Annotated in this window: 55 protein-coding genes and 3 tRNA genes (1 of these 58 cut by a window edge); 37 read left to right on the forward strand and 21 right to left on the reverse strand. The window is 70.2% G+C overall.

The features are described from left to right. From dnaA to I8920_RS00050, 10 genes are all read left to right on the forward strand, one after another. Positions 1–1,455 carry a chromosomal replication initiator protein DnaA gene (dnaA, locus tag I8920_RS00005; RefSeq protein ID WP_198657181.1) on the forward strand — a complete coding sequence of 485 codons (1,455 nt, stop codon included), beginning with the start codon at positions 1–3 and terminating at the stop codon, positions 1,453–1,455. A 407-nt stretch (positions 1,456–1,862) separates the two neighbouring features. Beyond that, positions 1,863–3,008: a DNA polymerase III subunit beta gene (dnaN, locus tag I8920_RS00010; RefSeq protein ID WP_198657182.1), complete on the forward strand. Its 1,146-nt coding sequence runs from the start codon at positions 1,863–1,865 to the stop codon at positions 3,006–3,008. A gap of 71 nt (positions 3,009–3,079) precedes the next feature. Then, the gene (gnd, locus tag I8920_RS00015) at positions 3,080–3,967 is read left to right on the forward strand and encodes a phosphogluconate dehydrogenase (NAD(+)-dependent, decarboxylating) (RefSeq protein WP_198657183.1); all 888 of its coding nucleotides are present in this window, start codon (positions 3,080–3,082) and stop codon (positions 3,965–3,967) included. Between the two features lie 31 nt (positions 3,968–3,998). Continuing rightward, the gene (gene recF / locus I8920_RS00020) at positions 3,999–5,216 is read left to right on the forward strand and encodes a DNA replication/repair protein RecF (RefSeq protein WP_198657184.1); all 1,218 of its coding nucleotides are present in this window, start codon (positions 3,999–4,001) and stop codon (positions 5,214–5,216) included. After that, positions 5,216–5,716, forward strand: coding sequence for a DUF721 domain-containing protein (locus tag I8920_RS00025; protein WP_198657185.1), 501 nt, complete (start codon positions 5,216–5,218; stop codon positions 5,714–5,716). The genes recF and I8920_RS00025 overlap by 1 nt, the downstream gene beginning before the upstream one ends. A gap of 133 nt (positions 5,717–5,849) precedes the next feature. Continuing rightward, entirely contained in the window at positions 5,850–7,868 is a 2,019-nt protein-coding gene (gene gyrB / locus I8920_RS00030; RefSeq protein WP_198657186.1) for a DNA topoisomerase (ATP-hydrolyzing) subunit B, read from the forward strand. Between the two features lie 112 nt (positions 7,869–7,980). Next, entirely contained in the window at positions 7,981–10,638 is a 2,658-nt protein-coding gene (gene gyrA / locus I8920_RS00035; protein ID WP_198657187.1) for a DNA gyrase subunit A, read from the forward strand. Continuing rightward, on the forward strand, positions 10,631–11,038 hold the full coding sequence (locus I8920_RS00040; protein ID WP_071258606.1) for a DUF3566 domain-containing protein: 408 nt from the start codon (positions 10,631–10,633) through the stop codon (positions 11,036–11,038). Before gyrA ends, I8920_RS00040 begins: the two co-directional genes overlap by 8 nt. 76 nt (positions 11,039–11,114) lie before the next feature. Beyond that, a tRNA-Ile gene (locus tag I8920_RS00045) sits at positions 11,115–11,191 on the forward strand. Positions 11,192–11,223: 32 nt separating this feature from the next. Further along, positions 11,224–11,296 (forward strand) — tRNA-Ala (locus I8920_RS00050). Positions 11,297–11,697: 401 nt separating this feature from the next. Here I8920_RS00050 and I8920_RS00055 read toward each other — a convergent pair. Further along, positions 11,698–12,273 carry a hypothetical protein gene (locus I8920_RS00055; protein ID WP_198657188.1) on the reverse strand — a complete coding sequence of 192 codons (576 nt, stop codon included), beginning with the start codon at positions 12,271–12,273 and terminating at the stop codon, positions 11,698–11,700. A 115-nt stretch (positions 12,274–12,388) separates the two neighbouring features. Here I8920_RS00055 and I8920_RS00060 point away from each other — a divergent pair, with 115 nt between their 5' ends. Together I8920_RS00060 and I8920_RS00065 are read left to right on the forward strand one after the other, a co-directional pair. Beyond that, positions 12,389–12,928: a peptidylprolyl isomerase gene (locus I8920_RS00060; RefSeq protein WP_198657189.1), complete on the forward strand. Its 540-nt coding sequence runs from the start codon at positions 12,389–12,391 to the stop codon at positions 12,926–12,928. 7 nt (positions 12,929–12,935) lie between these two features. Next, positions 12,936–13,790, forward strand: a complete 855-nt coding sequence (locus I8920_RS00065) for a rhomboid family intramembrane serine protease (RefSeq protein WP_198657190.1) — start codon at positions 12,936–12,938, stop codon at positions 13,788–13,790. 364 nt (positions 13,791–14,154) lie between these two features. Here I8920_RS00065 and I8920_RS00070 read toward each other — a convergent pair whose 3' ends face one another. Next, complete coding sequence (locus I8920_RS00070; protein ID WP_198657191.1) at positions 14,155–14,409, reverse strand: cell division protein CrgA; 255 nt, start codon at positions 14,407–14,409, stop codon at positions 14,155–14,157. An 81-nt stretch (positions 14,410–14,490) separates the two neighbouring features. Here I8920_RS00070 and I8920_RS00075 point away from each other — a divergent pair, with 81 nt between their 5' ends. Continuing rightward, complete coding sequence (locus tag I8920_RS00075) at positions 14,491–15,135, forward strand: anthranilate synthase component II (protein ID WP_198657192.1); 645 nt, start codon at positions 14,491–14,493, stop codon at positions 15,133–15,135. Between the two features lie 243 nt (positions 15,136–15,378). On the opposite strand, the gene pknB is transcribed toward I8920_RS00075, so the two are convergent. The 7 genes from pknB to I8920_RS00110 all read right to left on the reverse strand — a co-directional run bounded on the left by pknB (position 15,379) and on the right by I8920_RS00110 (position 24,548). Further along, positions 15,379–17,190, reverse strand: coding sequence for a Stk1 family PASTA domain-containing Ser/Thr kinase (pknB, locus tag I8920_RS00080; protein ID WP_269802231.1), 1,812 nt, complete (start codon positions 17,188–17,190; stop codon positions 15,379–15,381). Positions 17,191–17,316: 126 nt separating this feature from the next. Then, positions 17,317–19,080, reverse strand: coding sequence for a protein kinase domain-containing protein (locus I8920_RS00085; protein ID WP_198657193.1), 1,764 nt, complete (start codon positions 19,078–19,080; stop codon positions 17,317–17,319). Beyond that, on the reverse strand, positions 19,077–20,531 hold the full coding sequence (locus tag I8920_RS00090) for a peptidoglycan D,D-transpeptidase FtsI family protein (protein ID WP_198657194.1): 1,455 nt from the start codon (positions 20,529–20,531) through the stop codon (positions 19,077–19,079). Before I8920_RS00090 ends, I8920_RS00085 begins: the two co-directional genes overlap by 4 nt. Continuing rightward, positions 20,528–21,958 carry an FtsW/RodA/SpoVE family cell cycle protein gene (locus tag I8920_RS00095; protein ID WP_198657195.1) on the reverse strand — a complete coding sequence of 477 codons (1,431 nt, stop codon included), beginning with the start codon at positions 21,956–21,958 and terminating at the stop codon, positions 20,528–20,530. Before I8920_RS00095 ends, I8920_RS00090 begins: the two co-directional genes overlap by 4 nt. Further along, positions 21,955–23,313 (reverse strand): Stp1/IreP family PP2C-type Ser/Thr phosphatase, encoded by a 1,359-nt coding sequence (locus I8920_RS00100; protein WP_198657196.1) that lies wholly within the window; start codon positions 23,311–23,313, stop codon positions 21,955–21,957. The genes I8920_RS00095 and I8920_RS00100 overlap by 4 nt, the downstream gene beginning before the upstream one ends. Before the next feature lie 6 nt (positions 23,314–23,319). Further along, positions 23,320–23,871 carry an FHA domain-containing protein FhaB/FipA gene (locus tag I8920_RS00105; RefSeq protein WP_198657197.1) on the reverse strand — a complete coding sequence of 184 codons (552 nt, stop codon included), beginning with the start codon at positions 23,869–23,871 and terminating at the stop codon, positions 23,320–23,322. After that, a complete protein-coding gene (locus I8920_RS00110) occupies positions 23,868–24,548 on the reverse strand; it encodes an FhaA domain-containing protein (protein ID WP_198657198.1) in 681 nt (226 codons plus the stop codon). Before I8920_RS00110 ends, I8920_RS00105 begins: the two co-directional genes overlap by 4 nt. Positions 24,549–24,634: 86 nt before the next feature. Here I8920_RS00110 and I8920_RS00115 point away from each other — a divergent pair. The 3 genes from I8920_RS00115 (at position 24,635) to I8920_RS00125 (ending at position 26,108) form a co-directional block, all read left to right on the forward strand. Next, positions 24,635–24,721 (forward strand) — tRNA-Leu (locus I8920_RS00115). A gap of 232 nt (positions 24,722–24,953) precedes the next feature. Continuing rightward, positions 24,954–25,115: a hypothetical protein gene (locus I8920_RS00120; RefSeq protein WP_198657199.1), complete on the forward strand. Its 162-nt coding sequence runs from the start codon at positions 24,954–24,956 to the stop codon at positions 25,113–25,115. 93 nt (positions 25,116–25,208) lie between these two features. Next, positions 25,209–26,108 carry a GNAT family N-acetyltransferase gene (locus I8920_RS00125; RefSeq protein WP_198657200.1) on the forward strand — a complete coding sequence of 300 codons (900 nt, stop codon included), beginning with the start codon at positions 25,209–25,211 and terminating at the stop codon, positions 26,106–26,108. Positions 26,109–26,137: 29 nt separating this feature from the next. On the opposite strand, the gene I8920_RS00130 is transcribed toward I8920_RS00125, so the two are convergent. Continuing rightward, on the reverse strand, positions 26,138–26,491 hold the full coding sequence (locus I8920_RS00130) for a hypothetical protein (RefSeq protein ID WP_198657201.1): 354 nt from the start codon (positions 26,489–26,491) through the stop codon (positions 26,138–26,140). 100 nt (positions 26,492–26,591) lie between these two features. Here I8920_RS00130 and I8920_RS00135 point away from each other — a divergent pair, with 100 nt between their 5' ends. Beyond that, a complete protein-coding gene (locus tag I8920_RS00135; protein WP_198657202.1) occupies positions 26,592–27,563 on the forward strand; it encodes an AraC family transcriptional regulator in 972 nt (323 codons plus the stop codon). Between the two features lie 160 nt (positions 27,564–27,723). Here the strand turns inward: I8920_RS00135 and I8920_RS00140 are convergent, their stop codons facing one another. Together I8920_RS00140 and I8920_RS00145 are read right to left on the reverse strand one after the other, a co-directional pair. Next, positions 27,724–28,176, reverse strand: a complete 453-nt coding sequence (locus I8920_RS00140; protein ID WP_198657203.1) for a TetR family transcriptional regulator C-terminal domain-containing protein — start codon at positions 28,174–28,176, stop codon at positions 27,724–27,726. Positions 28,177–28,356: 180 nt separating this feature from the next. Beyond that, positions 28,357–30,087 (reverse strand): choice-of-anchor D domain-containing protein, encoded by a 1,731-nt coding sequence (locus tag I8920_RS00145; protein ID WP_198657204.1) that lies wholly within the window; start codon positions 30,085–30,087, stop codon positions 28,357–28,359. A 366-nt stretch (positions 30,088–30,453) separates the two neighbouring features. On the opposite strand from I8920_RS00145, the gene I8920_RS00150 reads away from it, so the two are divergent. The 7 genes from I8920_RS00150 to I8920_RS00180 all read left to right on the forward strand — a co-directional run bounded on the left by I8920_RS00150 (position 30,454) and on the right by I8920_RS00180 (position 38,045). Next, the gene (locus I8920_RS00150; RefSeq protein ID WP_198657205.1) at positions 30,454–31,170 is read left to right on the forward strand and encodes a GntR family transcriptional regulator; all 717 of its coding nucleotides are present in this window, start codon (positions 30,454–30,456) and stop codon (positions 31,168–31,170) included. Between the two features lie 94 nt (positions 31,171–31,264). Then, entirely contained in the window at positions 31,265–32,287 is a 1,023-nt protein-coding gene (locus tag I8920_RS00155) for a sugar phosphate isomerase/epimerase family protein (protein ID WP_198657206.1), read from the forward strand. Further along, positions 32,284–33,237 carry a 3-hydroxyacyl-CoA dehydrogenase family protein gene (locus I8920_RS00160; RefSeq protein WP_056072625.1) on the forward strand — a complete coding sequence of 318 codons (954 nt, stop codon included), beginning with the start codon at positions 32,284–32,286 and terminating at the stop codon, positions 33,235–33,237. The genes I8920_RS00155 and I8920_RS00160 overlap by 4 nt, the downstream gene beginning before the upstream one ends. Before the next feature lie 16 nt (positions 33,238–33,253). Beyond that, the gene (locus tag I8920_RS00165; protein WP_198657207.1) at positions 33,254–34,051 is read left to right on the forward strand and encodes an SDR family NAD(P)-dependent oxidoreductase; all 798 of its coding nucleotides are present in this window, start codon (positions 33,254–33,256) and stop codon (positions 34,049–34,051) included. A 141-nt stretch (positions 34,052–34,192) separates the two neighbouring features. After that, positions 34,193–35,584 carry an MFS transporter gene (locus tag I8920_RS00170; RefSeq protein WP_198657208.1) on the forward strand — a complete coding sequence of 464 codons (1,392 nt, stop codon included), beginning with the start codon at positions 34,193–34,195 and terminating at the stop codon, positions 35,582–35,584. Further along, positions 35,581–37,287 (forward strand): dihydroxyacetone kinase family protein, encoded by a 1,707-nt coding sequence (locus I8920_RS00175; protein WP_198657209.1) that lies wholly within the window; start codon positions 35,581–35,583, stop codon positions 37,285–37,287. The genes I8920_RS00170 and I8920_RS00175 overlap by 4 nt, the downstream gene beginning before the upstream one ends. A 2-nt stretch (positions 37,288–37,289) precedes the next feature. Further along, entirely contained in the window at positions 37,290–38,045 is a 756-nt protein-coding gene (locus tag I8920_RS00180; RefSeq protein WP_198658553.1) for a triose-phosphate isomerase family protein, read from the forward strand. On the opposite strand, the gene I8920_RS00185 is transcribed toward I8920_RS00180, so the two are convergent. Further along, positions 38,038–38,880 (reverse strand): NmrA family NAD(P)-binding protein, encoded by an 843-nt coding sequence (locus I8920_RS00185; protein WP_198657210.1) that lies wholly within the window; start codon positions 38,878–38,880, stop codon positions 38,038–38,040. The genes I8920_RS00180 and I8920_RS00185 overlap by 8 nt on opposite strands. Positions 38,881–38,959: 79 nt before the next feature. Between I8920_RS00185 and I8920_RS00190 the strand changes: the two genes are divergently transcribed. Further along, positions 38,960–39,712: a TetR/AcrR family transcriptional regulator gene (locus I8920_RS00190; protein ID WP_232832767.1), complete on the forward strand. Its 753-nt coding sequence runs from the start codon at positions 38,960–38,962 to the stop codon at positions 39,710–39,712. Here the strand turns inward: I8920_RS00190 and I8920_RS00195 are convergent. Together I8920_RS00195 and I8920_RS00200 are read right to left on the reverse strand one after the other, a co-directional pair. Beyond that, on the reverse strand, positions 39,709–40,380 hold the full coding sequence (locus I8920_RS00195) for a response regulator (protein WP_198657212.1): 672 nt from the start codon (positions 40,378–40,380) through the stop codon (positions 39,709–39,711). The genes I8920_RS00190 and I8920_RS00195 overlap by 4 nt on opposite strands. Continuing rightward, on the reverse strand, positions 40,377–41,588 hold the full coding sequence (locus I8920_RS00200) for a sensor histidine kinase (RefSeq protein WP_232832768.1): 1,212 nt from the start codon (positions 41,586–41,588) through the stop codon (positions 40,377–40,379). The genes I8920_RS00195 and I8920_RS00200 overlap by 4 nt, the downstream gene beginning before the upstream one ends. A gap of 348 nt (positions 41,589–41,936) precedes the next feature. Here I8920_RS00200 and I8920_RS00205 point away from each other — a divergent pair, with 348 nt between their 5' ends. Further along, positions 41,937–42,818, forward strand: a complete 882-nt coding sequence (locus I8920_RS00205; protein WP_198657213.1) for a manganese catalase family protein — start codon at positions 41,937–41,939, stop codon at positions 42,816–42,818. Positions 42,819–42,900: 82 nt separating this feature from the next. Here the strand turns inward: I8920_RS00205 and I8920_RS00210 are convergent, their stop codons facing one another. Together I8920_RS00210 and I8920_RS00215 are read right to left on the reverse strand one after the other, a co-directional pair. Beyond that, entirely contained in the window at positions 42,901–43,206 is a 306-nt protein-coding gene (locus tag I8920_RS00210) for a hypothetical protein (protein WP_198657214.1), read from the reverse strand. A gap of 12 nt (positions 43,207–43,218) precedes the next feature. Further along, a complete protein-coding gene (locus tag I8920_RS00215; protein WP_198657215.1) occupies positions 43,219–43,659 on the reverse strand; it encodes an Hsp20/alpha crystallin family protein in 441 nt (146 codons plus the stop codon). Between the two features lie 260 nt (positions 43,660–43,919). Between I8920_RS00215 and I8920_RS00220 the strand changes: the two genes are divergently transcribed. The 4 genes from I8920_RS00220 (at position 43,920) to glgX (ending at position 47,475) form a co-directional block, all read left to right on the forward strand. Beyond that, positions 43,920–44,102 carry a hypothetical protein gene (locus I8920_RS00220; RefSeq protein ID WP_198657216.1) on the forward strand — a complete coding sequence of 61 codons (183 nt, stop codon included), beginning with the start codon at positions 43,920–43,922 and terminating at the stop codon, positions 44,100–44,102. 18 nt (positions 44,103–44,120) lie between these two features. Further along, the gene (locus tag I8920_RS00225) at positions 44,121–44,657 is read left to right on the forward strand and encodes a MarR family winged helix-turn-helix transcriptional regulator (RefSeq protein ID WP_198657217.1); all 537 of its coding nucleotides are present in this window, start codon (positions 44,121–44,123) and stop codon (positions 44,655–44,657) included. 95 nt (positions 44,658–44,752) lie between these two features. Beyond that, the gene (locus I8920_RS00230; protein WP_198657218.1) at positions 44,753–45,367 is read left to right on the forward strand and encodes a TetR/AcrR family transcriptional regulator; all 615 of its coding nucleotides are present in this window, start codon (positions 44,753–44,755) and stop codon (positions 45,365–45,367) included. An 89-nt stretch (positions 45,368–45,456) separates the two neighbouring features. Beyond that, entirely contained in the window at positions 45,457–47,475 is a 2,019-nt protein-coding gene (gene glgX / locus I8920_RS00235; RefSeq protein ID WP_198657219.1) for a glycogen debranching protein GlgX, read from the forward strand. Between the two features lie 83 nt (positions 47,476–47,558). Here glgX and I8920_RS00240 read toward each other — a convergent pair whose 3' ends face one another. Together I8920_RS00240 and I8920_RS00245 are read right to left on the reverse strand one after the other, a co-directional pair. After that, entirely contained in the window at positions 47,559–48,662 is a 1,104-nt protein-coding gene (locus tag I8920_RS00240) for a Gfo/Idh/MocA family protein (RefSeq protein WP_198657220.1), read from the reverse strand. Next, positions 48,659–49,459 carry a sugar phosphate isomerase/epimerase family protein gene (locus tag I8920_RS00245; RefSeq protein ID WP_198657221.1) on the reverse strand — a complete coding sequence of 267 codons (801 nt, stop codon included), beginning with the start codon at positions 49,457–49,459 and terminating at the stop codon, positions 48,659–48,661. The genes I8920_RS00240 and I8920_RS00245 overlap by 4 nt, the downstream gene beginning before the upstream one ends. Positions 49,460–49,679: 220 nt before the next feature. On the opposite strand from I8920_RS00245, the gene I8920_RS00250 reads away from it, so the two are divergent. The 5 genes from I8920_RS00250 to I8920_RS00270 all read left to right on the forward strand — a co-directional run bounded on the left by I8920_RS00250 (position 49,680) and on the right by I8920_RS00270 (position 53,899). Then, positions 49,680–50,975, forward strand: coding sequence for an MFS transporter (locus tag I8920_RS00250; protein ID WP_198657222.1), 1,296 nt, complete (start codon positions 49,680–49,682; stop codon positions 50,973–50,975). A 98-nt stretch (positions 50,976–51,073) separates the two neighbouring features. Next, complete coding sequence (locus tag I8920_RS00255; RefSeq protein ID WP_225559299.1) at positions 51,074–52,414, forward strand: carboxylesterase family protein; 1,341 nt, start codon at positions 51,074–51,076, stop codon at positions 52,412–52,414. A gap of 44 nt (positions 52,415–52,458) precedes the next feature. After that, entirely contained in the window at positions 52,459–53,049 is a 591-nt protein-coding gene (locus I8920_RS00260) for a TetR/AcrR family transcriptional regulator (protein WP_198657224.1), read from the forward strand. A gap of 88 nt (positions 53,050–53,137) precedes the next feature. After that, positions 53,138–53,578 carry an NUDIX hydrolase gene (locus I8920_RS00265; RefSeq protein WP_198657225.1) on the forward strand — a complete coding sequence of 147 codons (441 nt, stop codon included), beginning with the start codon at positions 53,138–53,140 and terminating at the stop codon, positions 53,576–53,578. Between the two features lie 15 nt (positions 53,579–53,593). Next, on the forward strand, positions 53,594–53,899 hold the full coding sequence (locus I8920_RS00270) for a hypothetical protein (protein ID WP_198657226.1): 306 nt from the start codon (positions 53,594–53,596) through the stop codon (positions 53,897–53,899). A gap of 32 nt (positions 53,900–53,931) precedes the next feature. Here the strand turns inward: I8920_RS00270 and I8920_RS00275 are convergent, their stop codons facing one another. Together I8920_RS00275 and I8920_RS00280 are read right to left on the reverse strand one after the other, a co-directional pair. Beyond that, positions 53,932–54,648, reverse strand: coding sequence for an alpha/beta fold hydrolase (locus I8920_RS00275; protein WP_198657227.1), 717 nt, complete (start codon positions 54,646–54,648; stop codon positions 53,932–53,934). A gap of 117 nt (positions 54,649–54,765) precedes the next feature. Further along, complete coding sequence (locus tag I8920_RS00280; RefSeq protein ID WP_198657228.1) at positions 54,766–55,134, reverse strand: VOC family protein; 369 nt, start codon at positions 55,132–55,134, stop codon at positions 54,766–54,768. 54 nt (positions 55,135–55,188) lie between these two features. Between I8920_RS00280 and I8920_RS00285 the strand changes: the two genes are divergently transcribed. Beyond that, positions 55,189–55,830: a nucleoside/nucleotide kinase family protein gene (locus I8920_RS00285; protein ID WP_198657229.1), complete on the forward strand. Its 642-nt coding sequence runs from the start codon at positions 55,189–55,191 to the stop codon at positions 55,828–55,830. A gap of 52 nt (positions 55,831–55,882) precedes the next feature. Beyond that, positions 55,883–56,458: the 5' portion of an SDR family oxidoreductase gene (locus tag I8920_RS00290; protein WP_198657230.1), read on the forward strand. 258 nt of this gene lie beyond the right edge of the window; only the first 576 of its 834 coding nucleotides appear in the window; the start codon lies at positions 55,883–55,885; its stop codon lies beyond the right edge, outside the window.

Raw genomic sequence — 56,458 nt, forward strand, 5'->3', positions numbered from 1 at the left:
ATGACGATGCCGGCCGACCCCGTCGAGGACCTCTGGTCATCCGTACTCGGACTCCTCGCCGAGGACCCCCGCATCACCCCGCAGCTCCACGGGTTCCTCAACCTCGTCGAGCCGAAGGGCGTGCTGGCCGGCACCCTGTACCTCGAGGTGCCGAACGACCTGACCCGGGGGATGCTCGAACAGCGCATCCGCATCCCGATCACCGAGGCCGTCGGACGCATCGGCGACGACTCGGTCGCGAACTTCGCCATCACGGTGAACCCGGACATGGCGTCCGAGCCGCGCGTCGACCCGAACGTGCCCGAGTACGCCGAGCCCGTGCAGGAAGCCGTCGAGCAGAGTGCGGCCCCGCGCCAGTACATCGAGGCGCCGTTCGTCCCGAGCCAGATCGACTCCCCGGGCACCGGCGGTCGCCCGGAGTCGCGGCTGAACCCGAAGTACAACTTCGACAACTTCGTCATCGGCTCGTCGAACCGGTTCGCCCACGCCGCGGCGGTCGCCGTGGCCGAGGCGCCCGCCAAGGCCTACAACCCGCTGTTCATCTACGGCGACTCCGGGTTGGGCAAGACCCACCTGCTCCACGCCATCGGGCACTACGCCGAGAGCCTCTACCCGGGGATCCGCGTCCGGTACGTGTCGAGCGAGGAGTTCACCAACGACTTCATCAACTCGATCGCGAACAACCGGTCGAACCAGTTCCAGCAGCGCTACCGCGACATCGACATCCTGCTCATCGACGACATCCAGTTCCTCCAGGGCAAGGACTCGACGCAGGAGGCCTTCTTCCACACGTTCAACACGTTGCACGACCACAACAAGCAGGTCGTCATCACGTCGGACGTGGCACCGAAGCACCTGACCGGCTTCGAGGACCGCATGCGCTCCCGCTTCGAGTGGGGCCTGATCACCGACGTGCAGGCGCCCGAGCTCGAGACCCGAATCGCGATCCTGCGCAAGAAGGCGCAGTCCGACCACCTGCAGGTGCCCGACGACATCCTCGAGTTCATGGCGTCGAAGGTGTCCAGCAACATCCGCGAACTCGAGGGGACGCTCATCCGCGTGACCGCGTTCGCGAGCCTCAACCGCACCGCCGTCGACATGGCACTCGTGCAGACCGTCCTCAAGGACCTGATCACCCTCGACGAGGACAACGTGGTCGCGCCGACGGACATCATCAACCACACCGCGGAGTACTTCAAGCTCTCCGTCGACGACCTGTACGGGTCCTCCCGCTCGCAGGCCATCGCCACCGCACGACAGATCGCGATGTACCTCTGCCGGGAGCTGACGAGCCTGTCCCTGCCCAAGATCGGGCAGCTGTTCGGCAACCGCGACCACACCACCGTGATGTACGCGAACAAGAAGATCACCGAGCTGATGAAGGAGCGGCGGTCGATCTACAACCAGGTCACCGAGCTCACCAGCCGCATCAAGCAGGACCGCCGCTACCGCTGAGATCGGCACCCATCCGGCCGTGTCCACCATCTGAGACGGTTCCATGGGCCGGAGTTCTCACAGTGTGGAAAGCCTGTGGATAACTGTGGAGGACACGCCGCCCGGTTGTTCACAGCTGAGGGGGCACCTGTGGAATCTGGGGATGGAAGTGGATAGATGAGATTCATTCATCCCGTTGGTGCTCACAGCCCGTCAACAAGTCACAACCGTGTAGTTCCCTACGGCGGAGCGGGATGCACAGGGTTATCCACAGTGTGCACAGGCGTTAACACCATTACTCCTGGTTAACGATCCATCTCCGCGGGACAACCTTGTGGACGGCGGGATGACAAGAAATCCGGCCCTCGTCCGCCTGTGCCAGAATGGGGCGGCCGGACAGTCCAAGCCGATCGACAGGGGTTCCAGCTGTGAAGTTCGAGGTCAACCGGGACGTCTTCTCCGAAGCCGTCTCCTTCGCGGTGAAGCTCCTCCCACAGCGCACGACCCTCCCGATCCTGTCGGGCGTCCTCATCCACGCCGACGGCGATCGCCTGACGTTGTCGTCGTTCGACTACGAGGTCTCGGCGCAGACGTCCATCTCGGCGCAGATCGACGACCCGGGCACGGTCCTGGTCTCGGGCCGCCTGTTGAACGACATCGCGAGCCGGCTGCCGAACGCCCCCGTCACGTTCACCACCGAGGACGCCAAGATCTCGGTGACCTGCGGATCGGCGCACTTCACGCTGCTGTCCATGCCGGTCGAGGAGTACCCGACGCTGCCGGAGATCGGACCGCAGACCGGTGTCATCCCCGGCGACGCCTTCTCCCAAGCCGTCTCGCAGGTGGCCGTCGCCGCCAGTCGCGACGACGTCACCCCGGTCATCACGGGTGTGCAGCTCGAGGTCGGCGACAACGACCTGTCGCTGATCGCCACGGACCGCTACCGCGTCGCCGTCCGCACCATCGCGTGGGACTCCGGCCGCGTCGGCTCGGACCCGCTGCACGCGCTCGTGCCGGCACGCACCCTGCAGGAGGTCGGCCGGACCTTCGGTTCGGCGTCGACCGTCTCGGTGTCGATCAGCGGGAGCTCGGACCGCGAGCTCATCGCGTTCCACGCCGACGACAAGACCGTCACCTCGCTGCTCATCAAGGGCAACTACCCGCCGGTCCGCCGGCTCTTCCCCGAGACCGTCAACGACCACGCGGTGATCAACACCGCGGAGCTCGTCGAAGCGGTCCGACGGGTCTCCCTCGTCCTGGAGCGCGAAGCGGCGCTCCGGTTCTCCTTCACGGTCGACGGGCTCACGCTCGAGGCGATCGGATCCGAACAAGCGCAGGCGTCAGAGTCGATCAGTGCGTTGTTGACCGGCGAGGAAACGGTGGTCTCGTTGAAGCCCGCCTTCCTCCTGGACGGACTGAACGCGGTGCACTCCGAGTTCGTCCGCATCTCCTTCACCAAGACGGAGAACCCCAACAAGCCGGGCCCGGTGCTGATCACCGGCCAGACTTCGCAAGAGGCCGCAGCGACCGACGGTTACCGGTACCTGCTGCAGCCCAACCTGCTGCTGCGATAGGCGCAACAGGCAACCTGCGCTGGCGCACACCACCGGCAGCATCAGCGCGACGACGAACAGAAGAGGAAATCATGCACATCGGTCTTGTCGGCCTCGGTCGCATGGGCAACAACATGCGTGCCCGTCTCCGCAACGCAGGGATCGAGGTCACCGGTTACGACGCGAACCCCGCCGTCTCCGACGTCGCCGACCTCGGCGCCCTGGCAGCAGCCCTGCCCGAGGGCAAGCGTCTCGTCTGGGTGATGGTGCCGCACGGCAAGATCACCGACGACGTCATCACCGACCTGGCCGGCGTGCTGGGCGAGGGTGACCTGGTCATCGACGGCGGCAACTCGAAGTGGCTCGACGACACGAAGCACGCGGAGCAGCTCGGTGCCCGTGGCATCCGCTACATGGACGCCGGCGTCTCGGGCGGTGTCTGGGGCAAGGACAACGGCTACGGCCTGATGGTCGGTGGCGACGCGGCGGACGTCGAGTTCGCCATGCCCGTCTTCGACGCGCTGCGTCCCGAGGGCCCCCGCGAGGAGGGCTTCTCGCACGCCGGCCCGATCGGCGCCGGCCACTACGCCAAGATGGTCCACAACGGCATCGAGTACGCCATCATGCAGGCGTACGGCGAGGGCTACGAGCTCCTCGAGGCCAAGGACATCATCACCGACGTCCCCGCCGTCTTCGCCGGTTGGCAGCGCGGCACCGTCGTGCGCTCCTGGCTGCTCGACCTGATGGTGCTCGCGCTGAACGAGGACCCGAAGCTCGCCGCCATCGAGGGCTACGTCGAGGACTCCGGCGAGGGTCGCTGGACCGTCGAGGAGGCGATCGAGCACGCCGTGCCGATGCCGACGATCTCGGCGTCGATCTTCGCGCGCTTCGTCTCGCGGCAGGGCAGCGCCTCGCCGACGATGAAGGCCGTCGCGGCGCTCCGCAACCAGTTCGGCGGCCACGCCGTCAAGAAGTCCTAGGACCACCCGGGGAGACCCGGACTCGGCCCGCGTGCACGTCGACCACCTCCAACTGACCGACTTCCGGAACTACCGGGAGGCGGACGTCGACCTCGCACGCGGGCCGAACCTGTTCGTCGGCCGCAACGGCCAGGGCAAGACGAACCTGGTCGAGGCGATCGGGTACCTCTCGACCCTCGGCTCGCACCGCGTGCCCACCGACGCAGCCCTCGTCCGCCAGGGCTGCGACGCGGCGATCGTCCGTGCCCGGCTGGCGCACGAGGACCGCAGCATCCTGGCCGAGGTGCAGATCAACCGCACCGGGGCCAACCGCGCACAGGTCAACCGGTCCGGGATCAAGCCCCGCGAGCTCCCGCGGTACTGCACGAGCGTGCTGTTCGCCCCGGAGGACCTGGCACTCGTGCGCGGCGAACCCGCCGGGCGGCGCCGGATGCTCGACGAGCTGCTCGGCCAGATCGCCCCGCGGATGCAGGGCGTCCTCGCCGACTACGACCGCACCCTGCGGCAGCGGAACACCCTGCTCAAGTCCGCCCGTGCGACCGGCGCCAAGGCGAACGCCCTGTCGACGCTCGACGTCTGGGACGACCGGCTCGTCGGACTCGGCGCCGAGATCGTGGCGGCACGCGACCACCTGACCCGTCGGCTCGCTCCGTTCGTCGCGGAGGCCTACGCCACCGTCGCCGGCGAGCAGCACGACGCCTCGATCACCGGCGTGCTGTCGATCCGCGGTGGTGACCCGGAGTCCGCGGCGGCCACCGACCCCGTGCTCGGGACCCCCGACGAGCCGGTCACGGTCGCGTCGGCGGCCGAGGCGTTCGCGGCCGCCCTCGAGCGTCGCCGACGCGACGAACTCGACCGCGGACTCACCCTCGTGGGGCCGCACCGGGACGACGTGCTCTTCCAGCTCAACGGGTTACCTGCCCGCGGGTACGCAAGCCACGGGGAGTCCTGGTCGTTCGCGCTGGCGATCCAGCTCGCGAGCGCGTCGATCCTGCGTGCCGAGTCGAGCCTGGGCGACCCGATCATCATCCTCGACGACGTGTTCGCCGAGCTCGACGAGTCCCGGCGCGAACGGCTGGCGAACGCGGTGGCGGACTACGAGCAGGTCCTCATCACCGCGGCCGTGCACGGTGACGTGCCGGACCGGCTCGCGGCGCACACGGTGCGGATCGAGGCGGGCACCATCGTGACGGACGAGGCGGAGGCGAGCAGCGCCTCCCGTCCGACGCCTGACGGGGAAGCGCCCTGATGCCCCGCCCCCGGAAGCCCACCGAGCCGTCGCAGGTGTACCGCCACCTCCGGGCGGTGTTCGGCGACCCGTCGAAGCGCGGCGTCGACGCGCGCCGTCGCCGCTCGCGCGAGTTCGACGCCGACACCGTGCCGTACGGTCGCGGCCGTGAGCCGAGGGGGCTCGCCGACATCGTCGGTTCGCTCGCCCAGGAGCTCGGGTGGATCGAGCCCCTCGCCCGCTCCGAGCTCTTCGTCGACTGGCCGAGCGTGGTCGGTGAGGAGCTCGCCAAGCACTCCCGGCCGGTCACGATCGACGACGGCGCCCTGGTCATCCGGTGTGACTCGACGGCCTGGGCGACCCAGCTCCGGCTCATGCGCGCGAGCGTCACGACGACCATCGCGGAGCGGCACCCGGAAGCAGGGGTCGAGTCGATCCGGGTTTCGGGCCCGGACGCCCCCACGTGGAAACGCGGTCCCAGGACGGTCCAGGGGCGCGGTCCCCGCGACACCTACGGTTGAGCCGACGAATTCATCCTGCAGTGCCAGAAAAGCCCGTCTGCAGGCCGGATGAGCCCTCGATCGAGGGGGCTCTGCGGTAGACTGGGGAGTGCAGTGCGCGGGTGTTCCGCGCGCAGGCAGGAGCACTCTCGACATGGCATCAGCATCTGACGACGACCGACAGACCCCGCTGAACGAAGAGGCCCCACAGCCGGCGGCCCCGACGAGCGAACCGTCCTACGGCGCCGACCAGATCCAGGTGCTCGAGGGGCTCGAAGCCGTCCGCAAGCGCCCCGGCATGTACATCGGTTCGACCGGCCCGCGCGGCCTCCACCACCTGGTGCAGGAGATCGTCGACAACTCCGTCGACGAGGCCCTCGCCGGGTACTGCGACACCATCGACGTCACCATCCGCGAGGACGGCGGTGTCCGCGTGGTCGACAACGGTCGTGGCATCCCGGTCGACACGCACGCGGCCGAGGGCGTCTCGACGCTGCAGGTCGTGCTCACCGTGCTGCACGCCGGCGGCAAGTTCGGCGGCGGCGGGTACGCGGTGTCCGGCGGTCTGCACGGCGTCGGCTCGTCGGTCGTGAACGCCCTGAGCTCGGAGCTCGACGTCGAGGTGCGCCGACAGGGCCACGTCTGGCGCCAGAGCTACACCGACGGTGTGCCCGTCGCGCCCGTCTCGAAGGACGAGCCCGCCGACGAGACCGGCACCACGATCACGTTCTGGCCGAACGCCGACATCTTCGAGACCGTCGTCTTCGACTACGAGACCCTGCGCACGCGGTTCCAGCAGATGGCATTCCTCAACAAGGGCCTGCGCATCAACCTGCGTGACGAGCGCACCCCGGAAGAAGGGGAAGAAGCGCGCAACGACTCCTTCATGTACGAGCGCGGTCTCGCCGACTACGTCGAGTTCATCAACGCGCAGAAGAAGGCCGACCTGGTCCACCCGGACGTCATCGGCTTCGAGGCCGAGGACCCGGATCGCAAGATCGCGCTCGAGGTCGCGATGCAGTGGAACACCTCGTACCAGGAGAGCGTCCACACCTTCGCGAACACGATCAACACGCACGAGGGCGGCACCCACGAAGAGGGGTTCCGCGCCGCGCTCACGACCCTCGTCAATCGCTACGCGCGCGAGGCGAAGATCATCAAGGAGAAGGACGACAACCTGACGGGTGACGACATCCGTGAAGGGCTGACCGCCGTCATCTCCGTCAAGCTCGGCGAGCCGCAGTTCGAGGGCCAGACGAAGACCAAGCTCGGCAACACCGAGGCGAAGTCGTTCGTGCAGCGCGTGGTCGGCACCGAGCTGACCCACTGGTTCGAGAGCAACCCGACGCAGGCGCGCGACGTCGTGCGCAAGGCGATCCAGGCGTCGCAGGCACGGCTCGCCGCCCGCAAGGCGCGCGAGACCACCCGCCGCAAGGGGCTGCTCGAGTCAGGCGGCATGCCCGGCAAGCTCAAGGACTGCCAGTCGAAGGACCCGACCCTGTCGGAGATCTTCATGGTCGAGGGTGACTCCGCCGGCGGTTCCGCCGTGCAGGGCCGCAACCCGATGACGCAGGCGATCCTGCCCCTGCGCGGCAAGATCCTGAACGTCGAGAAGGCCCGGCTCGACCGCGCCCTGGCGAACCAGGAGATCCAGTCGATGATCACGGCGTTCGGCGCCGGCATCGGCGAGGACTTCGACCCGGACAAGGCCCGGTACCACAAGATCGTGCTGATGGCCGATGCCGACGTCGACGGCCAGCACATCACCACGCTGCTGCTCACGCTGCTGTTCCGCTACATGCGTCCGCTCATCGAGCGCGGGTACGTCTACCTGGCACAGCCGCCGCTGTACCGCCTGAAGTGGTCGAACGCGGCGCACGAGTACGTCTTCAGCGACCGGGAGCGCGACGCCCTGATGCAGTCGGGCATCGCGGCCGGCAAGCGGATCCCGAAGGACAACGGCATCCAGCGCTACAAGGGTCTGGGCGAGATGGACTACAAGGAGCTCTGGGACACCACGATGAACCCGGACACCCGCACGCTCCTGCAGGTCACGCTCGAGGACGCCGCCGCGGTGGACAGCGTCTTCTCGACGCTGATGGGCGAGGACGTCGACGCCCGTCGCCAGTTCATCCAGCAGAACGCCAAGGACGTCCGCTTCCTCGACATCTAGGCCTGGAGGCGCGGTGTGAGCCGCGTCGACCAGTCCTGACCACCTGTGGTCGCGCCCGGCGCGACCAACGGAACCACAGCCTCCAGGCTGTCCAGAAAGGGAACGAAGCCACATGGCTGACGACAACGAGAACGGCGCCGACGAGCAGCCCGAGATCGTCCACGGCGACAGCGGGGACATCGTCGTCTCCGGCGACCGCATCTCGCAGGTCGACCTGCAGCTCGAGATGCAGCGGTCGTACCTCGACTACGCGATGTCGGTCATCGTCGGTCGTGCGCTGCCCGAGGTCCGCGACGGTCTCAAGCCGGTGCACCGCCGTGTGATCTACGCCATGTTCGACGGCGGCTACCGCCCGGACCGCGCGTTCTCCAAGTGCTCCCGAGTCGTCGGTGACGTCATGGGCCAGTTCCACCCGCACGGTGACTCCGCGATCTACGACGCCCTGGTCCGCCTGGTGCAGCCGTGGTCGCTCCGGTACCCGCTCGCGCTCGGCCAGGGCAACTTCGGCTCGCCGGGCAACGACGGCGCCGCCGCCCCGCGGTACACCGAGACGAAGATGGCGCCGCTCGCGCTCGAGATGGTCCGCGACATCGACGAGGACACCGTCGACTTCCAGGACAACTACGACGGCCGCACCCAGGAGCCCGCCATCCTGCCGGCGCGGTTCCCGAACCTGCTCGTCAACGGCTCGGTCGGCATCGCGGTCGGCATGGCGACGAACATCCCGCCGCACAACCTGCGCGAGGTCGCCGAGGGCGCGAAGTGGGCGCTCGAGAACCCGGACGCCACGCAGGAAGAACTCCTCACCGCGCTCATGCAGCGCATCAAGGGCCCGGACTTCCCGACCGGCGCCCAGGTGCTCGGCACGAAGGGCATCCAGGACGCCTACCGCACCGGCCGTGGCTCGATCACGATGCGCGCGGTCGTCAACGTCGAGGAGATCCAGGGCCGCACCTGCCTGGTCGTCACCGAGCTCCCGTACCAGGTGAACCCGGACAACCTGGCGATCAAGATCGCCGAGCTCGTGAAGGACGGCAAGCTCGCCGGCGTCGCGGACATCCGCGACGAGACCTCCGGCCGCACGGGTCAGCGCCTGGTCATCGTGCTCAAGCGCGACGCCGTCGCCAAGGTCGTGCTGAACAACCTGTACAAGCACACGCAGCTGCAGGAGAACTTCGGCGCGAACATGCTCGCGATCGTCGACGGAGTGCCGCGCACGCTGCCCCTGGACGGCTTCATCTCGGCGTGGGTCGCGCACCAGATCGACGTCATCGTCCGGCGCACCCAGTTCCGCCTGCGCGAGGCCGAGAAGCGCGCCCACATCCTGCGCGGCTACCTGGCGGCGCTCGACGCCCTCGACGAGGTCATCGCGCTCATCCGTCGCTCGCCCGACGTGGAAGAGGCCCGGACCGGTCTGATGGACCTGCTGTCCGTCGACGAGATCCAGGCGCGCGCGATCCTCGAGCTGCAGCTCCGTCGTCTGGCCGCCCTCGAGCGTCAGAAGATCCACGACGAGGCCGAGGAGCTCGAGCGGAAGATCGCCGACTTCCAGGACATCCTGGGTTCGGAGAGCCGCCAGCGCTCGATCATCCGCGACGAGCTCACCGAGATCGTCGACCGCTTCGGCGACGACCGCCGCACCGAGATCATGCTCGGCTACGACGGCGACATGTCGATGGAAGACCTGATCCCCGAAGAGGAGATGGTCGTCACCATCACCCGCGGTGGCTACGTCAAGCGCACGCGCAGCGACCAGTACCGGTCGCAGCACCGCGGCGGCCGCGGTGTGCGTGGCGCCCAGCTGCGTGCCGACGACATCGTCGAGCACTTCTTCGTCACGACGACCCACCACTGGCTCCTGTTCCTGACCGACCAGGGCCGGGTGTACCGCGCCAAGGCGTACGAGCTGCAGGAGGCCGGCCGCGATGCCAAGGGCCAGCACGTCGCCAACCTGCTCGCGATGCAGCCCGACGAGCAGATCCAGCAGGTGCTGGACATCCGTGACTACGAGGTCGCGCAGTACCTGGTGCTGGCGACCGAGCACGGTCTGGTCAAGAAGACGGCGCTGACCGAGTACGACACGAACCGGACCGGCGGCATCATCGCGATCAACCTGCGCGACGGCGACAAGCTCCGCCAGGCGCTGCTGGTCGACGAGCACGACGACCTGCTGCTCGTCTCGCGCCAGGGCATGTCGCTCCGCTTCACCGCGACGAACGACACCCTGCGTCCGATGGGTCGATCGACCTCGGGTGTGAAGGGCATGTCCTTCCGCCAGGGCGACTCGTTGCTCGCCGCACGCGTGGTGTCGAACGGCGGCTTCGTCTGGGTCATGACCGAGGGCGGCTACGCCAAGCGCACGTCGGTCGACCAGTACCGGGTGCAGGGCCGTGGCGGCCTGGGCATCAAGGTGGCCAAGTTGGCGGTCGACCGCGGCGACTTGGTCGGTGCGCTCATCGTCGGTGAGGACGACGAGGTGCTCGTCGTGCTGCAATCGGGCAAGGTGGTAAGGTCTGCCGTGGCCGAGGTGCCCGCCAAGGGCCGTGACACGATGGGGGTCGTCTTCGCGAGGTTCGCGGAGAACGACCGGATCATCGCGGTGGCCCGGAACACAGAGCGGAACCTGGTCGACCAGGACGACGCCGAGATCGAGCCCGCGGGCCCGGTGGAGACGGTCAGCCCTGCCGAAGCGGCCCCGGACTCCACTGATCCCATCGAAACCGAGCCCGTCGCAGACGAGGCCGGAGAGGACCAGTCAACCAATGAGTAGTGTCGCCGAGAAGCTCCAGAAGAAGGCGAAGCGACCCGTCGGCACCCGCCAGGTGCGGTTGCGACTGGTCTACCTCGACTTCTGGTCGATGGTGAAGCTGAGCTTCCTCATCGCCCTGGCCGGCAGCATCGTGATCGTGGTCGCCACGGCACTGGTGTGGGTCATCCTGAACCAGACGGGGGTGTTCACCCAGGTCGACGCCCTGCTCAAGGACGTGACCGGTCAGAACAGTTACTCGATCATGGACCAGTTCTCGCTGGGCCAGGTGCTCGGGTTCTCCATCGTCGTGGGCATCCTCAACGTGGTCGTCGGCACCGTGCTCGGCGCGATCGTGAGCGTCCTCTACAACCTCAGTGTGCGGATCACGGGCGGCCTGCTCGTGGGCTTCACGAACAACTGACACACCCGGGCCGGGTGGGCCGATCCGTTCGATTTCGTTCTGCGAGATCCGTGCGGTAGGCTTTCATCCGGTCTGAGGGGCTATAGCTCAGGCGGTTAGAGCGCTTCGCTGATAACGAAGAGGTCCAAGGTTCAAGTCCTTGTAGCCCCACCACTTCCCAACGGGACCAGTACGCTGGTCCTCTCGGGGCCTTAGCTCAGTTGGTAGAGCGCCTGCTTTGCAAGCAGGATGTCGGGAGTTCGATTCTCCCAGGCTCCACTCCACTCGGGTCGACTTTGCTCGGCTCGTTCCTCGCCTCACCGATTCGTTCCGTCGTGCTTGTCTGCGCCTTCGGCGCGCCGCTCCGCGATGGGCGGCTCCGCCACTCGCCCTCAGCTGTCTTCTCCTCGAGTGGTCACGACATGCCGTGTGCGTGGTGCCGGGCCGGCATCAACCGTCGTGTGTGCACTGTCTGGGCGACAGGTTGCGACCTCTCGCCGGCCTCCCCGGGGCGCGGTGCGCAACCGCGTGGCGGACGGGAGGCGCGGTGGCGGGCCGGCGTGCGCCTCCAGGCAGGTGGGTGGGTGCGTTCGGAGCACGCGGCGGTCTCGCGCACGGCACGGTCCGGGAACGACGAAGGGCCCCGGCGACAGCCGGGGCCCTTCGTACGAACCGGGAGGTCAGGCGGCGGGCTTCTCCGCCGTGTCAGCGTCATCGGCGACCCACAGGTCGTCGTCGGCGCGGAGCGTCTGGTACGCGGCGTAGGCAGCACCCGCGACGGCGACGACGCCGACGATGATGAGGGCGACTCCGCCGAAGCCGAGGCCCTTCTTCTGCTGCGACGGCACGTACTTCGCCGCCGCCTTCTTCGCGACCTTGCTCTTCTTCTTCGCGTTCTTCACGATCTTCTTGACCCGGGGGTCCTTCGCCAGGTCGCCCACGCTCAGCACGGAACCAGCGGTCGAGACGAGTCCGGGGACCACCTCGGACTGGAAGCGGTGCGAAGCGCCCTGAGCGGCAGAGGTGGCGGCGTGCACACCCGTGGCGATCGCGGGACGGATCCCGTTGTCGATCGCGTTCTGCACCCGGGGTGCGATGTCCTTGCGAGCTGCGTCGGCGGCGTTCGACCGGGCCTCGGCCAGGATCGCGTTCGCGTGCTCGAGGACCTTGCGCTGCTCGCCGAGGAGCGAGGCGGTCTGGCCCTTGAGCTTCTTGATCTGCTTCCGACGCTTTCGCGGGATCTCGATCGTCGTCATCTGGTACCTCCATCGGATCGGCGTTCCCCCATCCTGCCACCACAGTGCCTGACAGGTCACGGAACCGCTGCTGTGTGATCCGTGCACGGTCAGGAGTACATGCGAGAATCGGAACATGTCTCTGCACACTGCCGTCGCAACGATCCACACCAACAAGGGCGACATCCGCGTCAACCTGTTCGGCAACCACGCGCCGAAGACCGTCAAGAACTTCGTCGACCTCGCCACCGGGCAGCAGGAATGGACCCACCCCGGCACCGGCAAGGTCTCGACCGACAAGCTGTACGACGGCGTGATCTTCCACCGCATCATCAAGGACTTCATGATCCAGGGCGGCGACCCGCTCGGCCAGGGCATCGGTGGCCCGGGCTACCGCTTCGACGACGAGATCTCGCCGGAGCTCACCTTCCAGAACCCCTACATCTTCGCGATGGCCAACGCCGGCATCCAGGGCGGCAAGGGCACCAACGGCTCGCAGTTCTTCATCACCACCGTGGCAACGCCGTGGCTGCAGGGCAAGCACACCATCTTCGGTGAGGTCGCGGACGACGAGTCGCGCGCCGTTGTCGACGCGATCGAGGGTGTCGCCACGGACGGCCGTGACAAGCCCCTCGAGGACGTCGTCATCCAGAGCATCGACGTCGAAGGCGTCTGACCCGCACGTGACCGACCAGGCGTACAACCCGAACAACTCCTGCTACCGGCATCCGGACCGGCAGAGCTTCGTGCTCTGCCAGCGCTGTGGGCGGACGATCTGCCCGGAGTGCCAGACGCCGGCGGCGGTCGGGGTGCACTGCCCGGAGTGCGTGCGTGAACAGCGCGCCCAGTTCGCAGCGAACCGCCGAGCGTCCGGAGCCCCGAACGGGTTCACGGTCGCTCGGCGGCGCTTCGCGATGCTCGACCAGAAGGCGACGGTCGTCATCGTGGCGATCACGGTGGCCGTCTGGCTGCTCGACCAGGTGAGCGGCAGGTTGTTCTCGAGCCTGCTCGCCTTCAACTCGCTGCTGCTGCCCACGCAGCCGTGGCGCGCGGTCACCGTACTGTTCGTGCACTCGAGCTTCCTGCACCTCCTGTTCAACATGTGGGCGCTGTGGATATTCGGGCGGATGCTCGAGAACATGCTCGGGGCCTGGCGGTTCCTGGCGCTCTACTTCGTGACCGGGATCTTCGGGAGCATGCTCGTCACGTTCCTCGCCCCGGGCACGTCGGTGGTCGGTGCGTCCGGGGCCATCTTCGGGCTGTTCGCGGCGTTCTTCGTCCTGCAGCGCAGTCTGGGGCAGAACGCGGTGCAGCTCCTCGTGATCATCGGCCTGAACCTGGTGATCGGCTTCCTGCCCGGGACGAACATCTCGTGGCAGGCGCACATCGGTGGGCTCATCGGCGGGTTCCTGATGGGCTTCGTGTTCGCGCAGACCCGCAACATCCGGCAGCGCCCGCTGCAGATCACGTTGATCGCGGCGACCGCCATCGTCGGCCTGGGGCTCACAGCCGTGGGGTACGCCTCGACGATCGGCTGAGCGCGCCTGGTTCCGTCCCCGAACGCCCCGTCGCTCCTGCGGCGGGGTTTCGTCGTTCTCCCGCACCAGCGGACGCCCATCCACACGTTTCCACAGCACCGGCGCGAGTTTTCCACAGCTGTGGAAACAGCGGTGAGTTACACGGGTGTGATTATCCCCACTGTGGACTGACATGTGGATAACTCGGGGCGCGAGGTGTGGATGACGCTGTGGAACATGTGGAGAAGTGTGGAGAACGAGCGGATCCTCCACGATCCAGCCTCGGGTCGGCAGTCACGCTGTGGAGAACGAGGACGGGAACGACGACGCCCGCCGCACCTCACGGTGCGACGGGCGTTCGACGTGTCTGGGCCGGGATCCCGGGTCAGCGCCACCGGGTGGTCATCAGGAAGCCGATGAACATGATGCCGAAGCCGATCGCGATGTTCCACGAGCCGAGGGTCGGCACGGGCAGCGTCGCGTTCGAGATGTAGAAGACGATGATCCACGCCAGACCGAGCAGCATGAAGCCGAACATGACCGGCTTGAACCACACCGCGTTCGGGGCGTCCCCGGCGGTGTCCACCGAGTCGGCTCGGGTCGTCCGGGCGGGCTTGGTGCGGTCCTTGTCCTTGGCCATGGCCGGTATCCTACCGTGACCGAGTGTGTGGAGCGGCCTGCAGACCGCCGCACACATCCCCCACGAGTACGGTGGACCGCCATGACCAGGATCCTCGTCGTCGACAACTACGACAGCTTCGTCTACACGCTGAACGGGTACGTGCAGCAGCTCGGAGCCGAGACCGACGTCGTGCGGAACGACGCCTTCCCGGAGTCCGAGATCGCAGACCGCATCGCCGAGTACGACGGCGTCCTGCTCTCGCCCGGGCCGGGGACGCCCGCCGCCGCCGGGGTCTCGATCCCCACGGTGCACGCAGCCATCGACGCCGAGGTGCCGCTGCTCGGCGTCTGCCTCGGACACCAGGCCATCGCCGAGGCGCTCGGAGCGACGGTGACGCACGCCGAAGAGCTCATGCACGGCAAGACGTCACAGGTCGACCACGACGACAGTCCGCTGTTCGCCGGTGTCCCGCACCCCTTCACCGCGACGCGCTACCACTCGCTGGCGATCGTCGACGGCACCGTGCCCGACGAACTCAGCGTCACGGCACGGACCGGCGGCGGCGTGATCATGGGTGTGCAGCACCGCGACCACCCGGTGTTCGGCGTGCAGTTCCACCCGGAGTCGGTGCTGACCGAGGGCGGGTACCGCATGGTCGGCAACTGGCTCGAGACCACGGGACTCGGCGGCGCCGCCGACCGGGCTGCCGGCCTCGGCCCGCTCATCGCCTCCCGCCGCGCCTGAGGGTCGCTCGGGCGGCAGACGCCGTCGTGTCACCGAGACGCCGCCGAACACGGCGGCGTCTCGTGCGTTCGGGGGCGTCCTGCGGAGACGCCGGCGTCGTGCTTCCCGGTCACTGACCAGCGGAGGACGTGAGCGGCGGTGCCTGCAGGCACCGCGCGGCAGCCGGACGACCCGGCGGCCTGAGTCACGGACTGGAGGCGCGTGCCGCCTCCGTCAGGACGGTCGCCTCATGGGACGGCCGGCTCAGCGACCGTCGTCGTCGCCCTGGTCTCCGCCGCGGTCGTCGTTGCCGCCGCCGCCCTTACCGGAGTTCGGTGACTTGGGCGGCTCGTTCGTGCCGGCGCAGTAGGTCAGGGTGACCGTACTGCCCTGGGCGACGTCGCCGGCGGGGGTGTCCTGCTGCTGCACGAGGTCGCCGGTGCAGGACTGCGTGGGCGCACCGTTCACGGTCAGGCCCAGCTGCTCGAGCGTGGCCTTGGCCGTGCCGAACGGCTGCTGCGTCACGTTGGTCAGCTGCACCTTGCCGTTCGACACCGTGAGGTCGATGACCAGGCCCTTCGAGTGCATCGAAGCGGCGGCGGGATCGGAGCTGATGACCGTGCCCTCGGGGACGTCCGCCGAGTAGTCGCTCGTGATCGCGCCGACGCGGAAGCCGGCTGCGTCGAGGGCCTGTTGCGCGGCGGACTGCGACTGTCCGCCCACGTCGGGCACCGCGACCCGCTCCGGACCGATCGACACGACGACGTCGACGTCCTGGTTGCGGCCGACGTTCACGCCGGAACCGGGGTCGGTGCGGATGACCGTGCCCTTGTCGACGTCGTCGGAGTTCTCCTCGACCCGGACGGCCCGCAGGTCCTTCTTCTCGAGCGCGCTGGCCGCGGCGTCGAAGGTGGCGCCGGTGACGTTCGGCACGCTGACCGACGATGTGACCGGCGGCTTGCCGGGGCCGAGGTTCGCGACGAAGAACACCACCGCGACGATGACGGCGACCGTGAGCAGGATGCCGACCCAGATCCAGGCCACCGGGGGCCGGTTCTGCGTGCGCTGCGGGCGGTGCTCGGCGGTGTCGTCGTCGAGCTCGCGGAACGCCGACGACGCGTTCGTCGTGGTGCGCGGGTCGACGCCGAACAGCACCGTGGAGGCGTCGTTCGCGGCGTTCTGCTGCAGCTTCTTGGTGGACGACGGCACGCGTCCCGCCGCGGCCTGCTGCAGGTCGGAGCGGAACTCGGCGGCGTTCTGGAACCGACGGGTGCGGTCCTTCACCAGGGCGTGCAGGGTGACGGCATCGAGCGCGGGAGAGACGTCGGGCGAGATCGTCGACGGTGCGACGGGCTGCTCGCTGACGTGCTGGTACGCGACCGCGACCGGGGTGTCACCGAGGAACGGTGCACGACCGGTGAGGAGCTCGAACAGGACGACACCGGTGGAGTAGATGTCGGTGCGGGCGTCGACGGTCTCGCCGCGGGCCTGCTCCGGCGAGAAGTACGACGCGGTCCCGAGGATCGACGTGGTCTGCGCGACGGTGGCCGACGTGTCGGTGATGGCCCGGGCGATGCCGAAGTCCATGACCTTGACCTGCCCGCTGTGCGTCACCATGACGTTCGCGGGCTTGATGTCGCGGTGCACGACGCCGGCACGGTGCGAGTACTCGAGCGCGGTGAGGATGCCCTCGGTGATGCGCACGGCCTCGTCCGGAGCGACGGCTCCTTCGGCGATGATGTCGGAGAGCGGACGGCCCTCGACGTACTCCATCACGATGAAGGGCACCTGCACCTCGGCGCCGGACTGCTCCCGCACCGTCTCTTCGCCGGCGTCGTAGACGCGGACCACGGTGGGGTGCGCCATGCGGGCGGCCGCCTGGGCCTCCTGCCGGAAGCGTGTGCGGAAGGCAGGATCGTTGGCGAGACTCGGCTTCAGGAGCTTCACCGCGACCTTGCGGCCGAGGCGGGTGTCGTTGCCGAGGTGCACGGTCGCCATGCCGCCCCGACCGATGACGTCACCGATCTCGTAGCGATTTGCGAGGAGGGTGATCCCCGCGGTCACACCTTCTGGCACGTACTCCTCCGTCTGTTCGTCCGGCTAGTGTACGGCAGCACCACCTGGCCGGACGCTGGTGACGGAGGGCTCGACCGAACCGTTACCGAACAGTGTCGACAGCCCCCGTCCGGGGGTCGGCACCGCTCAGTCCATCGGGCCGGCCTGGCTCGGGTTCGTGCCCTCGCTGGGGTCGATCCCCTCGCCCGGGTCCTCGGTCTCCGGGGCCGTCCAGGTCGCGGTCGCCGCGTCCGAGCCGGGCGACTTGGCGAGGTCGCTGCCGCTCGCCCCGCACGTCACGGAGTACTTGAAGGTGATCGGCTCGTCCACGGCGTCGGCCTGGATGTTGACCGCCGTCGACGAGATCGTGCCCGAGGTGGCACCGGACGAGTCCTTGCCGCCGGTCGCGATCCACGAGTAGGTCGAGACGCTGTAGCCCGTGGGGCAGGTGGCCTCGCCCCAGCTGAAGGTGACGGAGCCGGTGTCGGAGACGTCGCCGGCCTCGGGGGCGGCGGGCTTCGACACGGTCGGCGGCGTCGTCCACTGCCGGATGGTCACCGTGCTGCCCGGAGCCAGGCTGCCGGTCGGGTCGAGCGACTGCACCGTGTTCGGGTTGTTCGTGCCCGTCGCGGCGTCACCGTCGACGACGTTCACCACGAGCCCGAGCTGGCCGAGTTCCCCCTGCACCTCGGACGTCGGGCGGCCGAGGTAGTCGGACGAGTCGATCTCCACACGGGTGGGCGTGGGCGTCGCGCTCGGGGTGACCTCCGTCGGGGTCGGCCGGGGGGTCGAGCGCGTCGGGGTCGGGTCGGGGTCCGGCGAACCGCCGTTGAGCGCCAGGACGCCGACGACGGCCGCGATCGCGAGCAGGACGACGATGCCGACGACCCACCAGATCCAGGCGCGCTTCTTCTTCGGCTCCTCGGACTCGTCGGTGACGGGCGACCGCGGGGTGCCGGGTCCGCCGACCATCGCGCCGGCCTGGGTGCCGATGAGCGCGGTGGCGGCGTCGTTGCCCTGGCCCTGCGGCGGGTTGAACGCCACGGTGCCGTTCTGCCCGATCGCCGGCACCGCGACGGTGGCCGCCGCGACGTCGCCGCGGCGGAGCGCCTGTGCCGCACGGGCCAGGTTGGCCGCGGTGGCGGGGCGGTCGGCGGGCTTCTTCGCGATGCAGGAGAGCACGAGCGCGGCGACGGGCTCGGGGATGTCCCCCGGCAGCGCCGGCGGCTGCTCGTTGATGTGCGCCATCGCGATCGCGACCTGCGACTCGCCCGTGAAGGGACGGCGTCCGGCCAGGGCCTCGTACGCGACGATGCCGAGCGAGTAGATGTCGGTCGACGGCGATGCCGGGTGACCGCTGGCCTGCTCGGGCGACAGGTACTGCACGGTGCCCATGACCTGGCCGGTCGCGGTGAGCGGGACCTGGTCGGCGATGCGGGCGATGCCGAAGTCGGTGATCTTGACGCGGCCGTCGGGCGTGATGAGCAGGTTGCCGGGCTTGATGTCGCGGTGCACCAGGCCGACCGCGTGTGCGGCCTGCAGGGCGTTCGCGGTCTGCGCGACGATGTCGAGCACCTTGTCGACCGGGAGCGTGTGCTCGCGCTCGATCATGGTCGACAGGGCCTCGCCGGGGACGAGCTCCATCACGAGGTAGGCGCTGCCGTCCTCCTCGCCGTAGTCGAAGACGTTCGCGATGCCCTCGTGGTTGACGAGGGCGGCGTGACGGGCCTCGGCGCGGAAGCGCTCGAGGAACCCGGGGTCGCCGAGGTACTCGTCCTTGAGGATCTTGAGCGCGACGGTGCGGCCGATGACCAGGTCGGTCGCCTGCCACACCTCACCCATGCCGCCGATCGCGACCCGGGAGGAGAGCTGGTACCGCCCACCGAAGGTGAGTCCGCTGGTGGGTCTCATTTGTTCAGCACCGCCTCCATGACTTTCTTCGCGACCGGAGCCGCGACCGTGTTGCCGACCCCGGACTGCCCGAGTCCGCCGCCGTCGCCGACGACGACCGCCACGGCGACCTCCGGGTTCTTGGCGGGCGCGAACCCGGTGAACCAGAGTGTGTAGGGATCGCCCGTGCCGCCTTCGGCCGTGCCGGTCTTCCCGGCGACGTCGACACCGTCGATCTTCGCATTGGTGCCGGTCCCCGCGTTGACGACGCTCTGCATCGCTTCGGTGAGGTCGGCGGACTCCGAGGACGACAGCGGATCACTGTACTGCCTCGGTGCGAACGACTCGACGGTCTTCAGGTCGCTCGTGGTGATCGAGTCGACGAGCGACGGCTGCATGACCTTGCCGCCGTTCGCGATGCCGGACGCGACCATGGCCATCTGCAGCGGGGACACGCGGACGCTCGCCTGACCGAACGCGCTGAGCATGAGCTGCGCGGTGGAGTCGACGTCCGGGTACTGGCTGGCCGTCGCGGTCATCGGGACCTCGATCGCGTCGCCGAAGCCGTACTTGTCGGCCATGTCCTTGATCGCGTCGTAGCCGAGCTTCTGGCCGAGTTCGGCGAAGGGGATGTTGCACGAGTACTGGATGGCCGTGCGGAGCTTGACCTTGTCGCCGCCGCCGCACGTGCCGCCCTCGGCGTTGTTGATGTAGCTCTCGGTGCCCGGCAGCTGCAGCCGCGACGGGTTCGGGAACGTCGAGTCGAGGTTGTACTTGCCGTCCTCGAGCGCCGCGGACGCCACGATGAGCTTGAACACCGATCCCGGCGTGTACAGGTCACCGCCGATCGCGCGGTTCTGCAGCGGGGAGGGCGAGGCGCCGAGCAGTGCGTCGTACTGGCGCTTGACCTCGTCGGTGTCGTGCGAGGTGAGCGTGTTCGGGTCGTAGCTCGGCTTCGACACCATCGCGAGGATCTTGCCGGTCTTCGGCTGGATCGCGACGACGGAGCCACTGTTCGAGCCGAGCGCGTCGTACGCGGCCTGCTGCACGGTCGGGTCGATGGTCAGGTTGACGTTGTCGCCCTGCACGTCCTGCCCGGTGAGGATCGAGTTGAGGTTCTGGAAGAACGAGGCGTCGGAGTTGCCCGACAGCACGGTGTTCTCGGCGCTCTCGATGCCGGTGTTGCCCTGGCCGATCGTGAAGTACCCGGTGACCGCCGAGTAGAGCTCGCCGTTCGTGTACTTGCGCTGGTACTGGTACTGGTCGTCGACCGGGGTGGACTCGGCGATGGGGCTACCGTCGACCAGGATCGCGCCGCGCTTCGTCGAGTAACTGTCCAGGATGGTTCGCGAGTTGCGCGAGTCGGCACGGAGCGAGTCCGCCGAGAAGAACTGGATCGAGGTCGTCGACACGAAGAGCGCCACGAACATGAGCACGATGACGGTCGAGACACCGCGGAGCTGTCGGTTCATCGGCGTCGCTCCTTCTTGGTCCGCCCGCTCGCGGCGGGGATCGCGCCCTGCTGGACGCGCTGTTCGGCGGGGATGGAGTCGGTCAGGCGCAGCAGCATGGCGGCGATGATCCAGTTGGCGATCAGCGACGAGCCACCTGCGGCCATGAAGGGTGTGGTCAGGCCGGTCACCGGGATGATCCGGGTGATGCCGCCGACGACGACGAACAACTGCAGGGCGATGATGAAGCCGAAGCCCACGCCGAGCAGCTTGCCGAAGTCGTCCTGGGCCATGAAGGCCACGCGGAGCCCGCGCGAGGCGAACACGATGAACAGGGCGAGGATCGCGAAGACGCCGATCAGCCCGAGCTCCTCGCCGAGCGACGCGATGATGTAGTCGGCGTTGGCGACCGGCGTGATGTACGGTCGGCCCTGCCCGAGCCCGGTGCCGGTGATCCCGCCGTTCGCGAAGCCGAACAGCCCCTGCACGAGCTGGTAGCTGCCCTGCGTCTGGCGGTCGAAGATCTCCTGGTTGAACGGGTCGAGCCACTGCTCGAAGCGGCCGCGCACGTACTCCAGGATGCTCTGCGCGACGAGGGCGCCGCCGATGAACAGCGTCAGGCCGATCGCCACCCAGCTGAGTCGGGCGGTCGCGACGTAGATCATCACGAGGAACAGGCCGAAGTACAGCAGTGCGGTGCCGAGGTCGCGCTGGAACACGAGGACGGCCATCGCCGCGCCCCACATCACCAGGATCGGACCGAGGTCACGCGCACGCGGGAACGTCATCCCCAGGAACTTCTTGCCGACGATCGACAGCGAGTCGCGTGCGGTGACGAGGTACCCGGCGAAGAAGAGCGCCATCGTGATCTTGGCGAGCTCGCCCGGCTGGAACGAGAACGGACCGATGCGGATCCAGACTCGGGCCCCACCGACGTTGTTGCCGATGACGGGCAGCATCGGCAGGAGCAGCAGGACGATCGTCAGCGCCATGAAGATGTAGCGGTAGCGCTGCAGGAAGCGGTGGTTGCGCACCGCGACCAGGGTGATGATCGCGAGGACCATCGCGAGCATCGTCCAGACGATCTGCTTGACCCCGATGGCGTTCCAGCCGGTCAGGCCGTTGTGGACGTCGATGCGGTAGATCTCGGCGATGCCGATGCCGTTCAGGACGAGCGCGATCGGCAGGATGAACGGGTCGGCGTTCTTCGCCACGACCCGCAGCACCACGTGCATCACGAGCGCGAGCCCGAGGATGCCGCCGCCGACCCAGAGCACGGACTGGTCGAACAGCCGCCCCTTGGTGCCGAGCTGCACGAGCACCATCGCGCCGGCGCAGATGCCGCACGCGATGACGAGCAGGAAGAGCTCGAGGTTGCGGGCGCGCGCCGGCTCGCGGAGCTTGATCGTGATCGCCTGGGTGAACGACTGGGCCGTGGCGCTGCTCATCGCGCGCTCCGCGTCGGGGTCGGCGACGGTGACGAGGACCGGGTCGGCTCGGGCGTGGACGTCGGACCGGAGTCGCCGTCGCCGCCGGTGCCGGCCTGGTCCTGCCCGGTCTCGGCGGCCTTGCGCAGGCGGTCGACGATCTCGCGTGCGTCGGTCAGCGACTGCGCGTTGATCGTCGAGCGGACGTTCTCGCGGGTGTAGTCCGGCAGCGACGACACCGTGATGTCGGTGTCCTCGTACACGTCGGACAGCGCGATCGGCCCGATGGACTGCTGCACGCCCTTGTAGATCGCGACGGTGCCGCGGTCGGTGCCGACGTAGTAGTGGTCCTGCGTGATCCGCCAGCCGACGAACACGGCACCGACGAGCACGGCGACGGCGGCGACGAGCGCGACCGTCCAGGACACCCGGCGCCGGATGCGACGTCGGCGGTCCTCCGCGATGAGCTCGGCGAAGAACTGGTCGGACTCGGGCTCGAAGTGCGAGTCCTCCGGGGCCGAGGTGACCTTGAGCGGGTGCAGCAGGATCGTGGGCAGGCGGATCGGCTTGCGGCCGGTCGACGCCTCGAAGGTCAGGGGTGCTGCTGCCGACCCGACCGTGGTGGCCGCGTCGTCGTCGTCCTCGGGCTCGGTGTCGGTGACGTCCATGACGACGACCGTCACGTTGTCGGGGGCGCCGTGGTCGAGCGTCTCCTTCACCAGGCGCTGCGTGACCTGGTTGGCGTCCATCGTCGACGCCAGGGCGTGCCGGATGCGCTCCTCGGCCAGGTACGACGACAGCCCGTCGGAGCACAGCAGCCAGCGGTCGCCCGGCTGGATGTCCATGATCGCGGTGTCGACCTCGGGAGCGGCGTCGACGTCGCCGAGCACCCGCATGAGCACCGAGCGACGCGGGTGCACCGCGGCTTCCTCCGGCGTGATGCGGCCGCTGTCGACCAGGCGCTGCACGAACGTGTGGTCCGACGTGATCTGCTGCAGCTCACCGTCGCGGTGCCGGTAGATGCGCGAGTCGCCGATGTGCGCGATCGCGATCTGCTCGCCGACCCGGATCATCGCGGACACCGTGGTGCCCATCCCGGTGAGCTCCTGGTGCTCGAAGACCGTCTCGGTGATGAGCTGGTTGGCCGCGATGAGCGCCGACTGCAGGGCGAACTCGGCGTCGTGCGCCGAGGGGAACTCGCGGTCGACCTCGCGGATGCGACGGATCGCGATGGCCGAGGCGACGTCACCGCCGGCGTGCCCGCCCATGCCGTCCGCCACCGCGAACAGGTGTGCCCCGGCGTAGCCGGAGTCCTGGTTGTTCGCGCGGATGCGCCCCACGTGGGACACAGCGGCGCTCAGCGTGCGAGCGGTCATGCCGGGTTACCGCCGCAGCTCGAACGTCGTCGTCCCGATCGTGATCGGCGTGCCCTCTGCCACGAGGACGGGAGCGCTCACCTTCTGACCGTTGACGAAGGTGCCGTTCGTGGACTCGAGGTCGGTGAGGAGCCAGCCGTCGGCGCGCAGGTCGAGGCGGGCGTGGTTGGTCGAGGTGTAGTCGTCACGGATCACGACGTTCGACTCGCTCGAACGCCCGATCGTGATGGGGCCGCCGCCCAGCGGCATCTCCATGCCCTCGCGCGCGCCCTCGGTGATGACGAGGCGGGCCGCGACCGGCGAGGCGGACTGCTGCGTGCCTCCCGGCCGTTCGATGAGGTCGGTGAAGGCGCCGCTCGAGACGGGGCCGGGGGCCGCCGCCGCGGGGGCGGTGGGGGTGCTCGGCCCCGACGGGGCGGCCTTCGGATCGGTCGGGATCGTGCGCACGCGCTGACCGAACAGGTCACTGCGCAGGGCGAACACGATCACGAAGACGAACAGCCAGAGCACCGCGAGGAACGCGAAGCGCAGGACGAGCAGGGTCAGCCCTGTGGTCATCGAGCACCTCCGTCGTTCTCCGGGATCACCCGGAACACCATACGGGTACGACCGATCTCGATGGTGGAGTCCGGCTCCACGATCGCCTGCTGGAAGTGCTGCCCGTTCAGCTTGGAGCCGTTCGTCGAGCCCAGATCGGTGGCCTGCGCGTGCTTGCCGTCCCACAGCACCTCGACGTGCTTCCGGCTCGTCCCGGTGTCCGCGATGGTGATGTCGGCGTCGCTCCCGCGGCCGATCACCGTGCGTCCGCGCTGCAGACGGTGGCGCTGCGACCCGATGTCCAGGACCGCGATCCACGCGACGTCACGCTGCACGGTGGTGGAGTCGACCTGCAGGATGCCGGTGGACAGCGTGCCGTCCTGCTGCAGCCGGATGGTGACCGGACCGGAGAACGAGTAGTTCTGCGCCACGGCGTGTTGGTGCACCATCTGGGTCAGTTCGTCGATGAGCGGACGGCCGACGTCGTTCATGCGCGTGAAGTCCGGCGGCGCCAGGCGCACGGTGAACTCGTTCGGCACGAGGATGCGCTCGCGGGAGACCACGGCAGCCTTGGTGTCGAGCTCGCGCCGGAGGGTGCTCGAGATCTCGACGGGCTGCACCCCGGAGCGGAAGGTCTTGGCGAAGGCGCCGTTCACGGCGCGTTCCAACCCTCGCTCGAAGTTGTCCAGCAGGCCCATGCGTCTCCCGTGTCGTCGGTCGTCAACCACTGCATGGTAGTGGTTGGCGTTGGCACCCGTCTGTGCGTGGTAGTGTTTTCGGGCTGGCGCGAGTGGCGGAATTGGTAGACGCGCACGGTTCAGGTCCGTGTGCTGGAAACGGCGTGGGGGTTCAAGTCCCCCCTCGCGCACCAGGCGAAGAACAGGAAGGCCCCGGAGGAATCCGGGGCCTTTCCTGTTCCCGGGGCGCCGTCCGCCTGGTCGGCTGTCTGCGCCCGGCCGTCGGTCGCGCATCGGGCCCGGATCCGGCCTGGAGGCGCGGCTCGGCCCCGACACGCCGGTGCGGCAGAACCCGTGGACACGTTCTGCACCGTCGGACCGAGGTCGCTGGACGGGCGTCAGACCGTGCCGCGTACCGTCCGGGACATGACTGATTCGACGACACCGGACGGATCGAGCGATCCCACCGAGACCCAGCAGCAGTACACCGAGGACCTGCCCGACGGGTCGTCCACGGGCGATGCCACGGAGGACCCGCAGCAGGACAGCGACGTCGACTCGGGCGGCGAGCCCGCCGACCCGCAGTAGCGGCGACCACTGACCGACGGGAGGCGCGGTGCCGGCTGGCACCGCGCCTCCCGTCCGTCGTCCACCCGTCGTGCGGTGCCCGAGGATGGGAGCATGACGACGACCGCACCGCTCCGACCCGGTGAGGTCGCCCTGCTCGCTGCCACGGACGCCGAGCAGGTGGTCGGGGTCGCCACCGCCCGGTACGCCCCGGCGGTGGTCGCGGACACGAGCGGGTGGGCCGACGGCGACCGCCGTCGGATCGAGGACCTCGGGTTCCGCGCAGACGACCGCGGACCGGCGGTACGGACCTTGGACCTGACGCTCGCCGACGACGGGACCCCCACACGGATGCTCGACGCGCCGGCCATGGCGTCGCTGCACGGCCACCACGCGCGCTTCGCCGAGCACCGCGGTGAGGTCGTCCGCTACCAGCCCGACGTCTCGGTGTTCACCGCGATCCCGGAGCGGCCCACCGCGGCCGACTGGGAGGACGTCCGTGCTCTGCTCGGAACCGGTGCGGTGTTCGGGGTGAGTGGTGCAGCAGTGCTGCCGGACGGGTGGGCGCTCGTCGAGGGCGTGGCCGGCGTGCAGCTGACCGGTGAGGCGGTGACGGGTGAGCCCGACGCCGAGGCGGTCGTGCTGACGCCCGACGACGTACCGGAGATGACCGCGCTGGTGGAACGGACGAAGCCCGGGCCGTTCCTGCCGCGCACCATCGAGCTCGGCACCTACCTGGGCATCCGACGGGACGGCCGACTCGTCGCCATGGCGGGGGAGCGGTTGCACCCGCCGGGGTGGACCGAGATCAGCGCGGTGTGCACGGACGAGGGGTACCGCGGACAGGGGTTCGGTCGGCGGCTGGTCCTCGCCGTGGCGCACGGCATCCGGGAGCGTGGGGAGACGCCGCTCATGCACGCTGCGGCCGGGAACACCGGGGCGATCGGGCTGTACCGGCACCTGGGGTTCCGGTTGCGGGAGCGCGGGGCGCAGCGGTTCGTGCGGGTGCCGTGAAGTCGACGCCGGGGGTCAGCGCTGCGGCATCACTTCTTCGGCGGGTCGGTTCGGAGGCGCTTCGCCTCGGGCTCGTCGGAGTGCGAGGACGCCGCGTCGATGAAGCGGCCACCACCGACCTCGGCGGTCCGGCGGGTGAGCTCGTTGACCAGGTCCTCGTCCTCCGGCTCGAGGTCGTCGTCCGGCGCCGGCTCGACCATGACCTGCGAGGCCGGACCGAGGAGCAGCTCCGTCGCCACCCCGACGCCGTGCTCGTCCGACGTGGGGATCTCGACGATGTCCGTCGTCCCGTTCTCGCCGAGCGCCGCCGCGTACGCCAGCACCGCCTCGGCGATCGCGTCGCCGGTCATCACCTTGTTCTCGCCGTACACCACGAACTTCACCCCGACGAGTCAACGCCGTGGCGCTGATGGTCGGCCGAGGCCAGCCGGATCCCGCACCCGGGTCAGCGCTGTCGGTGGCTCGCGCGAGAATCGACCAGGCATGCCCGACGAGATCCCTCCCACCACACGCATCGAGCGTCGTGGGTTCGACGTCGACCAGGCCGTCGCGTTCTACGAGCAGGTCTACGCCAGCCACGACATCCACATCGGGGACGCTGCGACCGAGGGGTTCTCGTGGCGGTACCGGGCCGTCGGTGACGAGGACGTCGTCGTCGGCACCTCGATGGTCGCTGCGCGGCGGTGGGGCACGATCAACCCGGGCCGCGACTACATCCTTGCGTGGGCGTCCGGCGCCGGCATCACGCTCGACACCGGCACCCGGTCGCCCGTCCAGATGCTCCCCGGTGTGCCGACCATGTACCCATCCGGTCGCGCCTTCGCCTTCGACGCGCTCCCGACCACGCAGCACCTCATCCGGTTCGACGGACCGTTCCTGGAGGCGGTGGCCGCGGCCCGCACGCAGACCGTCCCCGCACCGCTCCGCTTCGAGGCCGTGTCCGACCCGGCGGCGGTGCAGCGCCTGCGGCTGGTGATCACCGACGCCGCTCCGCAGCTGCTCGACCCGGCCCTGCCCCGCGCCACCCGGGCGGCACGGAACACCGTCCTGGCCGAAGCCGTGGTCGACGCCTTCCGTGCTGAGCCCACGATCCAGCTGCCCCTGTCCGCCGGGCCCACCACCATGCGGTTCGCGCAGGAGTGGATGGTCGCCAACGCGCACCGGGCCATCACGATCACGGACGTGTGTGCCGCCGCCGGGGTCGCCGTGCGCTCCCTGCAGGCGTCGTTCCAGCGGCACGCGGGGCGCTCGCCGATGCACTTCCTCCGAGAGGTCCGGCTGCACCGGGTCCGTGCCGCCCTGAGCACCGCCGACCCCGACACGACGACCGTCAGCGAGATCGCACTGGCGTGGGGGTTCCAGCACCTGGGGCGGTTCGCGGGGTACTACGCGGAGACGTTCGGGGAGGCTCCGTCCACGACGTTGCGGCGGCTGTCGGGCGGCGACGCGTTCTGAGGGGTCCACGCCACAACGGCCGCGTCTGGGGACCACACATCGGCGCCCTCTTCCCGAACGCAACTATCGGCGCGAAAGCCCTCCGCGGAGACCATCGTCCGCACGGTATGCGGACCGGTTTCGGGGCATGCTGATGTTGGCGGTGGGGTGGTTCCTGCTGTCAGCGGGCCGTTCCGACCTGATCGGCGCAGCTACGCCCCGCGCCTTCCGGCTCGGGTGGTTGGGTGCCAGGTGCGATGGGGACGTCCCAGTAGGTGGGTTGTTCGTACTGCTCACTCCAGCCGCGCCGCATCCGGGTGGCTGCCCGATCGAACTCGTCTACGACGTCGGTGTGCGCGGTGAGGAGTGATTGGAGGCGGAGGCCGTCGTGAAGTGCGAGGAGCTGTTTCGCGCCGCGGACCGGGTCCATCGTTGCTGGTTCCCGCCCGTCGCGGACGTCTGCGGTGAGGCCGGTGCGGATGGTTTCCCGGAACCGGCGGTACGCGGACCGGTAGTAGTCGGCCCCATCGAGAGTTGTGTCGGCGGAGGAGGCGAGGCTGTAGTCGAGCAGTTCCATCAGTATCTGGTCGGGTCGGTCAGTGGCGCCGAACGAGGTGTACGCGAGGCGTTGCACTTGCCTTTCGTGCCGTCGGACACGCTTGATGCCGCCTCCTTCGGTACCCACGTCAGGTCGGCGGTCACGGGCGGCAGAGTTTCGTTCCTGCGTCTCGTCGTGGACGGGACCGGCGGACGGACAGGAGGCGCGGTGCCAGCTGGCACCGCGCCTCCTGTCTGTTCAGACGGGGCAGCGGACTTACCCGACCGTCACCAGCTTGGCGTAGGCCGGGTGGCTCTTCCCTGCTGCGTTCACCGCGACTACGGTGACCTGGGTGCTCCCGGCCGGCAACCCGGTGAGCGTCAGCGGGCTCGACGTCCCCGACACGGTCTGCTCGGAGTGGAAGCCGGAGAGGACGTAGCTCGTGATCGGCAATCCGCCGTCACTCGCCGGCGGGTCGAACGACACGGTAACCGAGCCGGGACCGGTCGTCGTCCCGGTGATGGTCGGTCGTCCCGGCGCCGTTACGGTCACCGGTGCGGTGCCGAAGGACGTGGTCGCGGCCTTGCTGACGTTCCCCGTCCCGTCGACGGCGAACACGGCGATCGTGTACTGCTGGCCCGTCGGCAGCTTCGGCACGGCTGCGGAGGCGCCGGTGACCACCAGCGGCACACCGCTCTGCGCGGTCGCGCCGGCACCGTCGCCCTGCACGAGTCGAGCGACGACCGAGGTCGCGTCCTTCGAGGCCGAGGACGTCCACTTCACCTTCGTCGGTGTCGCCGAAGCGACGCGGACCCCTGTCGGGGCCGCGGGCGCCGTGACGTCGGAACGCGCCTGCCACTGCAGCGTGCCGCGCTGCGCGATCTTGTCGGCGCAGTACTGCGTGAACGACATGTCAACCGTGGCCGGCAACCCGGTCACCGGGTCGAGGGCGAACTGCTTCACCGTCATCGTGCCGGTGGTGTCGCACCCGTACGAGTCCACGGTGGTGACGATCGAGTACTTCCCGCTGGGTGACGTCTTCGTCGTCCCGAGCGGGAACGCCTTGCCGTAGGGACCGCCGAGGCTGACGCTGACGATGTTGCCGCTGCCGTCCAGGTCGTTTGCCTGGAACCACCAGTCGAGCCCGGCGTACGAGATGAGCATCTGGGTCGAGCCGGACGTGGCTTTCGTCGTCTTGCCCTTGTTGACCATGTCCTTCCCGGAGGAGGTGATCATCGTCTTCCCGAGGAACGCCGAACCGGTCAGCGCCACCGTCTGCATCGTCGCCCCGACGGGCAGGGTCACTGAAGCCGTGGCGGGCCCGGCAACCCTCGGACGGAAGTTGATGGAGAACGTGCAGGTCGCGTCGGCGGCGAGCGTGGCGCCGCAGGTGCTGTTGCTGACGGAGAACGACTTCGCGTTCACCCCCATGACGACGGGCTTCCCCAACGACACCGGGGCTGTTCCCGTGTTGTGGACCGTCTCGACCTGGCTCGTCTTCGGTAGCCCGATGAACCGCTTCTCGAACACGACGTTCCGCGCGCCCAGGATCACCGAACCGGCCGGGTCCGAACCGAAGCGGAACTCGCCGATCCCGGGGACGACCGCGTCGAACCGGGTGACCTGACCGTTCGTCGGGTCGGACTCGAGGTCGAGGACGGTGAAGTCCCCGTAGATGTCCGTCCCGTCGATCTCGAGGCTCGGGAGCGCCTCGCTGTGCGGGCGGTCGGGGTCCAGCCAGTAGGCCCCCGTCGTGAGCGGCTTCCCCTCCGGAGGAGTCAGCCGGAACGACCCGCGCTTCGACCCGGTCGTGCGCGCGTCGACACCGCGGGTGGTGTCGGCGGTAACAACCTCGATGTCGTCCCCGTCGGCGAACTCGGCGTCGCCCTTGGTCTGGTACCACGGGGATGCGATCTGCAGTACCGCCCTGGACGTGGTGGCGGCGTCTGCTGCCGACGTGCCGATGGTGCTGATCAGTCCTGCGGTGAGGAGGGTGACAGCGCTCATGGCTGCCGAGCGGGCGATGCGCCGCATTGCGTGGTCCGTTCTGTCCCCGTGCACGCTCCGGACAGAGCGGCGTTTCGAAGCTACTCCCGGGCTGCCGAGGTGTCCGTTCGTACAGGCGTGCCGCACGACCGCGTTCCTGCCTCCCACGTGAGGTCGTCGGTGCCGGCCGACCCAGTGCTCGCTCTTCTCGACCGGCGAGCTGACATGACAGCGCCACATCGGCGCGCCGGGAGCGGCAATCGAGCAAGCCCATGGGTGGTATGAGCGCGAGGCGGGGCGACGTAAGAAGGCGACAGCTCGTGATGGTGCAGCGTGGACCGGGGTCCTCAGACTGAACCCGAGTCGTGGATTCTCTAGGATCGACACATGTCGGCAACCCTGCCCAGCTTCGGGACGGAGCGCATCACGCAGCTCGGCCTGCGTGACCGCGTCTACGACCGGGTGCTCGAGGTCCTGATGGGCCACGACGTCGAACCGGGCATGCGACTGTCGATCGACGGACTCGCACGCTCCCTCGGGGTGTCCCCGACGCCGGTGCGCGAAGCCCTGGTGCAACTCGAACGGACGGGCCTCGTAACCCGCCAGGCGAACAAGGGCTACCGGGTCTCTCCGCCCCTGGCCGGCGAGCAGCTCGAGGCCCTGTTCGACGCCCGGCTCATCGTGGAGAGCGGTGCCGTCGAGCTCGCCGCCCGCGGTGACGTCGCCGGGCTGCGCGAGCGGCTGTCGGCAGCGCTCGACGAGCAGGCCGCGGTCGCCGCCGAGGTCGCGTCGGTCGGGGTTGCGCACGCACCGGAGGAGCTGATGGCCCGCTTCTTCCGCAGCGACTGGCAGTTCCACCAGCTGATCTTCGACGCGACGCGGAACCCGTTCCTCGAGGAGATGTCCGAGGTCATCACCACGCGCGTGCACCGGATGCGGCAGATCGTCGAGGGTGGCGGGGACGACACGGATCGCGCCGTGCAGGAACACCGGGCCATCCTGGAGGCGCTGGCTGCGGACCCGACGTCGGCCGTCGCCGCGATGCGGCTCCACATCGACGCCGTCCGGTTGCGCTCCCGCGCGGACGCCTCGCACACGAGCTGAGGCAGAGGGGGTTGCGTTCCGTCGTCGCGCGAGTATCTTTCCTATAGGAAAGAGGTTCGCCGCTGAACCGCCACGACATGCAAGGGAGCATTCCGTGACCACTCCGCAGGACTGGGTCGACCAGGATTGGGACCCCACCACCTGGACGTCGACGACCTGGCCGATCGCCGCCTGCCTGCACGGGTTCGCGCAGGTCACCCGCGACGGCACGGCCTTCCACGACGCCCCCGCCGAGGTGTGGGACGAGGTGTTCGCGCAGATCGAGGCCGTCGGCTTCTCGCTCGCCGAACTCGCCGACAGCCACATCCGCCCCGCTGACCTCGAACCCTCGCGCCGCGACGAGCTGTTCGCCGTCGCGAAGGCGCACGGCATCGGGATCCCGTCCGTGCACCTGCAGCGCAAGAGCGTCATCCAGCCGGGGCACGAGGATGAGAACCTGGCCTACGCCCACCGCACCATCGACGCGGCGGCCGAGTGGGGCATGCAGGTGTTCTCGACCGGGCTGCACCAGCCGTTCAGCGACGCGCAGAAGCGCGCGCTGTGGTTCTGGACGGCGCCGGGCCCGAAGGACCCCGACGACCCCGAGGTCTGGGACGCCGCGGTCAAGCGCCTGCGTGAGCTCGGTGAGCACGCCGCCAGCGTCGGGCTGCCGATGGCGCTCGAGCTCTACGAGGACACGTACCTCGGCACCGCCGACAGCGCGGTCCGCCTGGTCGAGGAGATCGGGCTCGACAACGTCGGGCTCAACGCCGACGTCGCGAACCTCATCCGCCTGCACCGTCCGGTGGAGGACTGGCGAGAGCTCTTCGCGAAGACGATGCCGCACACGAACTACCTGCACGTGAAGAACTACACGCGGGACGAGGCCGGCGACGGCAGCTGGGCGACGAGTGCGCCGAGCACCATGGAGACGGGCCTCATCAACTACCGCCAGGTCCTGCGCGACGCCGTCGCCGACGGGTTCCGCGGGATCGTCATGACCGAGCAGTACGGCGGGGACAGCCTCGGCGTCTGCGCCACCAACCAGCAGTACATCCGGTCCGTCCTCGCGACCACGAAGCTCGACGCGACGGCGACCCCGACTGCAGCAACCAGCACCGAAGGAGCAATCCGATGAGCACCCTCGACATCGCCGTCGTCGGGTCCGGCTACATGGGCGGCGGGATCGCCCAGGTCCTCGCCCTCGCCGGCCACACCGTCCGGATCGCCGACGTCTCGGCCGAGATCGCCCAGCAGAACCTGGAACGGCTGCTCGGCGAGACCGCGCAGTTCGTCGCCGACGGGCTGTTCCCCGAGGACGCCGTCGAACGGGTCCGCGCCCACCTGAGCGCCGCCGAGTCGATCGAGGCCGCCGTCGCCGACGCGGACTTCATCGAGGAGGCCGTGCCCGAGAAGCTCGAGATCAAGCACGCGACGCTCCGCCGCATCAGCGAGGCCGCCCGCCCCGACGCCGTGATCGGCTCGAACACGTCGACGATCCTGATCGAGTCGCTTGCCGAGGCCGTCGTGGGCCCGGAGCGCTTCCTGGGCGTGCACTTCTCGAACCCGGCGCCGTTCATCCCCGGCGTCGAGCTCATCCCGCACCCCACCACGAACGAGCACGCGATCGAGGTCGGCGAGACCGTCGTCGCCGCGACCGGCAAGCAGTCGGCGCGGGTGAAGGACTCGACGGGGTTCGTGCTGAACCGCCTGCAGTACGCGCTGTTCGAGGAGGCCACGAAGATCGCCGACGAGGGCATCGCCAGCCCCGACGACATCGACACCATCGTCCGGACCACGTTCGGGTTCCGCCTGCCGTTCTTCGGACCGTTCGCGATCGCCGACATGGCCGGGCTCGACGTCTACGCGTTCTGCTTCGAGTCGCTGCAGACCCGCTGGCCGGAGCGCTTCGCCACGCCGCCGTCGCTGCAGCAGCACGTCGACGCCGGTGAGCTCGGCACGAAGTCCGGCGCCGGGTACCTCGAGGTCCCGGCCGACCGCACGCCGGAGCTCGTCGCCTACCGGAACAAGGCCTACGTCGCGATGCAGAAGCTGCTCGACGAGCTCGGCCCGGCCCCGATCCACTGAGCCCGGAGCACGAACGATGAGCACGCAGGACCCCCAGAGCACGCCGAACCCCCGAACGGAGCAGACCCGCACCGTCGTCCTCACCGGCGCCGCCTCACCGCGGGGCATCGGCCGCGCGTCCGCCCACCACCTGGCCGAGGCCGGGTGGGACGTCGGGATCATCGACCTCGACCAGACGGCGAGCGAGCAGGTCGCCGCCGAGATCCGCGAGCAGCACGGCGTCCGCGCGGTCGGCGTCGGCGCGGACGTCGCCGACGAGTCCGCCGTGCGCGCCGCCTTCGACAGGATCGAGTCCGAGCTCCGGTCGATCACCGCGCTCGTGAACCTGGCCGGGGTCTCGTCCGCGCACGCCTACCTGGACCTGCCCGAGGGGGAGTGGCACCGGGTGCTGTCGATCAACCTCGACGGTGTGCACTACGCCAGCCTGCGGGCGGCGGAGTCGATGGTGCGGTCCGGGTACGGGCGCATCGTGAACCTGTCGTCGGTCTCCGCCCAGCGCGGCGGCGGCACCTTCAGCAAGACGCCGTACACGGTGGCGAAGGCCGGTGTGATCGGCCTGACCCGTGGTCTGGCGCGCGAGCTCGGCCCGCGCGGCGTCACGGTCAACGCGATCGCCCCCGGCCCGATCGACACCGACATCATGGGCGGCACGCTGTCCGAGGAACGGAAGGCCGCGATGGCCGCCGACGGCGTGCTGCCGCGCATCGGCACCCCGAGGGACATCGCCGCGGCGATCGCCTACCTGATCAGCGAGGACGCCGGGTTCGTCACCGGCCAGACGCTCAACGTCGACGGTGGCCTGTACATGCACTAGGGCCAGCCGCCCACGGAACGCGCGCCGACGGCGCGACGCGATCCGTGCCTCCCGTCCGACCGTCCGACAGGACGACGAGCCGACAGGCCCGACCACCGGACGCCCTGAACCACCGCACCGTGCTCGCAAAGGAGCGAACCCGTGTCACTACCCCCTGCCCCCGCGCTCGGGTCGACGAACGACCCCGGCCTGCAGTCCGCCATCGGCAAGGCGACGAAGCACCTCATGCCGATGCTCGTCATCCTGTACTTCGTCGCGTTCCTCGACCGCACCAACGTCGGGTTCGCCGAGGAGGCACTGAGCGTCGACCGCGGCATCTCCGACGCCGCCTTCGCGCTGGGCGCCGGCATCTTCTTCATCGGCTACGCGATCTTCGAGATCCCATCGAACCTGCTGCTCAAGCGGTTCGGCGCCCGGTTCTGGCTCGCCCGCATCGCGATCACGTGGGGCATCGTCGCCGCCCTGTTCGCCTTCACGACGAACGACACGATGTTCATCGTCCTGCGCTTCATCCTCGGCGTGACCGAGGCGGGGCTGTTCCCGGGCGTCATCATGTACCTGTCCGAGTGGTTCCCGAACAAGGTGCGCGTGCGCATGTTCGCGATCTTCTACCTGGCGCAGCCGTTCTCGCAGATGATCGGCGCACCGCTGTCCGGCGGGCTCATCAGCATCGGCGACGAGGTCACCCCGTGGCACGGCTGGCAGGTGATGTTCGCCGGCGAAGGACTGCTCGCCGTGTTCGCCGGCATCGCGGCCCTGGTGTTCCTGACGAACAGTCCGCAGCAGGCGAAGTGGCTCGAACCGGGCGAGAAGGCATCGCTCACGGCGGCCATGGAACGCGAGGACACCGCGCGCAGCGAGGACGGCCCGAAGGGCATCTGGCGCGCGATGGCGAGCGGCCGCGTCTGGTACTTCACGATCATCTACTTCTGCCTGCAGGTCGCCGTCTACGGCACGACGTTCTACCTGCCGCAGCAGGTCTCGTCGCTGCTCGGGCAGGACGTCGGTTGGCAGGTCGGGCTGGTGACCGCCATCCCGTGGCTCGTCGGGCTCGTGGCCTGCTACCTGGTCGGCTCGCGGGCGGACTCGGTCGGACGGCGTCGCCGGTGGGGCACGTTCTTCTACGTCACGACCGGTCTGTCGATCCTCGGTTCGGCGTGGGCGGGTGCAAACGGGCAGCCGGTGCTCGGCATCCTGTTCATCACGCTGGCCGTCGCGAGCTTCCTGGCCGTCGGCCCGATCACCTGGGCCTACCCGACCGCGTTCCTGACCGGTGCGGCAGCGGCTGCGGGTATCGGCTTGATCAACTCGCTCGGCAACCTGGGCGGGTTCGTCGCCCCGATCATGCGCACCGCGATCAACGACGTGGTGCCGACCGACAGCGGCGCGTTCGGCATCGTCTCGCTCGGCGTCCTGGCGTTCGTCGCCGCCGTGATGATCTTCTGCACCAGGTTCTTCCGCGGCGCCAAGGCGGACGAGCTGCTCGACACCACGCACGTCCGCACCACCGAACCGAAGGGGAGCACGCGATGACCAGGCTGTTCAACGACCCGGCGGACTTCGCCGACGAGGCGACCGACGGCTTCGTCGTCGCCAACGAGCGCTGGGTGCGCCGGGTGCACGGCGGGGTCGCGCGCGCCACCACGAGCCCCGACGGCACGGTCGCGGTCGTGATCGGCGGCGGCTCCGGCCACTACCCGGCGTTCGGCGGGCTGGTCGGACACGGCCTGGCGGCCGGTGCGGCCATGGGCAACCTGTTCGCGAGCCCGAGCGCCCAGCAGGTGGCCGGTGTCGCCCGGGCCGCCGAGCACGGCGGCGGCGTGCTGCTCAGCTACGGCAACTACGCCGGCGACGTCCTGAACTTCGACGCCGCGGCGCGGACGCTCGAGGCCGAGGGCATCCCGGTCCGCACGGTGCGCGTGACCGACGACGTCACGAGCGCCACCGTGGACGAGCGTACGAAGCGTCGGGGGATCGCGGGTGACCTGTGCGTCTTCAAGATCGCCGGTGCCGCCGCCGAGCGGGGCGACGACCTGGACGCGGTCGCGGCCGTCGCGGAGCGGGCGAACGACCGCACCCGCAGTTTCGGGGTCGCGTTCTCGGGCTGCTCGCTGCCCGGTGCCGACGAGCCGCTGTTCGAGGTGCCCGAGGGACGCATGGCGGTCGGGATGGGCATCCACGGCGAGCGGGGGATCGACGAGACGGACGTGCCCACGGCCGACGGCCTGGCCGAGCTGTTGGTCGCACGCCTGCTCGACGAGCTGCCGGACGGCACGGTGCTCGAGGGCCAGCGGGTGGTCCCGATCCTGAACGGCCTGGGGTCGGTGAAGTACGAGGAGCTCTTCGTCGTCTACCGCTCGGTGCAGCAGCGGCTGGCGGACGCCGGCGTCGTGATCATCGAGCCCGAGGTCGGTGAGCTCGTCACGAGCTTCGACATGGCGGGCGTCTCGCTGACGCTGCTCTGGCTGGACGACGAGCTGGAGCAGCTCTGGGCTGCACCGGCCGACACCCCCGCCTACCGCAAGGGCGGTGCGGTGGCGCAGGAGCGCGTCGACCCGTCGACGGTCGCCGCCGACGCCGAGGCCGTGCCCATCGGTCCGGCGAGCGACGACTCACGAGCGGTCGCCGAACGGGTCGCCGCCGGGTTCGACGCGGTCCGCGCGGTGCTCGACGAGCACGCCGACGAGCTCGGCCGCATCGACGCGGTCGCCGGTGACGGCGACCACGGCATCGGCATGCAGCGCGGCGCGCACGCCGCAGCGGTAGCGACGGCGGATGCTGTAACCGGCGGAGCGGGTGTCGGCAGCGTCCTCCGGATCGCCGCCGACGCGTGGTCCGACAAGGCCGGCGGCACGTCCGGTGCGATCTGGGGCGCCGCCCTGGAGGCACTCGGTCGCGTCATCGGGGACGACGAGCGCCCGTCGGGTGCCACCGTCGCGCAGGCCGTGCGGGAAGCCACCGAGGCGGTGCTGGCGTTCGGCGCCAGCGTCGGTGACAAGACGATGGTGGACGCGCTGGTGCCGTTCGACGAGGTGCTCCGCACCCGGCTCGACGCCGGGGCGGCGCTCGCCGAGGCCTGGGGTGACGCCGTCCGGGCCGCCCGCGAGGCCGCGGACGCCACGGAGTCCCTCGTGCCGCGGATGGGCCGTGCCCGGACCCACGCCGAGCAGGCCGTCGGCACCCCGGACCCGGGAGCCCTGTCGTTCGCGCTCATCGTGGAGACGGTCGCACCGTGATCATGATCGGGGTGTCGCTGAAGATGTACTTCTCGCACGCCCGGACGCTGGCCTGGGCGGGCGCGGTCGCGGACATCGCTCGGCGGCACCCCGCGGTGGGCTCGGGAGCGGCGACGCTGTTCGTGGCGCCGACGTTCCCGGCGCTGGTGCCGGTGCGGGGCCTGCTCGCGGGCTCCGGAGTGCAGCTCGCCGCGCAGGACCTGTCGTGGGCCGACGACGGCGCCTTCACCGGTGAGGTCTCCGGCGCCGAGCTGCGCGAGATCGGGGTCGACCTGGTCGAGATCGGCCACGCGGAACGCCGCACGCTGTTCCACGAGGACGACGCGACGATCGCAGGGAAGGTGCACGCGGCCTGCCGCAACCACCTGCGTCCGCTGCTGTGCGTCGGAGAGCCGGACCGGGCCTCCGACCCGACGGAGGCCGTGGCGGCGGTGACGGCGCAGCTCGACCGGGCCGTCGCGACCGCCGTCGCGGACGACCTGGCCGGACCCCTGACCGTGGCCTACGAACCGGTGTGGGCCATCGGGGCGCCGGCGCCGGCACCGGACGACCACATCGTGGCGGTGCTCGACGGGATCGAGCAGCACCTGGTGGCCCGGCCCGAACTGCACGGCAGCACCGTCGTCTACGGGGGCAGCGCCGGACCCGGTCTGCTCACGCGGGGGCAGGGCCGGATCGGCGGGCTGTTCCTCGGACGGTTCGCCCACGATCCCGCCGCGATCGCGACGATCCTCGACGAGGTCGTGGCGCTCAGCTGAGCTGGTCGCGGACCGGCCGAGGGGCCCGACCGAGCAGCTCGCCGAGCAGCGGATCGGTGCCGGCGAACAGGCCCTGCTCGGCGGCCTGGTACATGCCGAGCAGGAACCCGACCATGTGCGGGTCCTGCCCCGCGGCCAGCGCACGGGCACGCCACTCCTCCACGCCCAGGGCCTCGAAGCCGATCGTCCGTCCCGAGACCTCGGAGGCCTGCCGAGCCAGGTCGGCGAACGTCGGCGCTTCCGGAGCGGTGAGCGTCACCGGCCCGTCGAACGGCTGGTCGGCGAGCAGGATGGCTGCGGCTGCCTCGGCGGCGTCCTCGCGGGCGGTCCACGACACCGGCCCGTCGACGGGGACGGACACCACGCCGGTCTCCTGCCAGGGGCCCGTCATCCAGGTGGCGCTGTGCGCGTAGAAGCCGTTGCGCAGGCTCGTCCACGGCAGCCCCGAGTCGCGGAGCAGGTCCTCGGTGGCGGCATGGTGTGTCGCCGGCACGAACGGCGAACCGTGCGAGGCGCCCTGGTGGCTCGTGTAGAGGACCCGACCGACGCCGGCCTCCACGGCTGCATCGACCGCGGCACGGTGCAGTGCGACGGCGTCGGCGGCCGGGTCGCTCGACGAGACGAGCAGGAGCTGCTCGGCGCCCGCGAAGGCCGCCGGCAGGGTCTCCGGCTCGGCGTAGTCGCCTCGGCGGACCTCGACGCCACGGTCGGCGAACCGCTGGGCGCGGGCGGGGTCGCGGGTGACCACGGCCAGATCGGACGGCGCGAGGCGCTCGAGCAGGTGGTCGGCGGTGGCGCCGTTGAGGGCTCCGGTGGCCCCGGTGATGACGATCATGGCTTCTCCGTATCGATGGAAACAGCGATCGGGTACCGCCGTTAACACAGTGATAGCACACTTCCGTTATCGTTGTTCCGTGATCGAGCAGGGAAGCCAGCGTGACGAGACGCGTTCGCGCATCGTCGAGGTCGCCGGCACCATGCTGCGCGAACGCGGTGCCGCGGCGGTGACCACGCGGGCCGTCGCGGACGGCGCGGGCGTGCAGGCACCGACCATCTACCGGCTGTTCGGCGACAAGGACGGCCTGCTCGAGGCGGTGGCCGAGCACGCCATGGCCACGTTCTCGGCGATCAAGGCCGACGCCGTCCGGGCTGCTCGTGACGACGCGACCGACCCCGTCGAGGACCTGCGCACCGGGTGGTCGATGACGATCGGCTTCGGGCTGGCGAACCCCGACCTGTTCGTGCTGTTGAGCGACCCGGAGCGTGGCCGTCGGTCGGCAGCCGCCCGGGCCGGTACTGCGCTGCTCGCTGAACGCATCCAGCGGGTGGCCGAGGCCGGGCGACTGGCCGTGCCGGAGCGCCGCGCGGTCGAGCTCGTGCACGCGGCCGGGACCGGGGCGGTCCTCGCGGTCCTCGCCGCTCCGGCGGACGAGCGGGACCCGTCCCTCGCCGATGACGTTCTGGAGGCCGTGCTCGGGCGGATCCTGGTGTCGGGCGAGTCGACGACGGACCACCGCGGCGCGGCGTCGCACGGTCGCGGACGGGGGAACGGAGCCGTGACGAGTGCCGCGATCACCCTCCGTGCCGCAGCGCCCCGACTCGATCGACTGTCGTCAGCCGAGCGGACGATGCTCGCGGAGTGGCTCGACCGGATCGCCGCGGACTAGTGCTCGCGGGTGCCCGCCAGCCCGTGGTCGTGCGCGTAGACGACGAGTTGCACCCGGTCGCGCAGCGAGAGCTTGCCGAGGATGCTCGAGATCTGGGTCTTCACCGTCGACTCGGTCACGAACTCCTTCGTGGCGATCTCGGCGTTGGAGAGCCCGCGTGACGCCCAGCCGAACACGACCCGCTCCCGCTCGGTCAGGCTCGCGAACTCGGGCGGCTGCGGGGCGGGTGCCCGTGCGACGTCGGTGCCGAAGAGCTGCGCGAGGTCGTTCGGCGCGATGACCGAGCTGCCCTCGTGCACGGCGCGCACCGCGGCGAACAGGAACGGCGGTGTGGTGTCCTTGAGCAGGAACCCGCTCGCCCCCAGGCGGATCGCGGTCGCGGCGGCCGGGTCGAGCCCGAAGGTCGTGAGCACGACCACGCGGGGCAGCGGGCCCTCGACCGCGCCGGAGTAGAGCTGCCGGACGGTCTCGACGCCGTCCATGCCGGCCATCCGCATGTCGAGCAGCACGACGTCGGGGCGGAGTTCGGGGACGAGGGCCAGGGCCTCGGCGCCGTCGGAGGCCTCGCCGACCACACGCATGTCGTCCTGGGCGTCGAGCACCACCCGCAGCCCGGCGCGGAACAGCGCCTGGTCGTCGGTGAGCAGGATCCTGATCGGTTCGGTCATCGGACGGGTCCCCCTTGGACGTCGGACGGGATGCGGGCGCGTGCGGTGAACACGTCGTCGAGGACGGCGGCGTCGAACGACCCGCCGAGTGCGCCGAGGCGGGACTCCATGCCGTCGATGCCGCGGCCGGACCCCCGGGTGGTGCCGTCACCGACCGTGTTCTCGACCTCGAGCACCAGGTCTGCGCTCCGCCAGGTCTCGCGGACGACGACCGGCTCGCCGGGTGCCCCGTGCCGGAGCGCGTTCGTGAGCATCTCCTGCAGCACCCGTCGGGCGGCGGTGCCGGTGTCCGGGCGCAGGGTGCCGGGGACGCCACGAACCGTCCGGTCGACGGCCACGCCGGCGTCGCGGATGCCCTGGACGATCTCCTCGAGCGAGCCGGGGCCGGTCGCGGCGGCCGAACCGTCGACGTGCCCGAGCACCTGTCGGACCTCGACCAGGGAGCTCCGGGCGGTGCTCGCGATGGTCGCGCTCACCGCGCGGATGCGGGCCTCGTCCTCGAGGAACGGGACCGAGTCGGCCTGCGCGATGATGACGGCGAGCGAGTGTCCGACCACGTCGTGCACGTCGCGGGCGATGTCCGCGCGGATGCGTTCGGACTCGGCGACGTCGATCGCGCGGGTGGCGGTGGCTTCGGCCTCGGTGGCGACGGCCTCGGCCCGGGACGCGGCGGCCTCGGCGTCCGCGCGGCGCTCGGACTCGCGGTCGCGGGAGCGGAAGGCCCGGACGGCGACCCCGCCCGCCCACACCCCGAGCAGTGCGGTGACCGGGGCGGCCATGGCGAGGAAGGCCTGGTCGCGCGGGCCGTTGATGAGCACGAGGAACCGGAAGCCCGTCGACGCCAGGTACACCGTGGCGGACGCGCCGGCGACGACGGCGAGCACACCCGACACGACGACCTCGGTCCGGCTGCCGACCACCGCGGCCGTGCCGATCACGACGAACATCGCGAGGTCGACGAGGGACGGGCGCTCGCCGCCGCCGACCTGGATGACACCGAGGACGACGATCATCGCCATCGCCGCCGACGGGGAGACCCGGCGCAGGGCGATCGCCACCGACGCGGACAGGACCGCGGCGAGGCTCGCACGCTCGAGCTCGAGGTCGATGGGCAGCAGGAAGACGAACGCCGCGAGGGCCGCCCAGGCCACGTCGACGACGATCGACCGGGTGGCGAGCGGCCGGAGGAACCTGCCCCGTTCGGTCACGGCTCGATCCTCCCATGCCACGGCGGCGTCACGCGGGGGGCGTCATGGCCATGAGCGTGACGACGGTGGTGGCCACGATCGCGGCGCAGAGCAGCAGGGTGGCGATGGTGTGCTTGGTGGACGTCTGCATGCTCCCAGCCTGCGGAACCGGCGGACCAGGGGCATCGGGCGGTGGGTGGAAGCGCCTCCGCCTGCCGGGTGAAGCCGACCGGTACCGGGGGTCCTGGCGGGCCGGAGGTCCGCCCGCGTGATCCGGCCAGTCCGAACGGCCGCCCAGTGCCCGCCGCGGAGCATCGGGACCAACAGCCGCTCGGATCGAGAGCATCCGCTGAGACGAAGGAGCACCATTTGTACTTCCACAAGCAGGAACTCCAGTTCAAGTCGACGCCCGACAAGCCCGACGCCGTCTACGCACGCAAGCTGCAGGAGGTGCTCGGCGGTCAGTACGGCGAGATCTCCGTCGCGCTGCAGTACCAGTTCCAGGCGTGGAACATGCACATCCCGGGCAAGTACCGCGACATGGTCTTCGGCATCGGTGCCGAGGAGATGGGCCACGTCGAGATGCTCGCGACGATGATCGCGCAGCTGCTCGAGAAGTCCCCGCTCGGCATCACCGAGGACGCACTGCAGGACGACCCGACCGTCGCCGCGATCGTGGGCGGCACCGACGTACAGCACGCCATCGTCGCCGGTGCCGGTGCCCGTCCGGTGGACAGCAACGGCAACCCGTGGCAGGGCTCGTACATCACGGCGAGCGGCAACTTGCTCGCCGACTTCACCGCGAACGAGAACGCCGAGATGCAGGGGCGCGTGCAGGCTGCACGGCTGTACCACATGACCGACGACCACGGCGTGCGGGACCTGCTGTCCTTCCTCATCGCCCGCGACACCATGCACCAGAACATGTGGGCGACGGCCGCGGCCGAGCTGCGCGAGAAGGGCGTCGAGGGCTTCCCGGTGCCGAGCAACTTCCCGCAGTCCAAGGAGAACCAGGAGGTCAACTACCAGTACCTCAACTTCTCCGACGGTGCCGAGGCGAAGAACGGCCCGTGGGCGAGCGGTCCGTCGTTCGACGGCAAGGGCGAGTACACGTACCACGACGGCCCCACGACCTCGGTGCCGATGCCCCCGCCCACGCACCCCGACGTGCGGTTCTACGGCACCACCGAGCTGCCGAACGTCGTCGAGAAGACGGCCGGCCTGGTGCAGGACAAGCTCAACAAGGAGTAGTCGCGCACCGTCTGCCCACACGGTGACGAACGAACGGGAGGCGCGGTGCCGGCTGGCACCGCGCCTCCCGTCCGTCAGGTGGTCACCACCGGGCCGTCGCGACCGCGCCGGTGTCGTCCGACGGTTCCGGCGGCGGGGCGAAGACGCCGTCGTACAGCCGGACCGCACTCCACCCCGCCACGAGCACCGCGGTCCCGAGGACCGCGGCGAGCCACGGCAGGAACGGGGCGCCGGCCCAGGCCGCCGGTGCGATCACCCAGGCCAGGAAGGCGCCGACCGTGCTGCCGGTCGCCCCGAGCAGGACCGCCGCCCGGCGGTCGAGGCTCGTCGCGGTGAGCGCGGCGGTGACGGCCGCGATCGCGACGAGTGCGTTGAGCAGTGTTGCCATCGCGCCCCCGTGCTACTCGGACTGCCCGCTGCCGACCGCGAGCTGCTCGGAACCGCCACCGACCGAGACGGCGATCTTGCGCGGCTTCGCGGACTCCTTGACCGGGATGGTGACGCTCAGCACGCCGTTGTCGTAGCCGGCGGTGATGCGCTCGGCGTCGAGGCCGTCACCGAGCGTCAGCTGCCGGACGAACGAGCCGGGCTGTCGCTCGCGCGTCAGCCACTGCGACCCCTCCGGGGCGCCGAGGGTGCGCTCGGCGCGGATCGTCAGGACGGAACCGTCGACGTCGATGTCGACCGAGCCCGGGTCGATGCCGGGCAGGTCGACGTCGAGGACGTAGTGGTCACCGGTGCGGTACAGGTCCATCGGCATCGAGCGCGGGCCGGTCGCGGTGCCGAGCAGGGAGCCGGCGAGGCGGTCGAGCTCGCGGAACGGATCGAAGTTCATCGTCATCGGAATCAACTCCTTCGTGGTTCTCGTTGAGTCCCCTCGACTCAACTGCCAACGTTCTAGCACTCGACCCTGGTGAGTGCCAAACGTCTGCTCGGAGGACGCCGAGAACTGCGCTCCCGCCAGGGCTGCACCGACGACTCCGATCGTTCACCGCGCAAAACGTACAGCTGGCGAGTAGTTCGTTGGACTGATCGTTCACGGTGTGAAAGAGTTCGATCGTCCGAACGGGACGCAGGGACGCACGAAGGGTGGGACACGACATGCTCAGCACGTACTCCGGGATGCCTCGGGCCGCACGGACGGGTGGCAGCCACACCCGCGTCGGGCTCACCGACCCCGCCGTCATCGACGCCTACGTCGAGCGCCGCATCCAGGACCCCGCACTGCTCACGCGCCACGTCGAGCCGTCCTACGGCGACTTCTTCGCCGCACCCGTCAGCTAGCAAGGAGCGCATGACCGCATGCCGTTGACCGTCGTCCGTCGAGAGCACGTCCACCTCTACGCCCGCGAACCCCGGTCCGCGGCGGCCAGGACCGCCGTCGACGCGCTGCTGCGACTGCAGCACGCCGAGGACCAGCAGATCGAGTCCGCGCGCATCGAGAGCGGCCTGTCGAAGAACGAGTTCCTGGCCGTCCGCTACCTGCTCCAGGCGCACCGCGACGGCCGCGTCACCGGTCCGAAGGACCTGGCCGTGATGCTCGCGGTCTCGAACGCCTCGGTCACCAAGATCGTGGACGGGCTGGTGCAGCAGGGGCTCCTGTCCCGCACGGCACACCCCACGGACCGCCGGGCGCAGGTGCTCGCGCCGACCGACCGGGCCGCCGAGAAGATCGACGCCTCGTACGCGCGGTTCCACGAAGCCGTGGTCGAGGTGCTCGACCGGCTGTCCGACGCCGACAACGCCGTGCTGGCGGACTCCCTGACCAAGGTGGTCGAGGCGCTCGCCGCGGGTTCGCCCGCTCCCGCCGACGAGTACACGGTCGACCACCGCGCCTGACGCGACCAGGGGGCGGACGGGAGGCGCGGGGCGGCGCCGCCACGGGCCTCCCGTCCGGGGGTGGCGAGAAAACCTTCCAGCGGTAAGTTGGAAGCATGACGCACCCCGCGGACGAGGACGACGCGGCCCAGCCGCGCCGCGGCGGGTACCGCAAGGGCACCGAGCGCCGCGCGCAGATCCTCGACGAGATGATCCGCATGGTCGCGGAGCAGGGTGTCGACGCCTCGTCGCTCCGCTCGGTCGCCGAAGCGCTGGGGATCACGCACGCGGCTCTGCGGCACTACTTCCCGAGCCGTGACGAACTGCTGCTCGCCGTGTACCGCGAGCACGAGGTGCGCGAGCAGGGCGCCCCGGACCGGATGAAGTCGGCGATCGGGGACATGCGCGAGAGCGCGTCCCGCAACCGGGCGGTCCCGGGGCTCGTGCAGCTCTACACGACGCTGGCGGCCGACGCCGTGCAGGAGGGGCACCCGGCCACGCGCGACTTCATGCGCGAACGCTTCGCCCGACTGCGTGCCGAGCTCGCCGGCCTCATCGCGGCCGACCAGGCGGACGGCCGGATCCGTGCCGACCTGGACCCGGTCGACCTGGCCAGCCTGAGCATCGCCGCGTCGGACGGCCTGCAGGTGCAGTGGTTGCTCGACCCGGACGCCGTCGACGGCGAACGGGTGCTGCGACTGCTCGAGCAGCTCGTCCCACCCGCCTCCTGACCGCGGACCCGCGGCCCACGGGTGCGCAGACCGGCCACGGGGTACGCCAGGCGGTCGAGGGCACAGCGACCGGCCGGTAGAAGGGCAGCATGACCACTTCTTCGCGCACCCCGCTCGGCGTCACGCTCGTCGACGGGGGCGCCAACGTCGCCCTGTTCTCGAGCACCGCCGAGCGGGTCGAGTTCTGCACCTTCGACAGCGACGGCACCGAGCACCGCACCGAGCTCCGGAACCGCACCGGCTACACCTTCCACGACGTCGTGCCGGACGTCGCCGTCGGCACGCGCTACGGCTTCCGGGTGCACGGCGCCTGGGATCCGGCGAACGGGCTGCGGCACAACGGCGCGAAGCTCCTGCTCGACCCCTACGCCACCGCCGTCGACGGCTCGTACGAGTGGGGCCAGGCCCTGTTCGGCCACGACATGGACGACCCGGAGCAGATCGACGAGACCGACTCGGCCGCCGCCATGCCGAAGTCCGTCGTCGCCGACCGCGCGTTCGACTGGGACGGCGACGCGCTGCTCCACACGCCGTACGCCGACACCGTCGTGTACGAGGTGCACGTCAAGGGCTTCACCAAGCAGCACCCCGACGTGCCCGAGGAGATCCGCGGCACCTACGCCGGCCTGGCCCACCCGGCCGCGATCAAGCACCTGACCGACCTCGGCGTCACCGCCGTCGAGCTCCTGCCGACCCACCAGTTCGTGCAGGACTCGACGCTCGCCGACAAGGGACTCCGCAACTACTGGGGCTACAACAGCATCGGCTTCTTCGCCCCGCACGACGAGTACTCGTCCTCCGGCACCGCCGGTCAGCAGGTCGCCGAGTTCAAGGCGATGGTCAAGGCCCTGCACGCAGCCGGGCTCGAGGTCATCATGGACGTCGTCTACAACCACACGGCCGAGGGCAACCACATGGGCCCGACGCTGTCCTTCAAGGGCATCGACAACCAGTCGTACTACCGCCTGGTCGAGGGCGACGAGGCGAACTACTTCGACACCACGGGCACCGGCAACAGCCTGAACGTCGGGCACCCGGCGGCCCTCGGTCTCATCATGGACTCGCTGCGGTACTGGGTCGAGGAGATGCACGTCGACGGCTTCCGCTTCGACCTCGCCACCACCCTGACCCGCCAGGACGGCGAGGCCGAGAAGCACTCCGCGTTCCTCGACATCATCCACCAGGACCCCGTGCTGCGCGAGGTCAAGATGATCGCCGAGCCGTGGGACACCGCCGGCTACCAGGTCGGCGGGTTCCCGGCCGACTGGGCGGAGTGGAACGGCAAGTACCGCGACGACCTGCGAGCCTTCTGGCGCGGCGACGAGGGCACCCTGGGCGACGCCGTCCAGCGCGTGCTCGGCAGCCCCGACGTGTACGAGGGGTCCCGCCGCTCGCCGCTCTGCTCGGTCGACTTCATCACCGCGCACGACGGCTTCACCCTGGCCGACCTGACGATGTACGCCGAGAAGCACAACGAGGCGAACGGCGAGGACAACAACGACGGCGAGAGCGACAACACCTCGTTCAACGGCGGCATCGAGGGGCCGACCGACGACGGCGCGGTGAACGACTACCGCGACCGGCAGCGCCGGAACTTCCTCGGCACGCTCATGCTGTCCGCCGGGGTCCCGATGATGCTCGGTGGCGACGAGATCGCCCGCTCGCAGGGTGGCAACAACAACGCCTACTGCCAGGACGACGAGATCTCGTGGTTCGACTGGGCCGCCGCCGACCAGGACCTGCTGGCCTTCACCCGGGCGGCGATCGCGTTCCGTCGGGAGCACCGGGCGCTGCGTCCGCAGTGGTTCCGCACCGCGCCGGGCGACTCCGCGTCGACGGTGTCCGTGCTCCGTGCCGACGCCGCAGGGTTCGAGGACGGCGACTGGGCGGACGGCGGCAACCGTGCCGTGACGCTCGTGCTGACGGAGGGCGACGACACCGTGGCGGTGCTGATGAACGCATCGGACACCACGGTCGAGTTCACGCTGCCGGAGCGTCCGGGCGGTGGCACGTGGTCGCTGGGGCTGTCGAGCGACCCGGACCAGGCCGTGTCCGACGGTGCGACGACGGTGCTCGTGCGCGACGCGTCCTTCACCGCGCTGGTCTGAGGCGCGGGCTCACCGAACGGCGCGGAGGTCGGGACCCGGACGGGCCCCGACCTCCGCTGCACACCGGGTGGTGCGCGGTACCGCTACGCCGTCAGCACGGCCGCCGACGGGTCGAAGTCCTCGGGCAGCGGCTCCGGCTTCGTGATGCGCGACGCGATCTCGACGGCCTGACCGGACTCGGCGGCGTCACGGATGCCGAGCATGACGTCCAGCGCGTGCGACGCGACGGCACCGGAAGCGCGCTCCGGCCGGCCCTCGGCGATGGCGCGGGCCATCTCGACCACGCCCGTCCCGCGGCCCCACGTCGAGCCCTTGTGCTCGAGCGTCGTCGGCTCGTCCTTGCCGAGCGTCCACAGCGTGCTGTCGCCGTCGAAGACGTTCGGGTCGGGCAGCACGATCGTGCCCTCCGAGCCGTTGATCTCGACGAAGCCGTTGCGGGGCAGTGCGTGCTGGAACGACAGCGTCGTCTGCGCGGACTGGCCGTCGGCGAACGAGATGAGCGCGGCGTGGTGCGTGGGCACCTCGACGGGGAACTCCGTGCCGGCGCGGGGACCCGAGCCGATCACGCGGGTCTCGCGCGACTTCGACGACGCGGCCTGCACGCGCGAGGCGGAACCGAACGCGTGGAGCAGGGTCGTGACGTAGTACGGGCCGATGTCGAACAGCGGGCCGGCGCCCTGTGCGTACAGGAACTCGGGGTCCGGGTGCCACTGGTCCGGGCCGGGCACGTGGAACATCGTCGTCGCGGTGAGCGGCGTGCCGATGTCCCCGCGGGCGATGGCGCGGATGGCGGTCTGGATGCCGGCGCCGAGCACGGTGTCCGGCGCGGTGGCGTAGCGGACCCCGGCTGCCGACGCGGCGTCGAGGAGCGCCTGGGCGTCCTCGGCGGTGGTCGCGACAGGCTTCTCGCTCCAGGTGTGCTTGCCGGCGGCGATGATCTGCTGGCCGACCTTGGCGTGCTCGGCCGGGATCGTGATGTTCACGACGATCGAGATGTCGTCGCGGGCCAGGAGCTCCTCGACCGTGCCGGACGCCGGCACGCCGTACTTCTCGGCCTGGGCCGCTGCGCGCTCGAGGATGAGGTCGGCGACCATCAGGACCTCGACGTCGGCGAACTGCGTGAGGTTGGTCAGGTACTGGTCCGAGATGTTCCCGGCGCCGATGACGCCGACTCCGACGCGGCTCACTTGTCGTTGTCCTCGAGCCAGGCGAGGGACTCGGTGATGCCCTCGAAGACGTCACCGGAGTACGCGTCGAACTCGACGACGCGGATCGCCTGCGGCGCGGCGGCGAGGATGCCCGCCACGTCGACGTCGCCCTGGCCGGCCGGGGTCTGGTTCTCGAAGGCGCGCTGCAGCGCCTCGGGCACGATGAGGGCGCTCTCGGACGAGGGCAGCGCGGTGCGGATGTCGCCGTCGACCTTGCCGTCCTTGACGTGGATCGCGACGACGCGGTCGCCGAGGCCGCGCAGCACGGCGGGGGCGTCGGCGCCACCGACGGTCGCCCAGAAGGTGTCGACCTCGAGGACGGTCTCCGCGGAGATCTGCGACACGAACAGGTCGTAGACGGTGCGGCCGTCGACCTTGTTCGTGAACTCCCACTGGTGGTTGTGGTACCCGAACTGCAGGCCGCGGGCGGTCGCCTCGGCGGTGAGGACGTTGACGCGCTCGGCGATCTTCGCGACGTCGTCGGCGGTCTGCCAGCGGTCGGTCGGGATGAAGGGGTCGATCACGGTGCGGATGCCGAGGCGCTCGGCGGCGTCCCAGATCGGCGCGGTGTCCTCGGCGTCGATGACGGCGACGTGGCCGGACGGTGCCTGCAGGCCGGTGGCGGCGAAGGCGCGCTCGAGGTCGGCGGCGCGCTCGACGAAGGCGTAGGGCTCGACGTTGGTGTACCCGATCTCGGCGACCCGGGCGATGGCCTTGTCGAGGTCTTCTGCGATGGCGTCGCGCAGCGAGTACAGCTGCACAGAGGTGGTGGGCATTGCCTGGGCTCCTTCGGTCCTGTCTGGGTGTCACGACACGCAGGTGTCGCAGTCCGTCGAGGAGCGATGCTCCACGGCGAGATCGATCACGACGCTACCCCAGAAACCACCCGGTGTGTAGTTTTTCGACCGCGCCGGAGTTGCACACGACACGTGTCGTTGTATGCTCGCGTCGGAAAAACCTTGCCGAGCAAGGTTTTCATCGACTCAAGGAGGCGTCATGAGCACACCCGAACCCGGCAGCCCGGCACTGCTCAACCCGGAAGAGGGCATCACCCAGCCCGTCAGCACGGTCAAGGTGGGCATCGGCTACCAGATCGCGCTGTTCCTCGGACAGTTCGGCCTCTTCGTCGCGCTCATGGCCCCCGTCTACGTGAGCATGCAGCTCAAGGCGCAGGCCCTGGTGGGCGACGACGCGGCGGACGTCATCGGCTCGGTCCTGCCGATCGGTGCCTTCGGTGCGCTCATCATGAACCCCCTGGCGGGCGCCCTGTCCGACCGCACCCGCACGCGCTGGGGCCGTCGTCGCCCGTGGCTGCTCAGCGGTGTCGTCGTCTTCGCGATCGCCCTCGCCTGGATCGCCTACGCACCGGACGTCCTCAACCTCACGCTGGCCTGGCTGCTCGCCCAGCTCGCCGCGAACGCCACGCTCGCCACCCTGCTCGCGAGCTTCGCCGACAACGTGCCCCAGCTGCAGCGCGGCCGGTCCTCGAGCATCATCGCGCTCGCGCAGAACATCGCCGTGCTCGCCGGCACCTACCTGTCGGTGTTCTTCGTCGCGAACCTGCCCGTGCTGTTCATCGCACCGGGCATCCTGGCGATCATCCTGGTCGCGGTCTACGCCGTCGTCGCGCGGGACGAACTGCCGACGTACCAGCTCAAGAAGTTCACGTTCCTGAACCTCATCTCGTCGTTCTGGACGAACCCGGTCAAGAACCCGGACTTCGCGTTCGCCTGGTGGTCGCGCTTCCTCATCATCCTGGCGACGTTCATGTTCACGACCTACCGCCTGCTCTACATGCAGGAGCACATCGGGATCGAGAAGGCGCAGGACGCCACGGCTGCCGTCGCCTTCGGCGTCCTGCTCTACACGATCGCGCTCCTGGTGAGCGCCGCGCTGTCCGGCTGGCTGTCCGACAAGATCGGCCGCCGCAAGATCTTCGTCGGCGGGTCGACGGCGATGTTCGCGGTCGGGCTCGTCGTGCTCGCCCACGCCGAGACGGTCACCGGCTTCTACGTCGCCGAGATCATCATGGGCTTCGCGTACGGCATCTACTCCGCGATCGACACCGCCCTGGTGGTCGACGTCCTGCCGAACGCCGACCGGCCCGGCAAGGACCTCGGGGTCATCAACATCGCGAACGCGCTGCCGCAGTCGCTCGCGCCGGCGATCGCCCTGTTCTTCCTGAAGATCGGTTCCGACCACGCCGACAACTACGCGCTGATGTGCTGGGCCGCGGGCGCCGTCGCGCTGCTCGGCGCGCTCGTCGTCATCCCGATCAAGCGGGTGCGGTAGCACCCGTCGCGCAGAGCAACCGGACGACGGACGGGAGGCCCGTGGCGACCCCGCCACGGGCCTCCCGTCCGTCAGGGGGCCCGGATAGCGTGGACGGCATGCTCGACGCGACGCCCGCCCCCTTCGACACCCCCGCCGGACGCATCGTCGGGACGGTCGACGGTGACGTGGTGCGGGTGCTCGGCGTGCCCTACGCGCGAGCCGAGCGCTTCGCGCCGCCCGAGCCGATGCCGCCCTCTGCGGACGAACTGCACGCCACGACCCCGTCGCCGGTCGCCCCGCAGCCGCAGGCCCAGTTCGTCGACGCACTGCTCGACCCCGTCGAGGGGATCGAGGTCGACGAGCACTGCCAGCGGCTGTCGATCACCCTGCCTGCCGACCTCGCGCCCGACGAGCGCCTGCCCGTGATGGTGTGGATCCACGGCGGCTCCTACGTGATCGGCGGCGGCGACCTGCCGATCTACGACGCCCGCGACCTGGTGACCGAGCAGCGCGTCATCGTGGTCTCGGTGACGTTCCGGCTCGGCGTGCTCGGGTTCCTCGGCGACGGCAGGACGATCCCGGCGAACCTCGGGCTCCTCGACCTGGTCGAGTCGCTGCGCTGGGTCCGGGCGAACATCGCGGCGTTCGGCGGCGACCCCGACCTGGTGACGGTGTTCGGACAGTCCGCCGGGGGCGACGCCGCCGCCCACCTGATGATCAGCGCGGGCGCTCGCGGACTGTTCCGCCGGGTGATCATCCAGAGCGCGCCGCTCGGGCTCTCCCGCCGTCGGGCGCGGATGAACCGCGCGATGGTCCGTGCCGTGGGCGCCGTGCACGCCGACACCCCGCTCGACGACCTGCTCGAGCGACAGCAGGCCGGTACCCGTGCGGCCGCCCCCTACGGCCTGGCCGGGGGCATGCCCTTCGGCACGCAGTACGGCTTCGCGCCGCTGCCGGCGGAACGCGACCTCGACGCTGCGTGGAGTGCGGTCGCGCCGGACGTCGACGTCCTGATCGGGTCGGCGACCGACGAGACGGGCATGTACGTGCCGCTCATCCCCGGACTCCGCAGGATCGCTCGGTCGCGCGTGCTCCGACCGGCCCTCCGGTGGTGGCTCGTCCGACCGCTGTCCGACGTGATCTACGGGCGCGACGTCCGCCGGTTCACCGCACGACACCGCCGTGCGGGCGGACGAGCCACGTCGTACCGACTCGTCCGGGGCGTGACCACGAAGCCGACCGGTGCCGTGCACATGAGCGACCTGCCGCTGCTGCTCGGTGGGCGGCAGGCGTGGGCCGGCACCCGCTTCGTGCCGGAACGCGACTGGCCCGAGGTCGAGCGTCGCGGTCGGGCCTTCCGCGCCGTCTGGGCCGGGTTCGCCCGCACCGGCGAGGTCACCGCGCCCGACGACGAGACCCTGACCTTCGACCGCGACCCGGGTGTCCGCGCCCCCTGAACTGGCGGTCGCGGGGCACCCACCGTCCCCGCACAATCGTCTCCATGCCCACGACCGACGCCGCCCTCCGCGCCCAGATCGTGGCGGGGGCGATCAGCGCCTACCGCGTCGGGGACTTCCACCGGGTCGGACCCGACGACGTCGCCGCGCACGCCGGGGTCCCGGTCGCCGAGCTCCAGCGGGTGTACCCGGTCTGGGCGCTCCTGGTCGTCGCCGTCATGGACCGCTGGGTCGACGGCAGCCGCCGGGCGCTCTGGCCGATCGCCGAGCACGAGGGCGCGGTCGCGTACCTGCGCGCCCGACTCGTCGCCGGTGTCGAGGACCCGGCACTGGTCCGCCTGCGCGTGGCCGTGCTCAGCGCGACGTCGAACCCGGACCACGCCGCCACCGGCTGGTTCCGCACCCAGTACGCACGGACGTTCGAGGACGTCACCATCGCGCTCGCGCGCGACGTCGTCGCCGGTCGCGAGCCGCGGGGCGCGTCCCCCCGGCACGCCGCCGAGCAGCTGCTCGCACTGTACGAGGGCCTGCAGTTGCAGTCCGTCATCCGCGACGACGGCGACCCCCTGGCCGGTTACGACCGCGCGGTCTCGCGGATGCGCGCCGGTTGGGCGGCGGCTCGCGTCGCGGTCTGAACCCGACGACCGCGCGCGGCCCGGTGCACGGTCTGGAGGCACGGCGCGGCTCGCCGTCGTCGGCCCACCCACCTGGCATGGTCGGCCCATGGAGTACACCGACTACGACACCCGTCTCGCCGCCTACGGCGTGATCACGGACGGGTCCCGGGTGCTCCTGGCACGGCTGCGCCACCCCGACGCGGGCACGTGGACGCTGCCGGGCGGCGGGGTCGAGTTCGACGAGACGGTCGAGCAGGCCGTCGCGCGCGAGGTCCGTGAAGAGACCGGCTACGAGGCCGAGGTCGGCGCCCTGCTCGGGGTCCGCCACCACACCGTGCCCGCCGAGCGCCGCATCCACCGGAACGGCCGGCCGATGAAGGCCGTGCAGGTGGTGTTCCGGGCGACCGTCGTCGGGGGTGCCCTGCGCGACGAGCTCGACGGTTCGACGGACGAGGCGCGATGGATCCCGATCGCCGACCTCCCGCAGTACCGGCACGGGCTGCTCGTCCCCATCGCCCTGGGCTGGGCGGGTGCCCTGTCCCGATGACCGCGTCACCCCGTCGTGGCTGAAGCGGTCCTCCTCGCGGCGGGCATCGTGCTCGTCGTCGGGACCGTCGCGCTCCTGCTGTGGCGTGTCCGGGACCCGACCTGGGTACGTGACGCGCAGCTCACCCAGAACGCCAGCCCTGTGACCAGCCTGTTCATGCTCGTGCTCGGCACACTGCTGGTCGCACTCGCCAGCGTCCTCGGGATCGTCCTCATCGCGACGGGGCGCGGCATCGTCGGGTGGACGATGGCCTGCCTCGCCGTGGCCGGACTGGCCCACGTGTCGGTCTCGGTCTGGATCCGACGGCGACCACTTCCGTAGCGGGGGTCGCACCCGCGCTCGAGAGGCGATCGTCAGGTGAACACCTCGGGGAGGGCGGCGACGAACTCGTCGAAGTGGCTGTACCAGACGGAGTGCGCTGCGCCGGGAACGTCACGGACGATCACGCCACGGCCGCTGTGCAGTGCCGCCGTCTCGTCGTCGACGTACGAGCTCGGCTCCGCTCGGAGGATGATCGATCCGGGCTCCGGCTGGAAGGAGACTCCCGGACCCGTCGCCTGCGCGGCCGCAGTGGCGGGGTCGAAGCACTCGGCTGCACGCGCCTCGACCACACAGTCCTGGTCGCTGTAGAACGGCCGGGATGCTCGGAGTCCGTCGACCGTCCGGGAGCGCCTGTCCTGCTCGTACGCGGCGGTCAGTTCGGCCCGGTCCCAGCCGCCACGTGTGGTGAAGGGAGTGTCGATGTACACCGACAGCTTCGGCGTGAGCACCCCGGCGTCCACAGCCGCGGCGAGCAGCAAGCCACCGTACGAATGGCCCATGACGAGGTCTGGCATCGGCCCGCACTCGTCGGCAGTGGACTCCGTGATCGAGCGCGCAGCGCGCTCCACCGTCATGGTGTCATCGCGCGGAGACCTCCCGTGACCGGGGAGATCGATCGCGAGGACGCGGTGGCCACTCGCGACCAGCAGCGGGACGACTCGCCACCAACTCTCCCGTGACCCGGTCATCCCGTGCAGCAGCAGCGCCGTGCGTTCCCCCTGGCCCTGCACCTCGACGTGGAGCTTCATCGGGGTATCGAAGCACAGGGCAGAGAAGAACTGCGGCCGATGACGGGCCGCCCTGGTGCGCGACTGGCTCGCCCGGATCGACCGGTAGCCCCTCGGCGGCGTGGGCTCAGGACATCGTCACTCCTCGACGACACTGAGGACGTTGCCCGACGGGTCGGTGAACCAGGCGATGAGCGGGCCGCCCGTCCGGTTCACGCCCCGGTCGTCGGTCATCCCCTCGTACTGCAGGAACGTGACGCCCTTCGCGGTGAGTTCGTCGACCGCGGCATCGACGTCGGGCACCGGGAAGTTCAGCACCGTGAAGGTCGCCGGTTCGTGGGCGGGACCCTTCGGGTAGACGAGCACCCGGTGGCCACCGCCGAGCTGCAGGAAGAGCATGCCGTGGTCCTCGGTGACCTCGACCCCCAGGACGTCCCGGTAGAACGCCGCCGCCTCGGGCACGTCGCGCACCGAGAATCCGCTGAACGCCTTCGTCGCATCGACCATGCGGCAAGTGAACCACCGCCCCGCGACGTCGGTGCGCTCTGCGAGGATGGGGCCGTGAGCGACCGCGGCACCACCGTCGACCAGGCCGTCGAGCGTGCCGTCGAACTGGCTCGTTCCGGCAGCCGCGCGGTGCTCGGCATCGCCGGGGCGCCGGGTGCGGGCAAGTCCACGCTCGCGCAGCGCGTCGTCGCCGCCGTGGACGACCGCCTCGGCGCGGGCACGGCCGTGCAGGTCCCGATGGACGGCTTCCACCTGTCGAACGCGGCGCTCGACGCCCTCGGCCGGCACGACCGCAAGGGCGCGGCCGACACCTTCGACGCCGACGGCTACGTCGCGCTCGTCCGCAGGCTGGTCGCCGCCGACGAGGACGTCGTGTGGGCGCCGGACTTCGACCGACGCGTCGACGAGCCCGTCGCGGGCAGCATCGCGGTGCCGCGTGCGACCCGGTTGGTGGTGTCCGAGGGGAACTACCTGCTCGACGACGCCGCACCGTGGTCGGCACTCGCCGGACTGTTCACCGAGACCTGGTTCTGCGCCGTCGACGACGACGTGCGCCTCGACCGCCTGGTCAGCCGGCACGTGCGGCACGGCCGCGACCACGACGCCGCCCGCACCTGGGCGGTGGAGGTGGACGGCGTGAACGCCGCGAGGGTCGCGCCCACGGTGATCCGGGCCTCCAGGACGGTGTGGACGTGACCGACGACTGCCGCGACCGCACCACCGAGCCGACACCACACGAGGAGCGACCATGACCATCGCCATCACCGGAGCGACCGGCAACATCGGCGGCGCGGTCAGCGCCGCGCTCGCCGCGGACGGCGTGCCGTTCCGGATGCTCGTGCGGGACGCGTCGCGCGCACCGCAGCTGCCGGGCACGGACATCGCCGTCGCGACCTACGCCGACGCCGAGGCGAGCCGGGCCGCGCTCGACGGGATCGAGGTGCTGCTCATGGTGTCCGGTGCCGAGGCCGAGGACCGCCTCGACCAGCACCGTACGTTCGTGCGGGCCGCTGCCGAGGCCGGCGTGCGGCACGTCGTCTACACGTCGTTCCTCGGCGCGGCGCCGGACGCGACCTTCACGCTCGGACGCGACCACTGGGCGACCGAGCAGGCGATCCGCGAGAGCGGGATGGCGTTCACGTTCCTGCGCGACAGCTTCTACCTGGACTTCGTCGAGGACCTGGTGGGCGAGGACGGCGTGATCCGCGGGCCGGCCGGCGACGGCGCCATGGCCGCGGTGGCCCGGGCCGACGTGGCGCGGGTCGCGACCGCGGTGCTGCACGACCCGGATGCGCACCGGGACCAGACGTACGACCTGACCGGG

It is taken from the genome of Curtobacterium sp. YC1 (genome assembly GCF_016267665.1).
GTDB lineage: Bacteria > Actinomycetota > Actinomycetes > Actinomycetales > Microbacteriaceae > Curtobacterium.

Coding starts and splice junctions, on each gene's coding strand:
- I8920_RS00185 (WP_198657210.1), bottom strand. CDS start 38,880: ATGATCGTCATCACCGGGGCCACCGGAGCCCTCAACGGCGCCACCGCC.
- I8920_RS00255 (WP_225559299.1), top strand. CDS start 51,074: ATGCTCGACGCGACGCCCGCCCCCTTCGACACCCCCGCCGGACGCATC.
- I8920_RS00110 (WP_198657198.1), bottom strand. CDS start 24,548: ATGGGCCTGCTGGACAACTTCGAGCGAGGGTTGGAACGCGCCGTGAAC.
- I8920_RS00055 (WP_198657188.1), bottom strand. CDS start 12,273: ATGACGACGATCGAGATCCCGCGAAAGCGTCGGAAGCAGATCAAGAAG.
- I8920_RS00025 (WP_198657185.1), top strand. CDS start 5,216: ATGCCCCGCCCCCGGAAGCCCACCGAGCCGTCGCAGGTGTACCGCCAC.
- I8920_RS00265 (WP_198657225.1), top strand. CDS start 53,138: ATGGAGTACACCGACTACGACACCCGTCTCGCCGCCTACGGCGTGATC.
- I8920_RS00195 (WP_198657212.1), bottom strand. CDS start 40,380: ATGACCGAACCGATCAGGATCCTGCTCACCGACGACCAGGCGCTGTTC.
- I8920_RS00085 (WP_198657193.1), bottom strand. CDS start 19,080: ATGAGACCCACCAGCGGACTCACCTTCGGTGGGCGGTACCAGCTCTCC.
- I8920_RS00135 (WP_198657202.1), top strand. CDS start 26,592: ATGCCCGACGAGATCCCTCCCACCACACGCATCGAGCGTCGTGGGTTC.
- dnaA (WP_198657181.1), top strand. CDS start 1: ATGACGATGCCGGCCGACCCCGTCGAGGACCTCTGGTCATCCGTACTC.
- I8920_RS00175 (WP_198657209.1), top strand. CDS start 35,581: ATGACCAGGCTGTTCAACGACCCGGCGGACTTCGCCGACGAGGCGACC.
- I8920_RS00230 (WP_198657218.1), top strand. CDS start 44,753: ATGACGCACCCCGCGGACGAGGACGACGCGGCCCAGCCGCGCCGCGGC.
- I8920_RS00215 (WP_198657215.1), bottom strand. CDS start 43,659: ATGACGATGAACTTCGATCCGTTCCGCGAGCTCGACCGCCTCGCCGGC.
- I8920_RS00075 (WP_198657192.1), top strand. CDS start 14,491: ATGACCAGGATCCTCGTCGTCGACAACTACGACAGCTTCGTCTACACG.
- I8920_RS00220 (WP_198657216.1), top strand. CDS start 43,920: ATGCTCAGCACGTACTCCGGGATGCCTCGGGCCGCACGGACGGGTGGC.
- I8920_RS00105 (WP_198657197.1), bottom strand. CDS start 23,871: ATGACCACAGGGCTGACCCTGCTCGTCCTGCGCTTCGCGTTCCTCGCG.
- I8920_RS00180 (WP_198658553.1), top strand. CDS start 37,290: ATGATCGGGGTGTCGCTGAAGATGTACTTCTCGCACGCCCGGACGCTG.
- I8920_RS00120 (WP_198657199.1), top strand. CDS start 24,954: ATGACTGATTCGACGACACCGGACGGATCGAGCGATCCCACCGAGACC.
- I8920_RS00280 (WP_198657228.1), bottom strand. CDS start 55,134: ATGGTCGATGCGACGAAGGCGTTCAGCGGATTCTCGGTGCGCGACGTG.
- I8920_RS00260 (WP_198657224.1), top strand. CDS start 52,459: ATGCCCACGACCGACGCCGCCCTCCGCGCCCAGATCGTGGCGGGGGCG.
- I8920_RS00040 (WP_071258606.1), top strand. CDS start 10,631: ATGAGTAGTGTCGCCGAGAAGCTCCAGAAGAAGGCGAAGCGACCCGTC.
- glgX (WP_198657219.1), top strand. CDS start 45,457: ATGACCACTTCTTCGCGCACCCCGCTCGGCGTCACGCTCGTCGACGGG.
- I8920_RS00245 (WP_198657221.1), bottom strand. CDS start 49,459: ATGCCCACCACCTCTGTGCAGCTGTACTCGCTGCGCGACGCCATCGCA.
- gyrA (WP_198657187.1), top strand. CDS start 7,981: ATGGCTGACGACAACGAGAACGGCGCCGACGAGCAGCCCGAGATCGTC.
- I8920_RS00125 (WP_198657200.1), top strand. CDS start 25,209: ATGACGACGACCGCACCGCTCCGACCCGGTGAGGTCGCCCTGCTCGCT.
- I8920_RS00250 (WP_198657222.1), top strand. CDS start 49,680: ATGAGCACACCCGAACCCGGCAGCCCGGCACTGCTCAACCCGGAAGAG.
- I8920_RS00070 (WP_198657191.1), bottom strand. CDS start 14,409: ATGGCCAAGGACAAGGACCGCACCAAGCCCGCCCGGACGACCCGAGCC.
- I8920_RS00145 (WP_198657204.1), bottom strand. CDS start 30,087: ATGAGCGCTGTCACCCTCCTCACCGCAGGACTGATCAGCACCATCGGC.
- gyrB (WP_198657186.1), top strand. CDS start 5,850: ATGGCATCAGCATCTGACGACGACCGACAGACCCCGCTGAACGAAGAG.
- I8920_RS00165 (WP_198657207.1), top strand. CDS start 33,254: ATGAGCACGCAGGACCCCCAGAGCACGCCGAACCCCCGAACGGAGCAG.
- I8920_RS00090 (WP_198657194.1), bottom strand. CDS start 20,531: ATGAACCGACAGCTCCGCGGTGTCTCGACCGTCATCGTGCTCATGTTC.
- gnd (WP_198657183.1), top strand. CDS start 3,080: ATGCACATCGGTCTTGTCGGCCTCGGTCGCATGGGCAACAACATGCGT.
- I8920_RS00095 (WP_198657195.1), bottom strand. CDS start 21,958: ATGAGCAGCGCCACGGCCCAGTCGTTCACCCAGGCGATCACGATCAAG.
- I8920_RS00275 (WP_198657227.1), bottom strand. CDS start 54,648: ATGAAGCTCCACGTCGAGGTGCAGGGCCAGGGGGAACGCACGGCGCTG.
- I8920_RS00160 (WP_056072625.1), top strand. CDS start 32,284: ATGAGCACCCTCGACATCGCCGTCGTCGGGTCCGGCTACATGGGCGGC.
- I8920_RS00060 (WP_198657189.1), top strand. CDS start 12,389: ATGTCTCTGCACACTGCCGTCGCAACGATCCACACCAACAAGGGCGAC.
- I8920_RS00100 (WP_198657196.1), bottom strand. CDS start 23,313: ATGACCGCTCGCACGCTGAGCGCCGCTGTGTCCCACGTGGGGCGCATC.
- I8920_RS00150 (WP_198657205.1), top strand. CDS start 30,454: ATGTCGGCAACCCTGCCCAGCTTCGGGACGGAGCGCATCACGCAGCTC.
- I8920_RS00210 (WP_198657214.1), bottom strand. CDS start 43,206: ATGGCAACACTGCTCAACGCACTCGTCGCGATCGCGGCCGTCACCGCC.
- I8920_RS00225 (WP_198657217.1), top strand. CDS start 44,121: ATGCCGTTGACCGTCGTCCGTCGAGAGCACGTCCACCTCTACGCCCGC.